The sequence below is a fragment of the Gordonia sp. (in: high G+C Gram-positive bacteria) genome (genome assembly GCF_052106715.1).
Taxonomy (GTDB): domain Bacteria; phylum Actinomycetota; class Actinomycetes; order Mycobacteriales; family Mycobacteriaceae; genus Gordonia.
Map to the genome: position 1 here is coordinate 1 of NZ_JBQEDL010000002.1, position 55,727 is coordinate 55,727.

58 protein-coding genes (1 of these 58 running past the window's edge) are annotated in these 55,727 nt (G+C 66.2%); 15 read left to right on the top strand and 43 right to left on the bottom strand.

The features are described 5' to 3' along the window. The first annotated feature begins 102 nt into the window (after positions 1-102). Positions 103-1,524, top strand: coding sequence for a DUF349 domain-containing protein (locus ACTIMF_RS00920; RefSeq protein ID WP_442348391.1), 1,422 nt, complete (start codon positions 103-105; stop codon positions 1,522-1,524). A gap of 38 nt (positions 1,525-1,562) precedes the next feature. Here the strand turns inward: ACTIMF_RS00920 and ACTIMF_RS00925 are convergent, their stop codons facing one another. Together ACTIMF_RS00925 and miaB are read right to left on the bottom strand one after the other, a co-directional pair. Continuing rightward, on the bottom strand, positions 1,563-2,249 hold the full coding sequence (locus tag ACTIMF_RS00925) for an Rv2732c family membrane protein (protein ID WP_442348392.1): 687 nt from the start codon (positions 2,247-2,249) through the stop codon (positions 1,563-1,565). Then, a complete protein-coding gene (miaB, locus tag ACTIMF_RS00930) occupies positions 2,246-3,760 on the bottom strand; it encodes a tRNA (N6-isopentenyl adenosine(37)-C2)-methylthiotransferase MiaB (protein ID WP_442348393.1) in 1,515 nt (504 codons plus the stop codon). Before miaB ends, ACTIMF_RS00925 begins: the two co-directional genes overlap by 4 nt. A 142-nt stretch (positions 3,761-3,902) precedes the next feature. Here miaB and ACTIMF_RS00935 point away from each other — a divergent pair, with 142 nt between their 5' ends. The 4 genes from ACTIMF_RS00935 to ACTIMF_RS00950 are packed head-to-tail and all read left to right on the top strand — an operon-like array spanning position 3,903 to position 7,159. After that, complete coding sequence (locus ACTIMF_RS00935) at positions 3,903-4,631, top strand: amino acid ABC transporter ATP-binding protein (RefSeq protein WP_442348613.1); 729 nt, start codon at positions 3,903-3,905, stop codon at positions 4,629-4,631. Position 4,632: 1 nt separating this feature from the next. After that, positions 4,633-5,616, top strand: coding sequence for a glutamate ABC transporter substrate-binding protein (locus ACTIMF_RS00940; protein ID WP_442348394.1), 984 nt, complete (start codon positions 4,633-4,635; stop codon positions 5,614-5,616). Then, entirely contained in the window at positions 5,616-6,299 is a 684-nt protein-coding gene (locus ACTIMF_RS00945; protein WP_442348395.1) for an amino acid ABC transporter permease, read from the top strand. Before ACTIMF_RS00940 ends, ACTIMF_RS00945 begins: the two co-directional genes overlap by 1 nt. Next, positions 6,296-7,159 (top strand): amino acid ABC transporter permease, encoded by an 864-nt coding sequence (locus ACTIMF_RS00950; protein WP_442348396.1) that lies wholly within the window; start codon positions 6,296-6,298, stop codon positions 7,157-7,159. Before ACTIMF_RS00945 ends, ACTIMF_RS00950 begins: the two co-directional genes overlap by 4 nt. 9 nt (positions 7,160-7,168) lie before the next feature. On the opposite strand, the gene ACTIMF_RS00955 is transcribed toward ACTIMF_RS00950, so the two are convergent. The 7 genes from ACTIMF_RS00955 to pgsA form a co-directional block, all read right to left on the bottom strand. After that, complete coding sequence (locus tag ACTIMF_RS00955) at positions 7,169-7,687, bottom strand: regulatory protein RecX (protein ID WP_442348397.1); 519 nt, start codon at positions 7,685-7,687, stop codon at positions 7,169-7,171. Between the two features lie 8 nt (positions 7,688-7,695). Continuing rightward, a complete protein-coding gene (recA, locus tag ACTIMF_RS00960; RefSeq protein WP_442348614.1) occupies positions 7,696-8,742 on the bottom strand; it encodes a recombinase RecA in 1,047 nt (348 codons plus the stop codon). Positions 8,743-9,051: 309 nt separating this feature from the next. Beyond that, positions 9,052-9,246 carry a DUF3046 domain-containing protein gene (locus tag ACTIMF_RS00965; RefSeq protein WP_442348398.1) on the bottom strand — a complete coding sequence of 65 codons (195 nt, stop codon included), beginning with the start codon at positions 9,244-9,246 and terminating at the stop codon, positions 9,052-9,054. Beyond that, positions 9,224-10,423 (bottom strand): glycosyltransferase, encoded by a 1,200-nt coding sequence (locus ACTIMF_RS00970; RefSeq protein WP_442348615.1) that lies wholly within the window; start codon positions 10,421-10,423, stop codon positions 9,224-9,226. The genes ACTIMF_RS00965 and ACTIMF_RS00970 overlap by 23 nt, the downstream gene beginning before the upstream one ends. Beyond that, entirely contained in the window at positions 10,420-11,223 is an 804-nt protein-coding gene (locus ACTIMF_RS00975; RefSeq protein ID WP_442348399.1) for a PspA/IM30 family protein, read from the bottom strand. The genes ACTIMF_RS00970 and ACTIMF_RS00975 overlap by 4 nt, the downstream gene beginning before the upstream one ends. A 51-nt stretch (positions 11,224-11,274) precedes the next feature. Beyond that, entirely contained in the window at positions 11,275-11,589 is a 315-nt protein-coding gene (locus tag ACTIMF_RS00980) for a helix-turn-helix domain-containing protein (RefSeq protein WP_442348400.1), read from the bottom strand. Between the two features lie 139 nt (positions 11,590-11,728). After that, complete coding sequence (gene pgsA / locus ACTIMF_RS00985; protein ID WP_442348401.1) at positions 11,729-12,346, bottom strand: CDP-diacylglycerol--glycerol-3-phosphate 3-phosphatidyltransferase; 618 nt, start codon at positions 12,344-12,346, stop codon at positions 11,729-11,731. 81 nt (positions 12,347-12,427) lie between these two features. Here pgsA and ACTIMF_RS00990 point away from each other — a divergent pair, with 81 nt between their 5' ends. After that, on the top strand, positions 12,428-12,955 hold the full coding sequence (locus ACTIMF_RS00990; protein WP_442348402.1) for an amino-acid N-acetyltransferase: 528 nt from the start codon (positions 12,428-12,430) through the stop codon (positions 12,953-12,955). A 31-nt stretch (positions 12,956-12,986) separates the two neighbouring features. Next, complete coding sequence (locus ACTIMF_RS00995) at positions 12,987-13,265, top strand: YciI family protein (RefSeq protein ID WP_442348403.1); 279 nt, start codon at positions 12,987-12,989, stop codon at positions 13,263-13,265. A 21-nt stretch (positions 13,266-13,286) separates the two neighbouring features. Here the strand turns inward: ACTIMF_RS00995 and ACTIMF_RS01000 are convergent, their stop codons facing one another. The 6 genes from ACTIMF_RS01000 to thyX form a co-directional block, all read right to left on the bottom strand. After that, positions 13,287-14,267: a TerC family protein gene (locus ACTIMF_RS01000; protein ID WP_442348404.1), complete on the bottom strand. Its 981-nt coding sequence runs from the start codon at positions 14,265-14,267 to the stop codon at positions 13,287-13,289. Positions 14,268-14,446: 179 nt separating this feature from the next. Continuing rightward, on the bottom strand, positions 14,447-17,296 hold the full coding sequence (locus ACTIMF_RS01005) for a DNA translocase FtsK 4TM domain-containing protein (RefSeq protein ID WP_442348405.1): 2,850 nt from the start codon (positions 17,294-17,296) through the stop codon (positions 14,447-14,449). A gap of 138 nt (positions 17,297-17,434) precedes the next feature. After that, positions 17,435-18,067, bottom strand: coding sequence for a TIGR03085 family metal-binding protein (locus ACTIMF_RS01010; protein ID WP_442348406.1), 633 nt, complete (start codon positions 18,065-18,067; stop codon positions 17,435-17,437). Beyond that, the gene (locus tag ACTIMF_RS01015; protein ID WP_442348407.1) at positions 18,067-20,073 is read right to left on the bottom strand and encodes a ribonuclease J; all 2,007 of its coding nucleotides are present in this window, start codon (positions 20,071-20,073) and stop codon (positions 18,067-18,069) included. The genes ACTIMF_RS01010 and ACTIMF_RS01015 overlap by 1 nt, the downstream gene beginning before the upstream one ends. Continuing rightward, positions 20,073-20,978, bottom strand: a complete 906-nt coding sequence (dapA, locus tag ACTIMF_RS01020) for a 4-hydroxy-tetrahydrodipicolinate synthase (RefSeq protein ID WP_442348408.1) — start codon at positions 20,976-20,978, stop codon at positions 20,073-20,075. The genes ACTIMF_RS01015 and dapA overlap by 1 nt, the downstream gene beginning before the upstream one ends. Positions 20,979-21,016: 38 nt before the next feature. Continuing rightward, positions 21,017-21,769: an FAD-dependent thymidylate synthase gene (thyX, locus tag ACTIMF_RS01025; RefSeq protein ID WP_442348409.1), complete on the bottom strand. Its 753-nt coding sequence runs from the start codon at positions 21,767-21,769 to the stop codon at positions 21,017-21,019. Positions 21,770-21,901: 132 nt separating this feature from the next. Here thyX and ACTIMF_RS01030 point away from each other — a divergent pair, with 132 nt between their 5' ends. Further along, a complete protein-coding gene (locus ACTIMF_RS01030; RefSeq protein WP_442348410.1) occupies positions 21,902-22,741 on the top strand; it encodes a tyrosine-protein phosphatase in 840 nt (279 codons plus the stop codon). A gap of 26 nt (positions 22,742-22,767) precedes the next feature. Here the strand turns inward: ACTIMF_RS01030 and ACTIMF_RS01035 are convergent, their stop codons facing one another. The 7 genes from ACTIMF_RS01035 to ACTIMF_RS01065 all read right to left on the bottom strand — a co-directional run bounded on the left by ACTIMF_RS01035 (position 22,768) and on the right by ACTIMF_RS01065 (position 28,034). Then, positions 22,768-23,538: an HAD-IIB family hydrolase gene (locus ACTIMF_RS01035; RefSeq protein WP_442348411.1), complete on the bottom strand. Its 771-nt coding sequence runs from the start codon at positions 23,536-23,538 to the stop codon at positions 22,768-22,770. Positions 23,539-23,624: 86 nt separating this feature from the next. After that, entirely contained in the window at positions 23,625-24,533 is a 909-nt protein-coding gene (locus ACTIMF_RS01040) for a hydroxymethylglutaryl-CoA lyase (RefSeq protein ID WP_442348412.1), read from the bottom strand. A gap of 30 nt (positions 24,534-24,563) precedes the next feature. Continuing rightward, the gene (locus ACTIMF_RS01045; protein ID WP_442348413.1) at positions 24,564-24,908 is read right to left on the bottom strand and encodes a hypothetical protein; all 345 of its coding nucleotides are present in this window, start codon (positions 24,906-24,908) and stop codon (positions 24,564-24,566) included. Between the two features lie 2 nt (positions 24,909-24,910). Beyond that, positions 24,911-25,435: a GNAT family N-acetyltransferase gene (locus ACTIMF_RS01050; protein WP_442348414.1), complete on the bottom strand. Its 525-nt coding sequence runs from the start codon at positions 25,433-25,435 to the stop codon at positions 24,911-24,913. 41 nt (positions 25,436-25,476) lie between these two features. Then, positions 25,477-26,691 (bottom strand): winged helix-turn-helix domain-containing protein, encoded by a 1,215-nt coding sequence (locus ACTIMF_RS01055; RefSeq protein WP_442348415.1) that lies wholly within the window; start codon positions 26,689-26,691, stop codon positions 25,477-25,479. Positions 26,692-26,719: 28 nt separating this feature from the next. Then, positions 26,720-27,214: a dihydrofolate reductase gene (locus tag ACTIMF_RS01060; protein WP_442348416.1), complete on the bottom strand. Its 495-nt coding sequence runs from the start codon at positions 27,212-27,214 to the stop codon at positions 26,720-26,722. Positions 27,215-27,227: 13 nt separating this feature from the next. Further along, positions 27,228-28,034: a thymidylate synthase gene (locus ACTIMF_RS01065; RefSeq protein WP_442348417.1), complete on the bottom strand. Its 807-nt coding sequence runs from the start codon at positions 28,032-28,034 to the stop codon at positions 27,228-27,230. A 49-nt stretch (positions 28,035-28,083) separates the two neighbouring features. Here ACTIMF_RS01065 and ACTIMF_RS01070 point away from each other — a divergent pair, with 49 nt between their 5' ends. After that, complete coding sequence (locus ACTIMF_RS01070) at positions 28,084-29,136, top strand: amidohydrolase family protein (RefSeq protein WP_442348418.1); 1,053 nt, start codon at positions 28,084-28,086, stop codon at positions 29,134-29,136. 11 nt (positions 29,137-29,147) lie between these two features. Here ACTIMF_RS01070 and ACTIMF_RS01075 read toward each other — a convergent pair whose 3' ends face one another. Further along, positions 29,148-29,600 carry a flavodoxin family protein gene (locus tag ACTIMF_RS01075; RefSeq protein ID WP_442348419.1) on the bottom strand — a complete coding sequence of 151 codons (453 nt, stop codon included), beginning with the start codon at positions 29,598-29,600 and terminating at the stop codon, positions 29,148-29,150. Positions 29,601-29,711: 111 nt separating this feature from the next. On the opposite strand from ACTIMF_RS01075, the gene ACTIMF_RS01080 reads away from it, so the two are divergent. Continuing rightward, on the top strand, positions 29,712-30,500 hold the full coding sequence (locus tag ACTIMF_RS01080; RefSeq protein ID WP_442348420.1) for an acyl-ACP thioesterase domain-containing protein: 789 nt from the start codon (positions 29,712-29,714) through the stop codon (positions 30,498-30,500). Between the two features lie 16 nt (positions 30,501-30,516). Here the strand turns inward: ACTIMF_RS01080 and ACTIMF_RS01085 are convergent, their stop codons facing one another. From ACTIMF_RS01085 to dapB, 3 genes are read right to left on the bottom strand one after another with little or no spacing between them, the layout of a single operon-like run. Then, a complete protein-coding gene (locus ACTIMF_RS01085; RefSeq protein ID WP_442348421.1) occupies positions 30,517-31,080 on the bottom strand; it encodes a TIGR03086 family metal-binding protein in 564 nt (187 codons plus the stop codon). 1 nt (position 31,081) lies between these two features. Next, positions 31,082-31,558 carry a hypothetical protein gene (locus ACTIMF_RS01090; RefSeq protein ID WP_442348422.1) on the bottom strand — a complete coding sequence of 159 codons (477 nt, stop codon included), beginning with the start codon at positions 31,556-31,558 and terminating at the stop codon, positions 31,082-31,084. Between the two features lie 3 nt (positions 31,559-31,561). Further along, entirely contained in the window at positions 31,562-32,314 is a 753-nt protein-coding gene (gene dapB, locus ACTIMF_RS01095) for a 4-hydroxy-tetrahydrodipicolinate reductase (protein ID WP_442348423.1), read from the bottom strand. Between the two features lie 167 nt (positions 32,315-32,481). On the opposite strand from dapB, the gene ACTIMF_RS01100 reads away from it, so the two are divergent. Then, a complete protein-coding gene (locus ACTIMF_RS01100; RefSeq protein ID WP_442348424.1) occupies positions 32,482-34,530 on the top strand; it encodes a neutral/alkaline non-lysosomal ceramidase N-terminal domain-containing protein in 2,049 nt (682 codons plus the stop codon). Positions 34,531-34,537: 7 nt separating this feature from the next. Here the strand turns inward: ACTIMF_RS01100 and ACTIMF_RS01105 are convergent, their stop codons facing one another. The 5 genes from ACTIMF_RS01105 to ACTIMF_RS01125 form a co-directional block, all read right to left on the bottom strand. Further along, positions 34,538-35,176 (bottom strand): response regulator transcription factor, encoded by a 639-nt coding sequence (locus ACTIMF_RS01105; protein WP_442348425.1) that lies wholly within the window; start codon positions 35,174-35,176, stop codon positions 34,538-34,540. A 22-nt stretch (positions 35,177-35,198) separates the two neighbouring features. Beyond that, on the bottom strand, positions 35,199-36,428 hold the full coding sequence (locus ACTIMF_RS01110) for a sensor histidine kinase (protein ID WP_442348426.1): 1,230 nt from the start codon (positions 36,426-36,428) through the stop codon (positions 35,199-35,201). Positions 36,429-36,602: 174 nt separating this feature from the next. Beyond that, positions 36,603-38,909 carry a polyribonucleotide nucleotidyltransferase gene (locus ACTIMF_RS01115; protein ID WP_442348427.1) on the bottom strand — a complete coding sequence of 769 codons (2,307 nt, stop codon included), beginning with the start codon at positions 38,907-38,909 and terminating at the stop codon, positions 36,603-36,605. A 398-nt stretch (positions 38,910-39,307) separates the two neighbouring features. Beyond that, positions 39,308-39,577: a 30S ribosomal protein S15 gene (gene rpsO, locus ACTIMF_RS01120; protein ID WP_442348428.1), complete on the bottom strand. Its 270-nt coding sequence runs from the start codon at positions 39,575-39,577 to the stop codon at positions 39,308-39,310. A gap of 140 nt (positions 39,578-39,717) precedes the next feature. Further along, positions 39,718-40,683, bottom strand: a complete 966-nt coding sequence (locus ACTIMF_RS01125) for a bifunctional riboflavin kinase/FAD synthetase (RefSeq protein WP_442348429.1) — start codon at positions 40,681-40,683, stop codon at positions 39,718-39,720. A gap of 82 nt (positions 40,684-40,765) precedes the next feature. On the opposite strand from ACTIMF_RS01125, the gene ACTIMF_RS01130 reads away from it, so the two are divergent. Together ACTIMF_RS01130 and ACTIMF_RS01135 are read left to right on the top strand one after the other, a co-directional pair. Next, positions 40,766-41,449 (top strand): metal-dependent transcriptional regulator, encoded by a 684-nt coding sequence (locus tag ACTIMF_RS01130; protein ID WP_442348430.1) that lies wholly within the window; start codon positions 40,766-40,768, stop codon positions 41,447-41,449. A 58-nt stretch (positions 41,450-41,507) separates the two neighbouring features. Continuing rightward, on the top strand, positions 41,508-42,947 hold the full coding sequence (locus ACTIMF_RS01135; protein WP_442348431.1) for a carboxylesterase/lipase family protein: 1,440 nt from the start codon (positions 41,508-41,510) through the stop codon (positions 42,945-42,947). A gap of 12 nt (positions 42,948-42,959) precedes the next feature. On the opposite strand, the gene truB is transcribed toward ACTIMF_RS01135, so the two are convergent. The 3 genes from truB to ACTIMF_RS01150 are packed head-to-tail and all read right to left on the bottom strand — an operon-like array spanning position 42,960 to position 45,524. After that, on the bottom strand, positions 42,960-43,859 hold the full coding sequence (truB, locus tag ACTIMF_RS01140; RefSeq protein WP_442348432.1) for a tRNA pseudouridine(55) synthase TruB: 900 nt from the start codon (positions 43,857-43,859) through the stop codon (positions 42,960-42,962). Between the two features lies 1 nt (position 43,860). Then, positions 43,861-44,532: a 4'-phosphopantetheinyl transferase family protein gene (locus ACTIMF_RS01145; protein WP_442348433.1), complete on the bottom strand. Its 672-nt coding sequence runs from the start codon at positions 44,530-44,532 to the stop codon at positions 43,861-43,863. Between the two features lie 26 nt (positions 44,533-44,558). Further along, entirely contained in the window at positions 44,559-45,524 is a 966-nt protein-coding gene (locus ACTIMF_RS01150; protein WP_442348434.1) for a metallophosphoesterase family protein, read from the bottom strand. 56 nt (positions 45,525-45,580) lie between these two features. On the opposite strand from ACTIMF_RS01150, the gene ACTIMF_RS01155 reads away from it, so the two are divergent. Beyond that, complete coding sequence (locus ACTIMF_RS01155) at positions 45,581-45,976, top strand: NUDIX hydrolase (protein ID WP_442348435.1); 396 nt, start codon at positions 45,581-45,583, stop codon at positions 45,974-45,976. A gap of 20 nt (positions 45,977-45,996) precedes the next feature. Here ACTIMF_RS01155 and ACTIMF_RS01160 read toward each other — a convergent pair whose 3' ends face one another. Continuing rightward, complete coding sequence (locus tag ACTIMF_RS01160) at positions 45,997-46,356, bottom strand: DoxX family protein (RefSeq protein WP_442348436.1); 360 nt, start codon at positions 46,354-46,356, stop codon at positions 45,997-45,999. Beyond that, positions 46,357-46,959: a TetR/AcrR family transcriptional regulator gene (locus tag ACTIMF_RS01165; protein ID WP_442348437.1), complete on the bottom strand. Its 603-nt coding sequence runs from the start codon at positions 46,957-46,959 to the stop codon at positions 46,357-46,359. Positions 46,960-47,018: 59 nt separating this feature from the next. On the opposite strand from ACTIMF_RS01165, the gene ACTIMF_RS01170 reads away from it, so the two are divergent. Next, positions 47,019-48,203, top strand: coding sequence for an NAD(P)/FAD-dependent oxidoreductase (locus ACTIMF_RS01170; RefSeq protein ID WP_442348438.1), 1,185 nt, complete (start codon positions 47,019-47,021; stop codon positions 48,201-48,203). Between the two features lie 11 nt (positions 48,204-48,214). Here the strand turns inward: ACTIMF_RS01170 and ACTIMF_RS01175 are convergent, their stop codons facing one another. From ACTIMF_RS01175 to rimP, 7 genes are all read right to left on the bottom strand, one after another. Continuing rightward, a complete protein-coding gene (locus ACTIMF_RS01175) occupies positions 48,215-49,489 on the bottom strand; it encodes an MATE family efflux transporter (RefSeq protein WP_442348439.1) in 1,275 nt (424 codons plus the stop codon). Positions 49,490-49,496: 7 nt separating this feature from the next. Beyond that, positions 49,497-50,453: a DHH family phosphoesterase gene (locus tag ACTIMF_RS01180; protein ID WP_442348440.1), complete on the bottom strand. Its 957-nt coding sequence runs from the start codon at positions 50,451-50,453 to the stop codon at positions 49,497-49,499. Beyond that, positions 50,450-50,911 carry a 30S ribosome-binding factor RbfA gene (gene rbfA / locus ACTIMF_RS01185; protein WP_442348441.1) on the bottom strand — a complete coding sequence of 154 codons (462 nt, stop codon included), beginning with the start codon at positions 50,909-50,911 and terminating at the stop codon, positions 50,450-50,452. The genes ACTIMF_RS01180 and rbfA overlap by 4 nt, the downstream gene beginning before the upstream one ends. A 64-nt stretch (positions 50,912-50,975) precedes the next feature. After that, a complete protein-coding gene (gene infB / locus ACTIMF_RS01190; protein WP_442348442.1) occupies positions 50,976-53,738 on the bottom strand; it encodes a translation initiation factor IF-2 in 2,763 nt (920 codons plus the stop codon). 119 nt (positions 53,739-53,857) lie between these two features. Next, entirely contained in the window at positions 53,858-54,154 is a 297-nt protein-coding gene (locus ACTIMF_RS01195) for a YlxR family protein (protein WP_442348443.1), read from the bottom strand. Between the two features lie 3 nt (positions 54,155-54,157). Further along, entirely contained in the window at positions 54,158-55,249 is a 1,092-nt protein-coding gene (gene nusA / locus ACTIMF_RS01200) for a transcription termination factor NusA (RefSeq protein WP_442348444.1), read from the bottom strand. A gap of 60 nt (positions 55,250-55,309) precedes the next feature. Beyond that, positions 55,310-55,727, bottom strand: partial view of a ribosome maturation factor RimP gene (rimP, locus tag ACTIMF_RS01205; protein ID WP_442348445.1) — the 3' portion only. The gene runs 140 nt beyond the window's last position; only the last 418 of its 558 coding nucleotides appear in the window; the start codon falls outside the window, past its right edge; the stop codon is at positions 55,310-55,312.

Genomic DNA, 55,727 nt, shown 5'->3' on the forward strand with positions numbered 1-55,727 from the left:
ATGCCGCAGCCTCACCCGTATCCAAGTCTGACCTGCTTGAATGAAGAACGAACGTGACCGGCAGCCGTGACGCGCGGCGAGAGACACAGAGGGACACCCGAGATGACCAACCCCCCGCACTCCACGGAGCCCGCTTCCAACCCTGCATCCGAGCCGGACCTTGCCGCGCAGCAGCGACCCAAGCCCGGCCCGAAGCCCGGTCCGCGACCTGGCCCCCGGCCCGGCGCACCCACTCCGTCTCGGCCGACTCCGTCTCCGACCGGCCCCGGTCCGATACCCGCTGTCCCCGTCCACCATGTGGAGTTGGGAGACCCGTCCGAGTACGGGCGCGTCGATGCCGACGGCACCGTCTGGTTGATCACCGCCGCAGGCGAACGCGAGATCGGGTCCTGGCAGGCAGGCACCCCGGACGAGGGGCTGGCGCATTTCGCGCGCAAGTTCGCCGACATGGCCACCGAAGTGGAGATTCTCGAAGAACGTCTTGCGGCGCGTTCCGGCGATCCGCGCAAGACGCAGGCTGCGGCAGCTCAGATGATCGACGCCCTGCCGACCGCACAGGTGATCGGGAATGTCGACGAACTGGCGTCGCGACTGTCCAAGATCGTCGACAGCGCAGACGACGTCGCCGAAGCCGTCCGGTCCGAACGTAGCGAACAGCGGGCCGCCGCCGTCGCCCGCAAGGAGGAGTTGGCGAGCGAAGCCGAGACAATCGGAGCCGAAGGCACCTCGTGGAAGGCCGGTGGCGATCGCCTGCGCGCGATTCTCGACGAATGGAAGACCATCAAGGGAGTCGACCGCAAGACCGACGACGCCCTCTGGAAGCGCTTCTCGAAAGCACGCGACGCGTTCAACCGGCGCCGGGGCGCCTATTTCGCCGAACTCGACCGCGAACGTGCCGGCGCCCGGGCCCGCAAAGAGGAGCTCATCGAGCAGGCCGAAGCTCTGTCAGGGTCGACCGACTGGGGCCCGACCGCGGGCAAGTTCCGGGATCTGCTGCAGGAGTGGAAGGCCGCAGGCCGTGCGCCGCGCGATACCGATGACGCCCTGTGGGCACGCTTCAAAGCCGCCCAGGACGTCTTCTTCCAAGCTCGCAACGCCGTCAACTCCGAGCGTGACGCCGAGTTCGCCGAGAACGCCGAGGCCAAGCTCGCGCTCCTCGCCGACGCCGAGAAGTCCATCGATCCGGCATCCGACCTCGACGCCGCGCGGCGCGAGTTCCGCACCTTCCGCGAGAAATGGGAAGCGATCGGGAAGGTACCCCGCGACCAGATGCACTCCCTCGAGGGCCGCGTACGCGCATTGGAGAAGGCGATCCGCGACGCCGAGGACTCGGAGTGGACGCGCACCGATCCGGAGGCTCAAGCGCGTGCGGCCCAGTTCGTCGAACGAGCCGACAAACTAGAGGAGCAGGCCGCGAAGGCCGCCGAAGCGGGCAAAGACAAGGACGCCGCGAAGCTCCGCGAACAGGCCGATCAGTGGCGCGATTGGGCGGGGACCGCCCAATCTGCGCTCAATGACAGGTAATCGGGCCATCGGACCGGTAACGTCGGAATCGGTAGCGGCTACTTCTCTTCTGGCGTCTCGTTGTCGTCGGGCACCCCGATGTCCTTCGACGTCTCCTGGTCGCCCTCCTGGCCCCGCACGACCTTCTGCAGCGAACGGCCACGTTGCTCGGCGGCCGCGGCCTTCTGCCGGCGCTCGTCTTCGAGTGCGAGGTGATAGCTGGTTCGCGCCCACACGACGCGCGCCCAATGGAACGTCAACACGATCATGGTGACCCAGCCGAGGATCAGGCCGATGCCTGCACTCGACGGCGTCGACATATCCAGCGAGTCCACACCGACGGTGTTCCGCGTCCACATCGCGAGAACGCCTGCGACTGAGGCGACTGCGCTGCCGCACAGGGAGATCCAGGCGATTACCCAGCGCCGAGTCACCAGCGCCAGCATGGAGAAGCCGATTCCGAAGACTACGAGAAGGTAGAGGAAGATCTTCGACGGCAACGCGATGTGTTCGGCGGCCGAGTCGCTCGACATCGTCAGGACGTCGAGACCGTTGGCGGCGCCTGCGTGCGGCAGGATCACCGATACGAGCGCGACGAGCACGCAGACGGCGACGACGACGGCGCGCGCGCCGGGATCGATCTCGCCCGCGACTTTGCGTTCGGCTTTGCGGAGGTCGTCTTCGAACGCACCGAACGCTTCGCGTTCGGCCGCCCGGTCGCCCGGCTTCGAACCCGGTGTGGTCATGAACATTCTCCTGTACCGCACGACGCGGCGGCTTCGACGGCCGGCGCGGCTCCAATCGTTGGCATGCCGAGTCCGACGCCGACGGGCGCCGTCGTCGGAGTGGTGCCGGCTTCGTGGGCGTCGCCCGCTCGAGTCCGGCGCACCGAACGGACCCCCGCGTCCGCGATGAGGTGATGCGGCGCTGCCTCGGTGATCGTGCTGCTGACGATGTCGCCCGCGCGCACGTCCGTGCGGTCGCCGACCGCGAAGTGCACGAGCCGTCCATCCCGCGCACGACCAGTCATCCGGCCGGTCTCGGCGTTCTTCCGGCCTTCGCCTGCCGCCACGAGCAGTTCGACGTCGGTACCGATGAGCCGTGTGTTCTCTTCGAGGCAGATCCGTTCCTGAACCGCGATGAGGCGCTGGTAGCGCTCGGTGACGATCTCCGGTGGGACCTGGTCGTCCATCGTCGCTGCCGGGGTTCCCGGGCGGGCCGAGTACTGGAAGGTGAACGCACTCGAGAAGCGTGCCTTCTCGACGACGTCCAACGTCGCTTGGAAATCCGCTTCGGTCTCCCCGGGGAAACCGACGATGATGTCGGTGGTGATCGCCGCGTGCGGCATCGCTTCGCGGACACGGTCGATGATGCCCAGGAACTTCTTCGTGCGGTAGCTCCGGCGCATCGCCTTGAGGATGCGGTCCGAACCGGACTGGAGCGGCATGTGCAGCTGCGGGCACACGTTCGGGGTCTGTGACATCGCCTCGATGACGTCGTCGGTGAACTCGGCCGGATGGGGCGAGGTGAAACGGACTCGTTCGAGCCCTTCGATCTCACCGCACGCCCGCAACAGTTCCGCGAAGGCTCCGCGGTCGCGTGGCGTATCCGGGTCGGCGAACGACATGCCATACGCATTGACGTTCTGCCCGAGCAGCGTCACCTCGAGGACGCCCTGATCGACGAGGGCCTGAACCTCGGCCAGGACGTCGCCGGGACGTCGATCGACCTCTTTGCCGCGCAACGACGGGACGATACAGAACGTGCAGGTGTTGTTGCAGCCGACCGACACCGAGACCCATCCGGAGTACGCGGAGTCGCGGCGGGCCGGAAGTGTCGACGGAAAGGTCTCCAACGAGTCGAGGATCTCGACCTGCGCTTCCTCGTTGTGGCGCGCGCGATCGAGCAGGGCAGGCAGAGACCCGATGTTGTGGGTGCCGAACACAACGTCCACCCAGGGCGCCTTGCGCAGGACCACGTCCTTGTCCTTCTGCGCCAGACATCCGCCGACCGCGATCTGCATCCCCGGCCGAGCGGACTTGACGGGCGCGAGATGCGACAGGTTGCCGTACAACTTGTTGTCGGCGTTCTCCCGGACCGCGCAGGTGTTGAACACCACCAGATCCGCGTCGTCCCCGTCCGGCGCCGAAACGTACCCGGCGTCCTCCAAGAGTCCGGAGATGCGTTCTGAGTCGTGGACGTTCATCTGACATCCGAACGTCCGAACCGAATACGACTTCGTCACTGCACCACTCACGAGTCACAGGTTACGCCGGACCAACAGCCGACTCTAATCGTGGCGATGGGGAGCCGAACACACCGGGATTGGCGTACCTGCTGTGGTGTCGCCCCTCCCACTACTACCGTAAGAGCCTATGAGCGACGCGAACGTCACACCGATGATCTCGATGACGAAGGTCCAGAAGCACTTCGGGGACCTCCATGTGCTGCGCGACATCGACATCGAGATCCCCAGGGGTCAAGTCGTCGTCGTCCTCGGGCCTTCGGGTTCAGGGAAGTCGACGCTCTGCCGAACCATCAATCGACTGGAGCCGATCGACAGCGGTGAGATCCGCATCAACGGTGAGCTCCTGCCCGACGAGGGCCGCGATCTGGCGCGCCTGCGATCGGATGTGGGCATGGTCTTCCAGTCGTTCAACTTGTTCGCCCACAAGACCATCGTGCAGAACGTCACGATCGGTCCGATCAAGGTTCGCAAGCAGAGCAAGACCGACGCCGAGAGCCACGCACTCGATCTACTCACGCGGGTCGGTGTCGAAGAGCAGAAAGACAAGTACCCAGCACAGTTGTCCGGCGGACAACAGCAGCGCGTCGCGATCGCCCGGTCACTGGCGATGGACCCGAAGGTCCTGCTCTTCGACGAGCCGACGTCGGCGCTCGACCCGGAGATGGTGTCCGAGGTGCTCGACGTCATGGTCTCGCTCGCCAAGGAGGGTATGACGATGGTCGTCGTCACCCACGAGATGGGCTTCGCACGTAAAGCCGCCGACCGTGTCCTGTTCATGGCCGACGGCGCAATCGTCGAAGACACCGATCCGGAGAGCTTCTTCACCGCCCCGAAGTCCGATCGCGCCCGCGACTTCCTGTCGAAGATCTTGGGGCACTGATATGCGGAGGACATCGATACTCGTCGCCGTCGTAGCGATGCTGGCGACCGCCCTCGCCGCCTGCGGCAGTTCCGATCCACGGAACCTCCTCGACTCGATCCGTGACGGCAAGGTCATCCTCGGCACCAAGTTCGACCAGCCGGGCATGGGGCTTCAGCAACCCGACGGATCGATCATCGGATTCGACGCCGACGTCTCGGAGTACGTGGTGAACCACATCGCCGACGAGATGGGCGTGGACCGTCCCGAGATCACCTGGCGGGAGACCCCGTCGGCCCAGCGCGAGACACTCATCAACAACGGTGAGGTCGACATGATCGCTGCGACCTACTCGATCAATGAGGACCGGTCGTCGAAGGTCGACTTCGCGGGACCGTATCTCGTCACCTACCAGGGCTTACTGGTGCGCAACGACGACGAGACACTGAACTCCCTGCAAGACCTCAACAACGGACGCAAGCTCTGCTCGGTCACCGGTTCGACGTCGGCACAGAACGTGAAGGCTCAGCTGCCCGGCGTCCAGTTGCAGGAGTACGACACGTACTCCTCGTGCGTGGAAGCCCTGCGCCGCGGCAAAGTCGACGCGCTCACCACCGACGAGACCATCCTGGCCGGCTACTCCAGCTGGTATCCGGACGAGTTCAAGCTGGTCCCGATGACCTATCTGAAGAGCGCATGCGTCGAAGACGCACTCAAGAAGGCAGGCGCGCCGTTCTCCACCGAGCGGTACGGAATCGGCATGGCCAAGGAGTACCCGGACGCCGTCCAATCGGTGAACCAGGCGATCTCCGCGATGCTCGTCCGCCCGGCAAGCGGCGGTCCGTCACCGTGGGAGGCGGCGTTGCGCGACAACCTCGGCGACAAGGACATCGACAGCTTCTTCGACCGCGCCAACGCTCCCGACTCCCAGTACCAGTTCGCCCCCGACGTCGGTGACCTCGACTTCCTCACCGCTCCGTCGACACCGTGTGAAGGAGTCTCCTGATGAGTGAACTCTGGGACTCGATGGGCCCTGCGCTGTGGCCCGCGTTCTGGGTGACGATCAAGCTCACGATCTATTCGGCCATCGGTGCGCTCATCTGGGGCACCGTGCTCGCCGCGATGAAGGTGTCCCCGGTTCCGGTGATGCGGGGTTTCGCGACCGTCTACGTCAACGTCGTCCGCAACACTCCGCTCACGTTGATCGTGCTGTTCTGCTCGATCGGCCTCTACCAGAACCTGGGCTTGACCTTGGCCGCGGAGAATGCGACCTTCATCGAGCACAACAACTTCCGGCTCGCCGTCCTGGCCTTCATCCTCTACACCGCGACCTTCGTCTGCGAGACGCTCCGCTCCGGCATCAATACCGTTCCGATCGGTCAGGCGGAGGCTGCACGGTCTATCGGCATGTCGTTCCCGCAGATCCTCGGCTTGGTCGTCCTTCCGCAGGCCATGCGCGCGGTGATCGCTCCGATGGGTTCAGTGCTGATCGCCCTCACCAAGAACACGACGATCGCGTCGATCATCGGCGTCGCCGAGGCGTCGTTGCTGATGAAGACCGAACTCGAGAGCCACGGCAGTCAGATCCTCGCGATCTTCGCCATCATCGCCGTCGGATTCATGATCATCACGCTCGCCGAGGGCGCACTCTTCGGCTGGGCGTCTAAGCGATGGGTGGTCCGACGATGACACAGTCGACAGTCCTTTACGATGCGCCCGGACCGAAGGCACGGCTGCGCAACCGCATCACGACGGTCATCTTTCTCGCGATCCTGATCGCCATCGTCGTCTATGTCGTCCTCATCTTGAACGACAACGGACAGCTCACCAGCGAGAAGTGGAGTCCGTTCGTCACCGAGGGCGGGACGTGGACCACCTGGATCCTCCCGGGGCTGTGGGGCACGCTGAAGGCCGCCGCGCTCTCTATCGTGTTCGCCTTGATCATCGGCGCCGTCCTCGGTGTCGGACGGCTCTCGGAGCACAGGTGGGTACGCGGCATCTCCGGCGCACTCGTCGAAGTCTTCCGCGCCATCCCGGTCCTCATCCTCATCTACTTCGCGTACTACTTCTTCGCCAAGTACGCGATCGTCCCGTCGTCGGAGTTGGCTTTCGCCGCCGTCGTCTTCGGGCTGACGTTCTACAACGGCTCGGTGATCGCGGAGATCCTCCGCGCGGGCATCGCCTCGCTGCCGAACGGACAGTCCGAGGCTGCGAAGTCGATCGGCATGCGCAAGTCACAGATGATGCGGATGATCCTGTTGCCGCAGGCCGTGACCGCGATGCTTCCCGCGCTCGTCTCACAGATGGTGATCGCCCTCAAAGACAGCGCTCTGGGGTACGCCATCGGCTACATCGAGGTGGTGCGCTCGGGTATCAAGACGGCGTCGTACTTCGGCAACTATCTGCCTGCGCTGATCGTCACCGCGATCATCATGATCATCGTCAACTACGCGCTGACATCGTTCGCACATCGACTCGAACGTCGAATCCGCACTGGTAAACGCAAGTCCGCGGCGACCCAGGCCGTCGAACTCGCCGACACGGAGTGACCGGTCCGCTCACGCCCGCCTCGCGGTGATCACGTCTTTCACCACGGACGTGATCATCTCCGGCGGGTACCCGCGTCGACCGAGCGCCCCGGCCAGCCGCCGGAAGGCTTTGGCCCGAATCGCGGGGTCCGCGAGCTCGTCGGCGTCGAACGTCAGCTTCTTGTCGGCGAGCGCGTAGGCGATCTCACGTTCGGCGTCGGGATCGATGGTCCCTAGCGCGTCGACGACTATGTCGTCGGCCACGCCCTTGGCCTTCAGCTCACGTCGCAGAGCATGGCGTCCGCGCGCCGAGTGAGCGTGCCGGGAACGTACCCATTCGTGAGCGAACTCGGTGTCGTCGATGAGCTGGTACTCGTCGAGCCGGGTCAAGGTCGACGTCACCTCGTCGTCGGTGAATCCGCGTGCGACGAGACGATCGTGCATCTCGTGACGACTGCGGGCCCGTGCGCCGAGGAGCCGCAATGCGGCGTCCCAGGCGGACGGGCCCGAGCCGATGGACCGAGATTCGCGAGGTTGGTCCTCCCCCATGATCGCTGTCAGAAGTCGACGGGCTCGGGTGCGACGGCCTCGGCGTCGACCTCCGGGCGGCGTCCGATGCCGAGCTTGTCTTTGATCTTGGTCTCGATCTCGTTCGCGATGTCCGGGTTCTCCATGAGGAAGGTCCGCGCCTTCTCCTTGCCCTGACCGAGCTGATCGCCTTCATAGGTGAACCACGATCCGGACTTGCGGATGAAGCCCTCGGCGACACCGAGATCGATCAGCGAGCCTTCACGGCTGATGCCGTGGCCGTACAGGATGTCGAACTCGGCCTGCTTGAACGGCGGAGCGACCTTATTCTTGACGACCTTGACGCGAGTTCGGTTGCCGACCGCGTCGGTGCCGTCCTTCAGGGTCTCGATGCGGCGGACGTCCAAACGGACCGACGAGTAGAACTTCAGCGCTTTACCGCCAGTGGTGGTCTCGGGCGAGCCAAACATCACGCCGATCTTCTCGCGCAACTGGTTGATGAAGACGGCTGTGGTATTCGAGTTGTTCAGCCCTGACGTCATCTTGCGCAGCGCCTGACTCATCAGACGGGCCTGAAGGCCGACGTGGCTGTCGCCCATCTCTCCTTCGATCTCCGCCTTGGGCACGAGCGCAGCGACCGAGTCGACGACGAGGATGTCCAGTGCGCCGGACCGAATCAGCATGTCGGCGATCTCCAGCGCCTGCTCACCGGTGTCCGGCTGCGATACGAGGAGCGCGTCGACGTCGACCCCGAGCTTGGCGGCGTAATCGGGGTCCAGTGCGTGTTCGGCATCGATGAAAGCCGCGATTCCGCCCTGGGCCTGCGCGTTGGCGACCGCGTGCAGCGCGACGGTCGTCTTACCGGAGGACTCCGGACCGTACACTTCGACGATCCGACCGCGCGGCAGACCGCCGATGCCGAGCGCGAGGTCCAGCGCGACCGAACCTGTCGGAATGACTTCCATCGGTGGCCGGGTGTCTTCGCCCAGTCGCATGACCGAGCCCTTGCCGAAGTTTTTGTCGATCTGCGCGAGCGCGAGGTCGAGCGCCTTCTGTCGATCGGTGACGGGTGCCATCGTGGTCTCCTCGTTCTGGTCGGACGTGTCCGTGGTCTGGCCGGGCGGAATGTCGGGGGTCGGGTCCGCTTCGGGTGATGATGAGATCACCGTAGATTCGACCTCTGACAATTTCGTCTCGCCGCTCCGATCGGCCGCCGTCGTGCTTGATGTGCCGGTGATGCTCTTCGGGGTCGTACTGCTCTTGGTGCTCATACTAGGTCGGACGCACCGGGCGGCTGTTCGGTTCCGTTTCAGTCTAACGAACAGATGTTCGATGGCAAGCGACACGCCCGCAGATCACGGTGCGGAACCGCGCGGGCTGGGGTTTCACCACCGTTCGGGAGGGACATCGAACTCTTTGCACAACGCCCGCCACACCTGGCGTGGATCGACCCCCTCGTCGATCGCCTGCGCTCCAGTCCGCCCTCCGAGTTCGGGGAGGACCAGATCGACGAGCAGAGCGTCGGCGCGGAGACGACCGAATTCGATGCCGATCAGTTCAGTGAATTCCGTCAGTCGCACGGAATGAGTCTCCCTTCTCGAGTATTCGGTGGGCGATGCGCACGGGGTCGACGGTCGCGACCCGCGTCGCGGCGACGCGTCGCGCGGCTACGGCGAACGAATCGTCGTCGAGCACGCGAGCCACCGCGTCGGCGACCGCATCGGCGTCGGCGGGCCGGACCAAGACACCGCAACCGCTGCGTTCGACGCGATTCGCCAGTTCCCACTGGTCGCCACCACCGGGCACCGTCACGACCGGAACGCCCGCCCCCAGTGCCTTGGCGAGCATGCCGTGCCCCGCACCGCAGACCACGACGGCTGCATGGCGCAACACCTCGTCTTGACGTGCAGTGCCTGCCACGAACGCGCTGGGCGTCTCTACGCCGCGCGGTGGGGGTGTCAGCGCCGAGTACACCACGCGCACGTCGCGGCTCCGCGACAGGGCCACGAGGCCGCCGATGGCCGCGGCGCCCATCTCGCCTTCGCCGGTCTGAGCAGTCGACGGTGCGACAACGACGAGCGGGCCGACGCCCGCGGGCGGCTCGAACCTGTCGTCGGTCGGTTCGTAGGCCAACGGTCCGATCAGGTGGGTACGGGCAGGCCAGTCGGGCCGGTGCACCTCCAGTCCGGGCAAGGTCGCCACGAAACGCGCAGCGGGCGCGGGCACGGCAGACAATGCGATGCCGCGCCGCGCCACGGCTGTGGCGCGCCGGCCGGCCGCAAGGGACCGTGCGGTCATCGCACGCAGAGCGATGTCGCGGAGGCGGCCGCGCGCACCGACACCGACCGCCATGCCCGCACCGATCGGCGGAAGCCCGCGCGAGGGTTCGTACAGCGGGTGAGGCGAGAGTTCGATCCACGGGACGCCGAGCAACTCGGCCGCCCAGCCGCCCGCTCTGGTGATCACGTCACTGACGACGAGTTCGACGCCTGCCGTCGCCAACTCCGGTTCGAGCGCGAGGGCCATCCGCGCGGCGCGGGCGCTGAGTTTGGCTCCCGCATCGCCGTCGTCCTCCCCCGGCAGGGCTGCGAGCCCAGGAAGCTCACGGACCGTCGCGCCGCAACGCTCACCTTCGCCAAGCCACCGGCTTCCGGTGTAGACGATCACTTCCTCGCCGGCGGCGGCGAACTGCGCCGCCAACCCTAGTGCCGGAAACGCGTGGCCTGCATCGGAGCCGGCCACGATGGCGATCGTCAGTGCTTCTCCGTGTCGATCGACGGTGCGGGCTGACCGGCGGCCGTCTGCCCGGCGGCAGGCTGCTGGCCTGCGCTCAACGAGCCACCCATGCTCGCACGGATCTGCTCGAGACGGGCGTGCCCGGCCATCTGGACGCCTGCGGCCTCGACTTCGGCCATCCGACCAGACACCGACCCCTTGGCGAGTTCGGCCGAACCGAGCGCGGTGGCGTAGCGACGTTCGATCTTGTCGCGCACCTGGTCGAGGTTCGGCGTGTTGCCGGGTGCGGTGAGCTCACTCATGTTGTTGAGGGAGGAGCTGACCTGCTCCTGCATCTTCGCCTGCTCGAGCTGGCTGAGCAGCTTGGACCGCTCCGACAGCTTCTGCTGCAGTTGCATCGCGTTGCGCTCAACCGCCTGCTTGGCGCTTGCTGCTGCCGTCAGCGACTGATCGTGCAGCACCTTGAGATCTTCGACATTCTGCTCGGCGGTGACCAGCTGCGCTGCGAAGGCTTCTGCTGCGTTGGTGTACTCGGTGGTCTTCGCCGCGTCGCCTGCGGCCGAAGCCTGGTCGGCGAGCGAGAGCGCCTGACGGGTGTTGCCCTGGAGTTTCTCGATCTCTTCGAGCTGACGGTTCAGCCGCATCTCGAGCTGGCGCTGGTTGCCGATGACCGCAGCGGCCTGCTGTGAGAGCGCCTGGTGCTGGCGCTGGGACTCCTCGATCGCCTGCTGGATCTGCACCTTGGGATCGGCGTGCTCGTCGATCTTCGCGTTACCCAGCGCCATCAAGTAGCGCCATGCCTTCACAAACGGGTTCGCCATAACCTTGTCCTCAACTTCTCGTGTTCGATGCTCGGGCGGGCGTGGCGCTGGTCACGCCGCAGCGAGGGCGGCCGCACCGTCGGCCTGCGATGCGATGACTTCGACGACGCCGTCAGACGGCGAGACCATCGACACCGGCGTCATCACGCCTGCGACGTCGCGCAGCACGTCGCCGATCTCGACCTCGAGGGCGACACAGATCGACGCGAGCAATTCGCTCGACGCCTCCTTCTGTCCCCGCTCGACTTCCGACAGGTAGCCGAGAGACACGCGCGCATCCGTCGACACCTCGCGCAGTGTTCGGCCCTGATCGGTTCGGACCCGCCGCAGCTGATCGCCGATCGCTTCGCGCAACAACAGTGTCACGTGTGTCCTTCCCGCAGTCGGGTCACTGTAGTCATTCGAGTAAACCCTAATTCCCAGTCGCCCTAGTTCCCAGTCGCCGTAGTTCCCAGTCGCCTTAGATCTCGATTGTCTACGATCTCATAAGCCTGTGACGACGACCCTAGCGGAATTTCGCATCGGTCGCCGCCGCATGGGCCGTGCGTCGCAGGCTCATGGCCTGCCAGATGTAGTCGAGTCCGGTTAGCACGGTCGCGATGACCGCCGCAATCATGAACACCCAGCCCACGACGTGCAATACCCCGTTCAACGGCAGTACGAACATGCCTATTCCGATGCACTGCAGCAGTGTCTTGAGCTTGCCGCCCCGGCTGGCCGGGATCACGCCGTGACGGATGACCCAGAACCGTAGGAGCGTCACGCCGATCTCCCGAACGAGGATCACGACGGTCACCCACCACGCCAAGTCGCCGAGGATCGACAGACCGAGGAGGGCGGCGCCGATGAGCGCTTTGTCGGCAATCGGGTCGGCCATCTTGCCGAAATCGGTGACCAGATTCCAGCCACGAGCGATTCGGCCGTCGATCTGATCGGTGATCGCTGCGACCGCGAAGACCACGAAAGCGATCACCCGCCACAGGTCCGACCGGCCGTCGTCGATGAACAACGCGACCACGAAAACCGGCACCAGGACGATGCGGAACATGGTCAGTGCGTTCGCGAGGTTGACCACCGGCGGAGCCGCATGACCGGCCGCTGCGCGGGGTTCGGGTTCACTCACGGTGGTAAGCCTATCGGCACGCTGTGTCGCGACCTGCGCGGGGACTGCAGCTGTCTGCGACTATTGTTGACTGCCATGTCCATGTCTTCGCCCACACCGCGTTCCGACGAACCGTCGACGATCGTGGTGCGACGAGCCAAGACCTCTGATGTGCCGCGGATCAAGGAGCTCATCGACATCTACGCGGGCAAGATCCTCCTCGCGAAGAACCTGGTCACACTGTACGAGTCGATTCCCGAGTTCTGGGTGGCCGAGATCGACGATCTCGTCGTCGGGTGCGGTGCCCTCCATGTCCTGTGGTCCGATCTCGGCGAGGTCCGCACCGTCGCCGTCGACACGGCCTATTCGGGCCGCGGCATCGGTCATCGGGTTGTCGGTCGCCTGATGGACGTGGCCCGCGACCTCGGACTCGAGCGTGTCTTCGTCCTCACCTTCGAGACAGGCTTCTTCTCGCGGCATGGTTTCGTCGAGATCGACGGAACGCCGGTCACCAAGCCGGTCTACGAGGAGATGACGCGCTCATACGACACGGGCGTCGCCGAGTTCCTCGACCTGAGCTTCGTAAAGCCGAACACGCTCGGCAACACGCGAATGCTCGCCCACCTCTGAATCCGGACTCACTCGCAGACAGGACCAGCCGATGCCCATGTTCTCCGTCGAATACACCTATGCCGAGGGCGCGGCCACAGTTCGCGACGAACACCGACCGGCCCACCGGGAGTTCCTCGGTGCACTGCACGAGTCCGGTGACCTGCTGTTCGTCGGACCGTTCACCGACGGTTCCGGGGCGGCCCTGATGGTGGTCGCGGGCGACGAGACAGCCGCGCGTGCTCTCCTCGCGCCTGACCCCTTCGCGGCGGCCGACGCGATCGAGACCGTTACCGTCCGCGAATGGAAACAGGTCTACGGACCGTTCTGACCGGTCCGTAGACCGACGTGCTCAGTTCTCCTGCCGTCTCTTCGAGGCCACCAGGCTCGCCACCGTGGTCACCACCAAGGTGCCGCCGATGACGCCCAGTGACAGTCCGGTCGAGATCTCCGGGACCGCGACCGGTTCGCCGCCGTTGACGAAGCCGAGGGTATTCTCGTGCAGCGCATGCAGTACGAGTTTCACCCCGATGAACGCCAGGATCAGCGAGAGCCCATACGAGAGGTAGATGAGGCGGTCGAGCATTCCGCCCAGGAGGAAGTACAGCTGTCGCAGACCCATCAGCGCGAAGGCGTTGGCGGTGAACACCAGGTAGGGCTGCTCGGTGAGCCCGTAGATCGCCGGGATCGAGTCGAGCGCGAACAGTACGTCGGTGAAGCCGATGACGATGAGCACCAGCAGCAGCGGAGTGATCATCGCACGCCCGTCGACCCGGGTGATCAGCTTGTCGCCGTCGTACGAGTCCGACGCCCGGAAGACCTTCTTGACGAGGCGCTCCATCCGTCCCTCGCGTTCCTGCTCGTGCACGACGGGTTCGTCACTCTCGCGCAGCAGCTTCACAGCGGTGACGAGGAGGAACAGCCCGAACAGGTAGAACACCCAGCTGTAGGCGTCGATGGCCGCCGCCCCGACGGCGATGAAGCCAGCGCGCATCACCAACGCCATCACAATGCCGAGCAGCAGCACCTTCTGCTGGTAGATCCGCGGTACCGCGAACTTGGCCATGATGACCACGAAGACGAACAGGTTGTCGACCGAGAGCGCCTTCTCGGTGACGTAGCCGGCGAAGTACTCGCCGCCGTAGGTCGAGCCCCACTGCCACCACACGAACCCGCCGAACAGCACGGCGATCGCGATGTAGACAGCCGACCAGAATCCCGATTCGCGGAGAGTCGGTTCGTGCGGGGTCTTGACATGGGCGAAGAAGTCGAAGACGAACAGCCCGAGGATCACCGCCCCGGTGATGATCCAGGCGGTCAACGAGACATTCATGAATTCCTCCAGCGTGCACTAGTACCTGTGCGATGCCAGAGGTCTCTCCCACCGCGGTGTGCTCCACCTGCGGCGACGCCCCGGGAGGTCGGCCTCGGATCCGATCGGCGGATCGTTGGCGTCGTCCGTACTGACGGAGTCGTCATCGAGTCGGGGATACTCCCCTCATTGATCGTCTGTCAGTTTACGGACGGTTCGTCATCGCCGCCACCGGTGATCGACGCGATCACGCCCGCAAGGTCCTCGGGCTTCACCAGGACGTCGCGCGCCTTTGACCCCTCGCTCGGTCCTACGACGCCGCGCGTCTCCATCAGGTCCATGAGGCGGCCGGCCTTGGCGAAACCGACGCGAAGCTTGCGCTGGAGCATGGACGTCGACCCGAACTGGCTGGACACGACGAGTTCAACGGCCTGCAGCAGATCGTCGAGATCGTTGCCGATGTCGGAGTCGATGTCCTTCTTATCGGCGGCCTTCGCCGCGGTGACGCCTTCGGTGTACTCGGGCTCGGACTGTTCCTTGGTGAAGTCGACGACGGCCGAGATCTCGTCGTCCGTGATGAACGCGCCCTGCATGCGGATCGGCTTGTTGGCGCCCATCGGCAGGAACAGGCCGTCACCCATGCCGATGAGCTTCTCGGCTCCGGGCTGGTCCAGGATCACTCGCGAGTCGGTGAGCGAACTCGTCGCAAAGGCGAGTCTCGACGGGACGTTGGTCTTGATGAGTCCGGTCACGACGTCGACCGACGGACGCTGCGTAGCGAGGACCAGGTGGATTCCGGCGGCACGTGCCTTCTGCGTGATGCGCACGATCGCGTCTTCGACGTCGCGGGGAGCCGTCATCATCAGGTCTGCCAACTCGTCCACGATCGCGACGATGTACGGATACGGCTTGTACTCGCGCTCGGAGCCGAGCGGAGTCGTGATCTCTCCGGAACGGACTTTCGAGTTGAAGTCGTTGATGTGCCGGACACGAGATGCCTTCATGTCCTGGTAGCGCTGCTCCATCTCCTCCACCAGCCAGGCAAGCGCCGCCGCAGCCTTCTTCGGCTCGGTGATGATCGGCGTGATCAGGTGCGGCACGCCTTCGTACGGCGTCAACTCGACCATCTTCGGGTCGATGAGGATCATCCGTACATCGTCGGGTTTGGCGCGCGACAGGATGGACACCAGCATCGAGTTGACGAAGCTCGACTTACCCGAACCCGTGGAGCCTGCGACGAGCAGGTGCGGCATCTTGGAGAGATTCGCGCCGACGAAGTCGCCTTCGATGTCCTTGCCGAGACCGATCATCAACGGATGCTGGTCGAGGCCGATCTTCGGGGATTCGAGGACGTCCGCGAGCCGGACCATCTCACGATCGGTGTTCGGCACCTCGATGCCCACTGCCGACTTTCCGGGGATCGGCGCGAGGAGACGCACGTTATCGGTGGCCACGGCGTACGAGATGTTGCGCTGAAGCTGCGTGATCTTCTCTACTTTGACCGCAGGGCCGAGCTCGACCTCGTACCGGGTGACCGTCGGACCGCGGGTGTATCCGGTGACGGCGGCGTCGATCTTGAACTGGTCGAGCACGGACTGGATCCGGTCGATCATGTCGTCGTTCGCGGCGCTGCCCATCTTGGGTGGGTCGCCCGCGATCAACAGCTCCGGCGGAGGCAGTTGGTAGTCGTCGTCGGCCCGCAGCATTGCGGCGGGCTCGGCAGGTGCATCGGCCGACGCTGCGGCGCGACGCGGCGCGCGACGCGGCGCCGGTACCGGTTCCGGCGCGAGTGGACCGATCGGCTCGGTGACCTCCATGTCCGGAACGATCGGCTCGGTCATCATGTCGGCCATGTGGGCGTCACGATCCTGGCCCGCGGTGCGTCGACCCGGCACCGCGGACGGTGAAGTCCGGGTGGCACGGTCGTGCGCAGCCGCACGGGCACCGCGAGACCGATCCGAGGCGGCCGAGCGGTCCGCGCTTCGGCGACGCTGCTGCGGTCGGCGGCGCTCGTCAGGCGGGTAGTTGTCGTACGGGTCGCCGTAATCGCCGTCGACGTCGAACGGCGGCTCGTCGACGGGCTGGGCCGCTCCTTCGTCGTCGTAGGAGTCGTCGTCCACGTCCTCATCGAAGTCGTCCTCGTCGCCGTACAGATCCTCGCCGTACAGATCCTCGTCGTAGAGGTCATCGTCGTACGGGTCGTAGTCGTAGTCGCGACCGAGGCCGAGGTAGTCCGCGGCCCCCGCGACGACCTCGCCGAGGGTGCGGCCGCTGAGTGCGAGCGCACCGAACGCGGCACACAGCAGGTAAACCGGCACGGACAGCCAGACGGTGACCGCGTCGGTGAGCGGGCCGCCCACCGCGTACCCGGCGAACCCACCGCCATGTGCCCGACCGTCGTAGTCGGTGGGTGCACCTTGGATGAGATGTGTCATGCCGAGCACAGCGATCGCGAGAAGCACAGCGCCGCCGATGTTGCGGACCCGACGGTCCGGGTTAGGGGCCAGTCGCATCAGGCCGAGCGCCCACGCGACGAACGCGACCGGTGCGATCACGGCCAGAGAGCCGACGGCCGCGCGCACCAGCGCGTCGATGAACGCACCGACCGGACCGAGCGCGTGGAACCAGACCCCAGCGGCGATGAGCACGCCGACCAGTACCAGCCCAAACGCTGCGCCGTCGCGGCGCGGTGACGGCTCGTCGTCTCGGTGCGCCCCGATACGCGCCAGGCTGCCGAGTCCGCGGGCGAGCATCGTCCATGCCGATGCGACACCGTGACCGGCCGTGGCGACCGCTGACGGGCGATGCATGTCCTGTGAACGATTCGCGCTCCGAGGCGCAGGTCTCCCCGACGATGCTCGTCGGCCGCCGCCCTGTGCCGGGCTCCGCCGCTTGGCCGGGGAGTTGGCAGGCGGGCGCTTGCCCGCCTGCCCGCTAGCTGCGGGCTTCCGGCTCGTGCTCGCCCGGTCGCCGGATCTGCGCGCGCCGGCGTCGCCGCCGCGTGAGGAACCGGCAGCCGCACGACGACGCGTGGTTGCTTCTGAAGCCATGGCCACTACCCTAGTGCCCATCAATCACAACAGTCACACTCGCAACACCCCTTCGGGTGCGGTCGTGTCGAATTCGTGACGTTCTGCGGGTGTCCGGGCAGTTGTGCGCGCCTATACTGGCGGCCGGATCCGAGGGCCTCAGACCGAGCGTTCGGCGCCTGCCAACGCTGCGACCGCGGCGGCCGGACCGGTGATCTTCACGTCGACCGGTGCACGACCGAAGGCCCAGAGAAGGAGTTCACCGGCGGTTCCGGTGACGGTGACCGCATCGCCGCGACCGACCGTCAGCAGTTCCCGACCGTCGACGGAGCCAAGGGTGACGCGAACGGGCGACGACCGCAGCGTTGCTCGGGCCACCACCGTCAGCGGACGTTCGAGTGCCTTCTGCAATTGCGGCGACAGCTTGCGCGGGAGGAACGGTCCGTCGCGGTCCGCTCCCCCACGCAACAGGTCCTCGTGGTGCACGAACATCTCCGCGAGATTGAGCACCGAGTCGAGCAGTCGGAACGGGGAGTACCACGGCGGCCCGTTCCCGACCAATTCGAGCAGGCGGGACCACTGCATGCCCCGGTACTCCCGCTCAACCGACCTCGTGTGTCCGGCCAGCAGCGGCACGAACATGCCGATCATCGCGTCAGGGCGCCGCTCCCGGAGTATCAGGTGCACGGCGAGGTCACGAGCGGTCCAGCCTTCACACATCGTCGAAACGTCCGGGCCCGACGATCGCATGGACTCCACGAGCGCCGCCCGCTCGTCCCTCGCCAGAGACATCAGTCGTCCTCGCCCACAGCGATGACGTTCGGCACGATCATCGGGCGCCGACGGTACTTGCCGGCCACCCAGCGACCGACGGCGCGGCGGATGCCCTGAGCGATCCGGTGAGTCTCGGTGACGCCCTCGTTCGCGAGTTCGGTGAGGACCTTGTCGACGACCACGGCGGCCTCGGACAACGCCGAGGGGTCGTCGGAGAACCCGCGGCCGCTGACCGTCGGCTCGCTGACCGCGCGACCGGTCGCAGTGTCGACAGCGACGGTGATCGCGATGAACCCGCCCTCGCCGAGCACCAGTCGGTCCGACAGCGTCGACTCGCCGACGTCGCCGACGGACAGTCCGTCCACGTACACGTGACCGACAGGCACCCGACCGGTGATCTGGGCCCGGCCGTCGACGAGGTCGACGACCACACCGTCCTCGGCGAGGACGATTCGATCCGACGGAACGCCGGTCGCCTCGGCCAGCGCAGCGTTCGCGCGCAGGTGTCGCCACTCGCCGTGCACGGGCATCGCGTTGGACGGACGCACCGCGTTGTACAGATAGAGCAGTTCGCCCGCCGATGCGTGGCCGGAGACGTGCACCTTGGCACTGGCCTGGGTGACGACCGTCGCCCCACGCTTGGCCAATCCGTTCACGACCGCGAACACCGAGTTCTCGTTACCCGGGATCAACGACGACGCGAGCACGACGAGGTCGTTGGCACGAACGTTGATCTGGCGGTGCTCGCCGCGTGCCATCCGCGACAGGGCCGACAACGGTTCACCCTGCGATCCGGTGGAGATCAGGACGAGGCGATGGTCGGGCAGAGTCGCCGCGGTATCCATGTCGACGACGACGCCCTCAGGCACCGACAGGTAGCCGAGATCCTGTGCGATCTCCATGTTGCGGACCATCGAACGACCGACGAAGGTGACTCGTCGTCCGTGCCGATGTGCGACGTCGACGATCTGTTGGATGCGGTGTACGTGGCTCGCGAACGACGCGACGATGACGCGCTGACGCGCCTTGCCGATGACGGTGTCCAAGACACCACCGATGTCTCGCTCGGGCGTGACGAATCCTGGCACCTCGGCGTTCGTCGAGTCGACGAGGAACAGGTCGACCCCCTCGTCCCCCAGACGCGAGAAGCCCGCCAGGTCGGTGAGTCGATTATCGAGCGGCAACTGGTCGAGCTTGATGTCGCCGGTGTGCAGCACCGTACCCGCGCCGGTGCGGATCGCGACGGCGACCGCATCCGGAATGGAGTGGTTGACGGCGAAGAACTCGCAGTCGAATCCGCCGTACGACAGTCGATCCCCTTCGACCACCTGAACCAGCGTGGGACGCAGTCGGTGCTCACGGCACTTCGCAGCGACCAGGGCAAGGGTGAACCGTGAGCCGACGACGGGGATGTCGGCGCGCAGCTTCAGCAGGAACGGGACCGCACCGATGTGGTCCTCGTGACCGTGTGTGAGGACGACTGCTTCGACGTCCTCCATCCGATCCTCGATGTAACCGAAGTCCGGCAGGATCAGGTCGACGCCGGGCTGCTGGTCCTCGGGGAAGAGAACGCCGCAGTCGACGATGAGCAGCTTGCCCTCGTACTCGAAGACCGTCATGTTGCGACCGATCTCGCCGATGCCGCCGAGCGCGACCACACGCAGTCCGCTCTTCGGAAGCGCGGGCGGGCGGCCCAGCCGATCGATGATGTCTCCCGTCACTCCGATTCCGGTGGCCTCTGCGACTGCGGACTTGCCCGCCTTCTTCTTCGGAGCGTTCTTGTTCCGGTTCGTGTTCCTGCTCCCACTCTTGGATGCGTTCTTATTCGCGTTCTTGTGCCCACCGTTCCCGTCACCAGGCGCACCGGCTTCGTTCGTGGCTGCGCCGGCGTTCTCGGCTGGTTTGGTCTCAACGCGCTCGGGTTCGGTGGGTTTCCCCGCGGCCGGGTTCTTCTCGACGGCTTGGTTCTCTGCGGGCGGGCCTGCCGGACGGCCTGCGCGACGACGACGCTGCGATGCGGACATCAGGCGATCACCTCCGCTGCGCGCAGATCGGCGATGAGCGCTTCGATCTGCGGTCCGTCCGCTGGGACCTGTGGAAGCCTCGGATCTCCGACGTCGATCCCGGCGATGCGAAGTCCCGCCTTGACCATGCTGACCCCACCGAGTCGGCCCATGGCGTCGACGAGCGGAGCCATCGACTCAGAGAGACGACGTGCTTGTGCGAGATCACCCGCCGCGACGGCGTCCCGCAGATCGCGCAAACGCCCGGGGACGAGATGTCCGATGACGCTGACGAAGCCCGACGCACCGACCGAGAGCCACGGCAGGTTGAGTGCGTCTTCGCCGGACAGGAACTCGAGATCGGTGGCAGCCATGATCTTCGACGCCGCGTGCAGGTCGCCCTTGGCGTCCTTGACGGCGCGAACCGTCGGCAGTTCAGCCAGGCGCACGATGGTCTCGGTCGCGATCGGGACGACGGCGCGGCCGGGGATGTCGTACAGCATCACCGGCAGGTCGGTCGCCTCGGCGACTGCCTTGAAATGCGCATACACGCCTGCCTGCGGCGGCTTGCTGTAGTACGGCGTGACGATCAGCAGACCGTGTGCGCCGAGTTCTGCGGAGTCGTGGGCGCGTCGGACGGTCTCGGCGGTGTCATAGCTACCCGCGCCCTGAACGATACGAGCGCGGTCGCCGACGGCGTCGAGCACCACGGTGAGGAGTTCGTTTTTCTCCGGAACCGTCGTGGTGGGCGATTCGCCCGTGGTCCCGGAAACGACGAGACCGTCGCACCCGCCCGTGACGAGGTGGTCGGCGAGCTCGGCGGCCTTGTCGTAGTCGACCTTTCCCTCCGCGGTGAAGGGGGTCACCATTGCCACCGATACAGTTCCGAACGGGTGTTCCACGCGCCCAGCGTCAGCCGAATCCATGCCGCTCAGGCTACCGGTTCCGCGGCGTCGGTCCGGTGTCAGCCCTCAAAAACGAATGGCGATGTCGCGACGTGCGATCCGTCGGCAAGTTCGCCGATCTCGAAGTCTCCGAACGCGGTCGGTGCGATTTCGACCAGCCGTCGGAGGCATTCGACGGCCAGCTGCCGGATCTCGACGTCCGCGTGCTCGGTGGCACGCATCCCGATGAAGTGTCGCCACGCCCGATAATTGCCGGTGACGACGATCCGAGTCTCCGTCGCATTCGGCAGGACGGAGCGGGCGGCTTGACGTGCCTGCTTACGCCGCAGAATCGCATTCGGCACGTCTTCGAACTTGGTCTCCAGTTCCGCGAGCAGCTCGGTATAGGCCTCGCGAGAGGAGTCGGTCGCCTTGACGAACAGTTCCTCCAGGCGGGCGTCGCCGCGGATCGCGGGCGGCGCAACGACATTGGAGTCGTGTTCGGGAACGAACCGCTGGGACAGCTGTGAATACGAGAAGTGACGATGCCGGATCAGTTCGTGAGTGCACGACCGGGAGATCCCGGTGATGTAGAAGGTGACGGTTGCATGCTCGAACAGCGAGGTGTGCCCCACCTCGAGGACGTGGCGCAGATATCCCGCGTTGGTGGCGGTACGCGGATTCGGCTTGTCCCAACTCTCATAACAGGCGCGGCCCGCGAACTCGATGAGCGCCTCACTCCCGTCGGCGTCAGTGCTCCAATCGATGTCGGTCGGCGGGCTGAACTGGGTCGCCGCCACGAGTTGCACTTTCAACGGCACCAGCTCGGACACCCGGACTCCTCTCGCAGAATGTGGTCCCCTGATTCTCCCCTGGCGTGTCCGCCACGATTCGGTCGGGTCCGACTGCCACGTCTAACGCGTCTCGGCGAGCGCCCAGCCCGGTCACGGAGCATCATGGTCGTCATGAATTCCCATACCGCCGGTATCCGTTCCGCCCACAGCCGTCCCACCCGCACTCGTCTGGCGATGATCGCGCTATCCGGTGCGCTTCTCGTGTCTCCGGCCGCGGTGCCAGCCGTGGCGCACGCCGCACCGAGTGCCACTGCGACGGCGTCGACCTCGCCGACCGCGCCCGATCGCGAAATCGGCCTGACCGGGACGCAGAACACTCGCACGCTCGCCGGCTACGTCGGGGCCGACGGCCGCACTGTCAACGATCGAGTGCTGCGCAGCGACAGCCTGGCGAAGCTCAGTGCCGCTGACGTGACGAAGCTGGACGAGCGCGGGGTGAAGACCGTCGTCGACCTACGGACGGACCTCGAGAAGCGAGTCCAGCCCGACAAGCCACTCGCGGGTGTCAAGACCGTCGACGCCGATGTACTGGGCAAGGTCTCACCGGTCGCACTCGTCGATCTCGATCAGGCGTACCGCGCGTTCGTCACCGACGCGAACGCCCGCGCGCAGATCCGTGCGGCGGTCGTCGCGATCGAAGACACCGCCGCCGACGGCGGGACGACACTGTTCCACTGCTCGGCGGGCAAGGATCGCACCGGGTGGACCGCCGCCGTACTGTTGACGATCCTCGGTGTCGGCCGGTCGACGATCGACGCCGACTACCTCGCGTCGAACCACTTCCGCCACGCCGACTCGCAGGACCCGCTGAACGGGGTCAACATCGGTTGGCTCAGCACATCGTTCGCGGCGGCGGAGAAGAAGTACGGCTCGATGGACGGATACATCACTGACGGTCTGAAGCTCACCGACCGCGACATCACGTCGCTGCGGGCGAGCCTGCTGGACTGATACGGATTACCGCACGCTCGGCCCGGTCAGTCGCGAACGACCGCGCCGAGCGAGCGGTAGGTGTCCTCCCAGCCGTGCACGTGCACCGAGTCGATGCCGAGTTCCGCGACCGGGCGGTCGTTGCCGCCCTCGTCGAGGCGGTCACCGAAGAACAGGATGTCCGCGGTGTCGAGGTCGAGGATGTCCATGAGCCGTCGGGCGCCGAACGCCTTGTCGATCCCTTTCGCGGTGATATCGACCGACGTCGATCCCCCGCTGCGAACTTCCAGTTCCGGCAGACGCTCGGCGGCATAGGCGCGCAGCGCCTCCTTCTTCCGTCCGTCGGGATCCCACGCGGCCTTGGCATCGACCGGAGCGGACTGCCCCAACGCCGAGAACGTCACCTGGCTGCCGCGGTCCTCGAGGATCGGTCCCCACGTCTGCGATTCCCACAGCCCGAGCGTGCGGGCACCCTCCTCGACGACGCGTAACGCCTCGTCCTTCTGTCGAGGCGACAGGTCCTCGGCGTACACGGTCTCCCACTCGCTTCCCGACCAGCGGATGTAGCGAGTTCCGTTGGTGGGCATCAGGTGCAGGTTGCCCTTGTGCGGAAAGTCGCCGAGCCGATCGAGGACCTGGGTCTGGAACTGTCCGTACTGACCGCCGGAGATGATGCACGCCATCGAGGTGGCCAGCAACTCGCGGAACAGGCCGACCATCTCATCGCTCATCGAGGTCTTCGACGGGGCCAGAGTGTCGTCGAGGTCGAACATGACGAGTTTGTAGGACTTACCGTCGCGGGTCACTCCATGAGACATGCCGCGAAGCATACTGGTGGAGACCGGCGGTCAACCCACTGCGGTCAACCCACTGCGGTCAACCCACTGCGGTCAACCCACTGCGGTCAGCCGATGACCCAGTCGAACGCCTTCGCCTCCGACCGCGCGCCCTGCGCCGCCTTCGACCGGGACGCCTCACCGAGTTCCTCGAGCAGCGTCTCTCCTGCGCGCACCAGATCGGCGAGCACCCGCGGAGTGAGATAGTAAGGCCGCGTCGCGAACAGCAGGTCTTCGGACGCGGTGTTCCCGCTCGCACCGGGCGCGAACGGACAGCCGCCGAGGCCGGCCAGCGCACCGTCGACGACCCGGGCGCCGCCGTCGATCGCGGCGAGCGCGTTCGCCACGCCCATCCCCCAGGTGTCGTGACCGTGGAAGACGAGTCGGCGGTCGCGTGCGGGCGCGGTCGAGAACAAGTCCCGAACCTGACCGGGATGCGCCTGGCCTAGTGTGTCGGCGAGGACGACGTCGTCGGCACCCGCCGTCCGGGGATCGGCGACGATCCCGCGGACCCGATCAGGATCGACGGCGCCGTCGAACGGGCAGGTGAAGCTGGTCGCGATGCACAACTGGATGCGCCCGCCCGCCTCCTGCACGATGTCGACGGCTGCCGGCATCGCAGCCACCGAGTCCTCCGTGAGACGACCGATATTCGCCTTATTGTGTGCGTCCGACGCGGAGAAGCAGTACTGGACGTTCTTCACTCCCGCCGCGACGGCCTTCTCGACGTGACGGGGAGTCGCAACCCAGACCCAACAGCGGTCCAGTTCAGCGGGTGTGAGAGCAGCGACGATGTCGAGTGTTCCCGCCATCGGCGGGACGAGATCCGGGCGGGCCATCGACCCGATCTCCAGTTCCGGTATGCCCGCGCCGAGAAGTGTGCGAGCGAGGTCGACGCGGGTTGCTACGTCGAGGGTCTTGCCTGTCAGCTGCAAGCCGTCGCGGAGGGTGACGTCTCGAAGGAGGGCTGTGGTCATGGCGCGAGTGTATCGAGCGAGTTCTCCGTGTCACACGTCGTCGAGGGTGACGACGACCGAAGTCCCCTTCTGGCCGACCTTCGCGACCCCGGTCCCGCTACGCTCGACACCGTCGATTCTGATCGTGATCGGAGTCGGACCTGGTTGAAAGTTTCGCCACCACGTCTTCTGGGACGCTGCCGCCACACCGACGAGGATCGTTCCGTCTGCCTGCCGCCGAAACGCCACGGGCAGGGTGAACCGCTTACCGCTCTTGCGGCCGGTGTAACTGATCTCCGTCATCGACTTGCCGAGCAGCGGGCCGATGAGCGGCGCTGACAGCAACGGTGTGACGGCGGTGTTGACTACTCGGGCGACCCGCGCGAATGTGCTCATACTTAGACACTAGAGCGCGTGTGCAGAACACGCACCATGCACGCCCTGGGCCATCGATCCAGTCCCAGCGACCTCTCGTGCGCACGTTTGGACCTCAGACCGGGCGTCTCGTCTGATTCGGCGAGGTACTCGAACCCGAGCCGCTCGTAGTACGGACCGTTCCACCCGACGTCAACGTAGGTCGTCAGTGTGAGGGTCGGCGCGTGTCTTGCTCTGCCCCACTCCGCGGCGCGTTCGATCAGTACGGCGCCCACACGTCGCCCGGCGTACTCGGGGTCGACGGACACCTGCTCGACGTGTGCTGAGCCGTCGACCATCTCAGCGATGAGGTATCCGATCGGCTGGTCGTCGGAATCGACTGCCACCCAACAGCGTCCGTCGTCGACGTACTCCGCCAGGGCCTGAATGGGCAGCGGCTCGTCTGCGGCGACCAGGTCCATGTCCAGATCCGCGAACAACCGTCCTGCCGCTACCTCGATCCGCTGCGTCGCAGGTACGTCGTCGCGTCGCGCGTCGCGAATCCTCACCTCGATCACCCTAGTCGCAGCGCTGACGACTGCGCTCGGTCTCAGCACACCGCCGACAACGCCCCTGACAGTTCGCCGCGCGGGTGGATCAGGACCTCGTCGAGTCCCCGCCACATCGCCGTCGTCCGCAGATCTGCGGCCAGCGACTCGGCGACCACGCCCCGGTCGACGCCGGGTTCGATGTGAGCCGACAGGACGTGCAGGACGCCGCTCGCGCGATCTGCCTTCAGATCGACTCGTGCTGCGATCTGCTCATCCATCAGGTACGGCAGCACGTAGTAGCCGTGGATCCGTTTGTGTTCTGGTACGTAGATCTCGATGCGATAGTGAAACTCGAACAGTCGCTGGGTGCGTGGCCGGAAGAAGACCAGCGGATCGAACGGCGACAGCAGCGTCGATCGGCGCACCGACCGCGGGATCCGCGTGTCCTGGTGCAGGTACGCCCGTTCGGTCCAGCCGTCGACCGACACCTCGCGTACGACGTCGGCATCGAGCAGGTCCGGAAGCACCGCCTTCACATCGGCGGTCTTCAACCGGTAGTAATCGGCCAGGTCGGCGACGGTCCCGACGCCGTGCGCCGCGGCCGCGCGAGCGACGAGTTCGCGGTGGGCGTCGACCCGCGGCACCGTGACGTTCACCTGTTCGCCGACGATTCGTTCGGCGAGGTCGTAGTGGCGGACGAAGTTGGCGTTACGCGTGGCCGAGAGGTCGCCAGAGGCGAAGAGCGCCTCGCACACGTGCTTCACTTCACCACGCGTCCACCACGAGCCCTTCTCCCCCGGCGCGCGTTCGATCCCGAGCACCTCCTCGACGTCCCGCGGAGTCGACGCACCACGCCCGACGATCACGTCGCGAACATCGGCGGCGAGGGATCTGTTGCGTGCCAGCACCTCTCGTGTGTACCGGTACCGGCCGCCGCGGTAATCGTCCATCCGCCATCCGAAGAGCGGCCAGTCGCCGACGGGAATCAGCGCGGCCTCGTGAGCCCAGTACTCAGCGAGTAGGCGCGGCGCTCTGGCGGTGTCACGCCAGGCTGCCGCATCGAGCAAGGCGTCGTCGTACGCGCCGAGTCGGCTGAAGGCAGGTAGGTAGTGCGCTCGGGCCAGGATGTTGACCGAATCCATCTGAAGCAGCCTCGTGCGCGCGAGAACCCGGCGGAAGTGTCGGCGAGTGGGCGCTCCGCCGGGAGCAGGGTCCGCGAAACCCTGTGCGGCCAAGGCGATTCTGCGGGCCTGCCCGATCGACAGGTCTGCCATCAGGGCGTCCCGCCTGCTATCAGGGAGTTCATCGATCTGTCCGCACGTAGTCGACGAACCGGTACCTGGTGCCTGTTCGCGACGTCTCCCATTCGCCTCGTGCCGCGACCGTCCACACGTCGGCGTCGATCTCCGGGGCGAACGCATCCGCACCTTCGACCAGCACATCGATTTCGGTTATCCGCAGTTCGGACGCGAACTCCATTGCCGCCGTGTAGATCTCGCCGCCGCCCATGACCGAGGCGACCCCGCCGGTCAATTCGAGCGCTTCGGTGAGTCCGCTGACGGTCTCGGCGCCCGGAGTATCGAACGCGACGTTGCGCGTCACGACGACGTTCCGTCGGCCCGGGAGCGGTCGAAACTTGGGTGGCAGCGACTCCCACGTCTTTCGGCCCATCACGACGGCACCGGTTCCCGTCAACTCCTTGAAACGCGCCATGTCCTCGGGGACGCGCCACGGAATCGTGTTGGCCTTGCCGATGGCGCCTGCGAGGTCCTGCGCCCACACGAGCGAGACGGTCATGTGTCCTCCGGTCTCAGACGGCGACGGGTGCTTTGATCGCGGGATGCGAGGTGTATCCGACCACCTGCACGTCGTCGTACTCGTACTCGAAGATCGACGCCGCCTTACGCAATTCGAGCGTCGGGTACGGGTACGGGTCGCGCGAGAGCTGCTCGCGGACCTGGTCCAGGTGGTTGTCGTAGATGTGGCAGTCGCCGCCGGTCCACACGAAGTCGCCGACCTCGAGGCCCGCCTGCTGCGCCATCATGTGTGTGAGGAGCGCGTACGACGCGATGTTGAACGGGACGCCGAGGAACAGGTCGGCGCTGCGCTGATACAGCTGGCAGCTGAGTTTGCCGTCGGCCACATAGAACTGGAAGAACGCGTGGCAGGGCGGCAACGCCATCTGCGGAATCTCACCGACGTTCCACGCTGAGACGATGTTCCGCCTCGAGTCGGGGTTGGCGGTCAACGTCTCGAGAGCCACCGAGATCTGGTCGATGTGCTCGCCTGACGGCGTCGGCCAGTTGCGCCACTGCACGCCGTAGACGGGACCGAGCTCGCCGTCGTCCGCGGCCCATTCGTTCCAGATCGTGACTCCGTGGTCCTGAAGCCAGGTCACATTCGAATCGCCGCGCAGGAACCACAGCAGTTCGTAGACGATCGACTTGAGGTGCACCTTCTTGGTGGTGACGAGCGGGAAGCCCATCGACAGGTCGAACCGCATCTGATGACCGAACACGCTCCGCGTCCCGGTGCCGGTGCGGTCCGCCTTCGGCGTGCCGGTCTCCATGACCAGGCGCAGCAGGTCTTCGTACGGGGTGGGGATGGACGTGCTCACCTGGCCGAGTGTACCGAGGTCATCGCCCGCAGCGGCCTAGGGTGAACCGATGAGATATCGACTCGGCGACATCGTCGACGCCCACATGCACCTCTGGGACCCGTTGACCACGCCGCGCGAGGCGTCCGGCCCGGCCCGGCTGTACTCCGTCGCTCCGCGACTACTCGAGAAGGCGTTCGGCTTCATCGTGCCCCGTGCGAACCGCGAGTTCGTCGGGTCGCCGAGATGGGTCGCTCAGCCCTTCCTCCCCGACGATTACGCCGCGTTCGTGCGCAGCGACGACTGCCGCGTGGGCACCGTCGTCCACATCGAGGCCTCCTGGCAGGCGGACGGATTCGGCGCCGCCGACGAGTCCGCATGGATCAACGGACTCGATTTCCCGGACGATCTGACGCTCGGCGGGATCGTCGGACACTTCGATCCCCGGTGGCGCGACGGCAGGGCGATCCTGGACGCGCACGTCGCGTCGACATCGAACCTGGTCGGTATCCGATGCTCCGCGCCGGTGCACCCCGACCCGGGTGTCAAGTCCTGGACGGACGTGCCGAATCTGTACGCGGACAAGGACTTCTTATCCGGGTTCGCCGCGATCGCCGAGCACGGCCTCACCTTCGACGCTTGGGTGTACGCCCACCAGCTACCCGACGTCGCGACCCTCGCCCGCGAGTATCCGGACACGACGGTCGTCGTGAACCATCTGGGTACCGAACCCGGCGTCGTGGGTCCGCGGGGCAGGCACACGGGAAGGTCGAGCGCCGAGCGGTCCGCCATGCGCGATCGCTGGCTCGACGCGATCGCCGCGGTGGCCGCCGAACCGAACGTCGTCGCGAAGCTGTCCGGGTACGGGATGCCGGTCCTCGGTCATTCGGGGCCGACGAGCCGGGCTGAGCTCGCCGAGCAGTGGCACCCGATCCTGAGAGCGACTGCGGCGGTGTTCGGCGTCGACCGCCTGATCTACGGGTCCAACATGCCGATCGACGCCCCGATCCTGACGTTCGACGACACCGTTCAGATGGTTGCCGCGGCTGTCGACGACGCCCACGGCCACGCCGCGCTACCCGCAGTGTTCTCCGACAACGCCCGCCGCGTGTACCGGATCTGATCGGGCTCTCCTCAGCCCATCAGCCCCGCGGCGACCGTCGCACCGAGTTCCCAGCACGCCTCCAGGTCATCTTTCGTCGGCCTGTTCGACGCGATCACGTACTCGGCGGCCTTGGTCCACTCGAGTCCGGCGGTGATCCGGTCGACGGCGGTCACCGCCCCCTCCGCGCCTTCGTTGCCGTGCAGGTACATCCCGAACGGCCGCGCCCTGGTCGAGTCGAGGATCTGGTAGTAGCTGCCGTCGAACGCGTGCTTCAACGCACCGGAGATGTAGCCGAGGTTCACCGGAGAGCCCAACAGGTAGCCGTCCGCGTCGAGGAAGTCGGTCGCCGTCACCGACAGCGCTGCGCGACGCACCACCTGGACGCCCTCGATCTCCGGGTCGGTCGCACCGCTCAGCACCGCCTCGAACATGGCCTGGCAGTGCGGCGACGGCGTGTGGTGGACGATCAGCAGACGAGCCATGGGATCCATGGTGGCAGATCCGGGGTCTCCGAGACGGGTGACCGCGGGCACTCGCGTGCGGTCGGACGCCACGTGGCACGATCGACTCGACATGCAATCGAGGGGACACCGATGACGCACACCAGCACGCTCGCCGCCCGGCCACCGCATGCGCGCACCTATGAGCGCACCTACCGACTCCGCATGGAGGACGTGGCACCCGACATGAGCGTCCGGCACGATGCGCTGGCGCGCCTGCTCCAGAACATCGCGATGGATATGATCGATGAGTCGGACTGGGGTCAGACGAACCCCTTCTGGATCGTGCGCCGCAACGTCATCGACGTGCTCGAACCGATCACCTGGCCCGGCGATGTGCACATCGAGCGGTGGTGCGAGGCCACGTCGTCCCGGTGGGTCGGCATGCGGCAACGACTGACCGGGATCCCGACTGCGACCGGATTCGCTGACGCCGATCGTCCGACCGGTCTCGTCGAGACGTCGAGTTTCTGCATCAACGTGACGCGCGACGGCACACCGTCCCGGATCGACGACGAGTCGATCGAGGATTGGAACACCGACGTCACCGAGACCCGCCTCAAATGGAAGTCGATGAATCCGGCGTCTCCCGACCAAGTCCCGGACGCCGACATCGATTACTCGACGTTCGCGTTGCGCACCACCGACTTCGATGCGCTCGGGCACATGAACAACGTCGCCTACTGGCACGCGGTCCACGCCGTGCTCGAGGGTCGACCGGGCCTGTCCGCTGCGCCCCATCGCGCTGTCGTCGAGTATCTGCGGCCGATCACCCCGCGCACCGCCGCGACCATCGCGACCACCGACTACGAGGACGGCATCGCCCTGTGGTTCATCGTCGACGACGTGGTCACGACGTCGGTCACCGTCACTCCGCTCTAGCGGGACGCACTCCGGTTCAGCGAGCGTCTCGGCCGGCGAAGGCGAGGAGCCGGTCCACCGGCGCGTGCGACGCCGGCTCGGTGGCCGGAGCGAACGCTCCCGCACCACGGATGTCCTCGATGATCGACGCGGCGTCGGTCAACAGGTACTCGGCGAGAGCGGCGGACGGCGTCCACTCGACGCCGATGCCCGTGCACAGGTCGAGCGTGTGCAACGTCAGCTCCATCGTCCGCATCGGAACGAGGTCGCGCCCGGGCCGACGACGTACCCGATGGTCGACGTCGGCGCTCAGATCTGCCGTCGCGGCCGACGCGCGCAGCAGTTCCTCCGACCGCCAGAACTCGGAGACCGCACCGTCGGCGACGTAGTCGACGTCCCGCGTGAAGGCCGTGTCGTCAGCGGCCGCCCCGTCGAGCAGCATCGAGTAGCGGTGCCCGCCGCCGATCACATGGTTGATGAGGTCCCGGTTCGTCCATCCCGGGCATCCGCTCGCCGCCGTGAGATGGTCGTCGTCGACTCGGTCGAGCACCGACGCCCAGAGGGCTTCGCCCTCGCTCAGCATCGTTTCGTGCGCGGACATCTCAGCCCTTCGCCTCGCGGTACTGACCCGATGCCCGTTTCATCATCTCCCGGGCCCGGGAACGGTCACCTGCGTAGTCGTACGCGCGGGCGATCCGATAGGTGCGGACCCAGTCGCTCGGATCGGCCTCCCACTCCTGTTTCACTTGGGCGAACAGGTCGTCGGCGACGTCGCGCTCGATGCGCCCCGACGGTCGACGCGGAAGATCGTCGACATCGAGTTCACGCCCCAGATCAGCGACGTCCGCGGCCATCCGCTGATGCTCGATCCCCGAGCGAAGCGTCGAGACGATCATCCATACGCCCAGCAGCGGGAGGATGAATATACCGATGCCGAGCCCGATCGAGACGCCGGTCCCGTGCTCGATCAGTCGGTACGCCATCCGGCCGAGGATGACGAAGTAGACGCACATCGCGATCACCAGGAACGCGATCACCGCGACGATCGGCCGAGCGTCGTGCTTACGAGATGAGGCCACGCGTCACAGATCCATCAAATGTTCGAGACCGACCGTCAGCCCCGGCCGCGAGCCGATCTCGCGGACCCCGAGCAGGACACCCGGTACGAACGAGTTGCGGTCCATCGAGTCGTGGCGGATCGTCAGCGTCTCGCCCTGCGTGCCGAACAGGACTTCCTGGTGCGCGACGAGCCCGGCTAGCCGAACCGAGTGCACGCGCACACCGTCGACGTCTGCCCCGCGAGCACCCTCGAGTCCGGTCGACGTTGCGTCGGGCGACGCGCCGAGCCCGGCCTCGCCGCGGGCCGCAGCGATCAACTGTGCCGTTCGCCCCGCCGTACCGGACGGTGCGTCGGCTTTGTGAGGATGGTGCAGTTCGACGACCTCGACCGAGTCGAAGAACCGTGCCGCCTGCTGCGCGAAGTGCATCGACAGGACCGCGCCGATCGCGAAGTTGGGTGCAATGAGCACGCCGCTGCGCGGGTCGTCGCCCAGCCAGCCGCGGACGGTGTCCAAGCGCTCCTGCGTGAAACCGGTGGTGCCGACGACAGCGTTGATCCCGTTGTCGATCAGGAACTTCAGGTTGTCCATAACGACGTCGGGATGCGTGAAGTCGACGACCACACTGGTCGCGGAGTCGACGAAACGCTGGAGGGAATCACCTTTGTCGACGCCGACCGTGAACTCGACGCCGTCGCCGGACTCCACTCCTTCGACGATCGCCTTACCGACCTTGCCGTTGCTGCCCAACACGCCCGTTGCGATGGCGTCACTCATGACTTGTAAGCCTTTCGTCGCTGATCGCCTCCCAGTCTAGAAGGCAGGCCGCGGCGGCGCGGGACACGATCATCGTTACCGACCTCCGACAAGTATTGATCGATCGATCAGGTGAGGTTAGAGTCACAACGTCCATCTATGAGAACCTGTGTCATTCAAGGAGCCCGATGCCTGACGTCCCACGCCGCACCTTCCTACAGGCGACCGCTGTCGGCGCGGCCGCGACCGCTGCCTCGATCGGGCTCGGAGCCACCGCCGCCGGCTCCGCCGGGCAGGCGCACGCCGCATCCGGATATCTGGTCGGCGCAGGCAAGGGCGACATGACCGGCGCGATCGCCGGCCAGGGCATGATGGGCTATTCCGATCTCGACCAGGTGGCGACCGGCCTGCTGCAACGTACGTGGGCGCGCGCCTATATCGTCGCCGACGCCGCGACCGGTCAGCGAGTCCTGTTCATCACAGCCGACATCGCGTGTGTGTTCACCTCGCACCACAACACGTTGCTCGCCGAACTCCGCAAACGGCACGGCGACCTCTACAACGTGCACAACGTCAACATCAATGCCACCCATAACCACAACTCGTGCGGCGGCACCTCATGGGATTACGCGTACATCCTGGCGGCGAAAGGCCACCGGCACAACTCCTTCCAGGCCGAGATCGATGGACTCCTCGACGCCGTCGAACAGGCACACTCCTCACTCGGACCTGGGACCGTCGAGCTGGGCCACTCCGAACTGCACAACGCTAGCGCCAACCGCTCGCACGACGCGTTCAAGCTCAATCCGGAACCGGACCGTAAGCACTTCCCGTCGCACATCGACCCCCAGGTCACCGCGATCCGACTCCGGCAGGGCGGCACCACGATAGGCGAGATCACCTGGTTCGCCACGCACGGCACGTCACTGACCGACGCGAACTATCTGATCGGCCCGGACAACAAGGGGTACGCGGCGTACCTCGGCGAGCAACGCGACTCGAATATCGTGAGTGCGCACGCACAGACCAATGCAGGCGACATGACGCCGAACCTGTGGGTCCGGAAAATGCATCCGGGCGGGCCGACGGGCGATCATCGCAGCAACCGGATCATCATCGGACGACGCCAGGACCGCGCCGGGCAGTCGGCGCTCGCGGCCGCGCGGCCGATGACCGCAGGCGGCGTCGATTCGGCCACACGCTATGTCGACATGGCGAACGTCCACATCAACGGCCATTACACGCCGCACGGCAAGTCGGCCCGCACCTCCCCCGCCATGATGGGTGCAGCCGCCGCCGCGACGAGCCAGGAGGAGAACACCCGGAGCCAACTCGGGTTTCTGAACGAGGGGGTGCGGAACGAACTCGCGATGGCACTCGGTGCGGGAAGCACGCCGACCCCCGATCCGTGGATCGTCGACAATCAGTCGCCGAAGGCCATCCTGTTCCCGCTCGGCATCCTGCCGCCGCGCTCGTGGATCGAGCAGCGACTTCCCGTTCAATTGATGCGGATCGGCGACCTCGTTCTGGCGGCGCTGCCCACGGAGTCCACGATCGTCGCCGGTCTGCGCGTGCGGCGGATCGTCGCTGACGCGATGGGCGTTCCGCTGGAGAACGTTCTGCTGCAGGGATATTCAAACGGCTACTGCCAGTACGTCGTGACGCCCGAAGAGTACGTGTCGCAGCAGTACGAGGGCGGCGAGACGTTGTTCGGCCGGTGGACGCTCTGCGCGTACATGCAGGAGATGGACCACCTCGCTCGCGCGATGAGACGCGGTGCGAAGCACTCAGCGGGCACGCCGCCTGCCGATCGCGCCGATCTGCAGCCTGACCTGTTGGGTGCGCAGCCCGCCGATACTCCGATGCCCGGCCGCCGGTTCGGACAGGTCGTCTCGAAGGTTCCGACGTCGGCGACGACGGGATCGACAGTCTCGGCGAGCTTCTGCGGCTCATATCCGAGCAACCGGGTCCGTCGTGGATCGCGCCGCTACTTCGCGGTCGAGAGATTCACCGGTACCGGGTGGGAGACCGTCTACTCCGACGACCACGAATCAACCGAGATGACGTGGGTCCGGCCGGGCGGCAGTCCGTCGGCGTCGAAGGTCACCGTCACCTGGCGCGTTCCGCGGAACGCGAGCCCGGGCGATTACCGCATCCGCTACTTCGGCGACGTGAAATCGACGTCGGGCAGGCTACGCGAGATCAACGGTTCGACGGGCCGTATCAAGATCGCCTGACCGGCGGTCAGGCCTGCGCGAGATACATCAGGATCGCCCGCACCCGACGGTTCTCCGTCTCGGGCGGCAGGTCCAGTTTGGTGAAGATGTTGGACACGTGCTTCGCGACAGCCGCGTCGGAGATGACCAGTTCGGCAGCGACCTCCGAATTGCTGTCGCCGCGCGCCATGAGCGCGAGGACTTCGCGTTCGCGCGGCGTGAGTCGTTCGATGACCACGGACCCGAACATCTTCGAGATCACCTCGGGGTCGACCACGACGCCACCGGACACGACGGTCTCTACCGCTCGCAGGAAGTCGTCGACGCGGCCGACCCGCTCTTTGAGGAGATAGCCGACGGCTCCGCCCCGCTCGGATGACAGCAGCCGACGCGCGTACGCGGCCGCCACGTACTGGGACAGCACGAGGACTGGCAATGCGGGCCGGTCTCGTCGGAGGTCGAGGGCTGCGCGTAGCCCGTCGTCGCCGTCGCCCGGCGGCATCCGGACATCGGTGACCACGAGGTCGACTCCGGTCAGGTCGATCCTGCGCAGCGCAGCGGCGTCACGCACGGTCGCGATGACTTCATGACCGGCACGTTCGAGGATCCTCACCAGGCCTTCGGCCAGCAGAACCGAGTCCTCGGCCAGAACGATGCGCACTCCCACCTGTTCGAGTCTTCCCGATCGACTACTGCCTGATGTGACCGGTCCACCGAAGCACGGTGGGGCCACCCCGCGGGCTGGTGACGGTCAGCGTCGCGCCGAGCGCATGAGCACGTTCGACGAGCCCGGCAAGCCCGCTTCCGCGGGCCGGGTCGGCGCCGCCGACCCCGTCGTCGGTCACGACCATAGTGACCACGTCGAGCACATCGGACAGTTCGATCGTCACAGTCGACGCCCGTCCGTGCTTCACGGCGTTGGTCACAGATTCGCTTGCCGTGTAGTACATCGCCCGCTCGAACGGCACGGGAAGCCGACGGCCCGGAGCCCATCCAGCGCTGGGGATCACCCGCACATCGATCGGGTCGCCGAGTTCGGCGCACGCCGCCTCGAGGCCGAAGTCATCGAGGACCTTGGGGTGCACGCCGCGTACAGTCTCGCGCAGGCCCGACAGGGCGCGTTCGACTCGGGCGTGGGCCGCCTCCACTTCGGTGCGCACCGTAGGATCACCGCTGGTCTGCGCGAGCTCGCCGAGCTGCATCGCGGCGCCGACGAGGTCCTGTTGCGGACCGTCGTGCAGATCGCGCTCGATCCGCTGGCGTTCGGCTTCGAAGGATCCGACGAGGACACCGCGCGAGGACTCCAGTGCCTCGACCTGCGCGGCGAGCTCCTCTTCACGAGGGCCGAGCAGCCACATCGCGATCGACGCGGCGATCGCCGCCGCGACACCGCTCAAATAGAGACCGATGACGATGAGCGGGAGCGATATCGGAACCATCCACCAGGACTCGCCGACCGAGTCGACCGTCCAATTCCACAGATTGATCACCTCGCCCTGCTGTGCGATCGCCGGTGCGAAGGCGAAGACGCCGACGGCGACTGCGACGATCGACAGGCCGATCCCGACCAGTGGTCCGTAGATCGCGAGGAACAGCGAGTAGACGACTTCGCGCCATGTGGACGGCTCGCCGAGACGGACCCCCATCCGGGTCGGAAGGTTTCCGTCGACCGGGGTGTGCGGGTCGACGATCGCAGGGACGCCGAGGAGCCTGATCCGCTGCCGGTCGATCTTCCCAAGCAAGTTCGACCACGCTGGTGCGAACGGCAGGAGCACGATGACCACGTACGCCAGGAACATCAGGCACCCGAGGACCAGAGTCGTGAGGGTGTACGCAATCCCCCGCCAGGGCTCGGACGACGCCAAATAGCGCAGCGGCGACCGTCCGAGTCCACGCCACGGAGATCTGGTCGCTGTCATCTCATCTATTGTCATGTGTTCAACGCTATTGAGCCGACTCGACGATCTCAGTGGTGCGGCGTCGAGTGTTCACGGTAGTGCTGACACTACCCATCGGTTCCCCGTGAAAGACGCCTCCGGCCCGCGATGCCGAAAGGGCATCGCGGGCCGGAGGCGAGATCGGGTCAAATCAGATCAGGCGTCGGCCTGCTCCTCGATCTTCACCGCGTCACCCTCGTCGCTGACGAGGATGAGGCTGATCTTGCCGCGCTCATCGATGTCGGCGATCTCGACCTGAAGCTTGTCGCCGACCTTGACGACGTCTTCGACCTTGCCGATGCGCTTTCCGTTACCCAGCTTGCTGATGTGGATCAGCCCGTCCCGGCCCGGGAGCAACGAGACGAACGCGCCGAACGCCGGCGTCTTGACGACGGTTCCGAGGAAGCGCTCCCCGACCTTCGGCAGCTGTGGGTTCGCGATCGCGTTGACCTTGTCGATCGCCGCCTGAGCGGACAGACCGTCGGCGGCGCCGATGAACACGGTGCCGTCGTCCTCGATCGAGATGTTGGCACCGGTGTCCTCGGTGATGCCGTTGATCGTCTTCCCCTTGGGGCCGATCAGTTCGCCGATCTTGTCCAGCGGGATCTTGATCGTCGTGATCCGCGGGGCGAAGGGGCTCATCTCGTCCGGCTCGTCGATGGCCTCGGCCAGAACGTCCAGGATGGTCAGACGGGCCTGCTTCGCCTGGCTCAGCGCACCGGCCAGGACCTGCGATGGGATGCCGTCCAGCTTGGTGTCGAGTTGGAGCGCGGTCACGAAGTCCTTGGTGCCTGCGACCTTGAAGTCCATATCGCCGAACGCGTCCTCGGCACCGAGGATGTCGGTGAGGGCGACGTAGCGGGTCTCGGTCTTGCCGTCGATGGTGACCTCGTCGGAGACGAGTCCCATCGCGATGCCTGCGACCGGAGCCTTCAAGGGAACGCCCGCGTTGAGCAGCGACATGGTCGATGCACACACCGAACCCATGGACGTCGAACCGTTGGATCCGAGGGCCTCGGACACCTGGCGGATCGCGTACGGAAACTCTTCGACGCTCGGCAGAACCGGCACGAGCGCACGCTCGGCGAGCGCACCGTGGCCGATCTCGCGACGCTTGGGCGAGCCGACGCGGCCGGTCTCACCGGTCGAGTACGGCGGGAAGTTGTAGTGGTGCATGTACCGCTTGCTCGTCTCGGGTCCGAGCGAGTCGATCGTCTGCGCCATCTTGACCATGTCCAGCGTGGTGACGCCCATGATCTGGGTCTCGCCGCGCTCGAACAGTGCACTGCCGTGTGCGCGCGGGATCACGCCGATCTCCGCGGAGAGCGCGCGGATGTCGGTGATGCCGCGACCGTCGATGCGGAAGTGGTCGGTGAGGATGCGCTGGCGGACGAGCTTCTTGGTCAGCGAGCGGTAGGCTGCGCCGATCTGGCCTTCGCGGCCTTCGAACTTCTCGCCCAACGCTTCCAGGACGTCGCCCTTGAGTGCGTCGGTCGCGTCGTCGCGCTCCTGCTTGCCCGCGATCGCGAGAGCATCGCTCAGGCGTGCGGTGGCGAACTCGGCGACAGCGTCGTACACGTCGTCGGCGTAGGCCGGGAACAGCGGGAACTCGCGGGTCTCCTTGGCGGCGGCAGCAGCGAGCTGCTTCTGCGCCTCACAGAGCTGAGCGATGAACGGCTTGGCTGCTTCGAGTCCCTCGGCGACAATCGCCTCGCTCGGAGCCTGTGCGCCACCGGCGATGCGGTCGAGCACGTTCTCGGTTGCCTCCGCCTCGACCATCATGATGGCGACGTCGGCGTCGGAGCCCTCACCCGAGACGATGCGGCCCGCGACGACCATGTCGAACACGGCGCCTTCGAGCTGTTCGACGGTCGGGAACGCGACCCACTGGCCCGCCTTGTTCTCCTCGCGGCCTTCGCCTTCACCGGCGAGGGTCGGGATGAGTGCGACGCGGACGCCGCCGACGGGGCCGGAAAATGGCAGCCCGGAGATCTGGGTCGACGCCGATGCCGCGTTGATCGCGACCACGTCGTATATATCCTTGGGATCGAGCGACAGAACGGTCTCGACGACCTGGATCTCGTTGCGGAGTCCGCTGACGAACGACGGACGCAACGGACGGTCGATGAGGCGGCAAGTCAGGATGGCGTCGGTAGACGGCCGACCTTCGCGACGGAAGAACGATCCCGGGATGCGACCGGCGGCGTACATGCGCTCTTCGACGTCGACGGTGAGCGGGAAGAAGTCGAAGTGCTCTTTCGGCGACTTCGACGCGGTGGTGGTCGAGAGGATCATCGTCCCCTCGTCGAGGTATGCGACGACCGAGCCTGCGGCCTGCAGAGCCAGGCGTCCGGTCTCGAAGCGGATGGTCCGCGTGCCGAATGCACCGTTGTCGATGACGGCAGAGACTTCGGTGATCGATTCGTCGAAGTCGTCGAAGTCGTCGGTAATGACATCAGTCATGTAGTGAGAATCCCTTGTGTTGTTCTGGTCGCCCAACGATCCGGTAGCTGCAGTCAGCCACGACGGTGGACGATCCGGATATGCAGTTGCAGACCCGTCGCGATTCGCGGCGGATCGGGGTGGATGAGGAGCGTGAACGGCTGTCGCAGTCATGATCAGCGCTTCGTGCGCTGTAGGTAGACGGCCTTCGATCGAAGCGGCCGGAGTTTTGCACTTCCGACAGCCACTACCGAGGACCGATCTGACGAGTCACGACTGCGTTGCCGTTGGCGGCAGATCATTGCACCGGGTTGATCCTAACATTTCCCCTGGCTAATACACTTCGAGGCCGCGACCCGTGTGACGGGTCGCGGCCTCGAAGAGAACCAAGTCCGCATGTCGAGCGGAGTGGGCCAACGTCAGCGACGCATGCCCAGACGCTCGATCAGCGAGCGGTAGCGGTTGATGTCCACGCTCGCCAAGTACTTGAGCAGGCGACGACGGCGGCCGACCAGCAACAGCAGACCACGACGGCTGTGGTGGTCATGCTTGTGGTGCTTGAGGTGCTCGGTCAGGTCTTTGATTCGCTTGGTCAGCAGTGCGACCTGAGCTTCCGGCGAACCGGTGTCGGTCTCGTGCACGCCGTACTCGTTGAGGACGGCCTTCTTCTCCTCGGCAGTGAGTGCCATGAGAGTCTCCTTGATTTCAGTTCCGTGCCCGGACCCCGCCACCCGGCAGGGGGTGCGCCACCACGGACCGCAGCTGACACCAGCGGTGAACTGTACCAGGGGCAGAGGGACTTACGACAATCGTCGAACGGGCACTCGGGTCAATCGCCTTCGACGGAAAGGATCGTGCGTGTGCGATCGACGTCGTTGCCGATCGCGGTGATCAATGCGTCGATCCCGTCGTACGACTCCATCCCCCGCAGCCTGCTGACGAAGTCGACTGCCACGTGCTGCCCGTAAAGGTCCGCATCGAGGTCGAGAATGTACGCCTCGACGGTCCGGTTCCGGCCGGAAAACGTCGGATTGGTGCCGACCGACACCGAGGCCGCATACCGTTCGCCAATGCGGAAGCCGTCCCCCTCTTTGTCACCGAGAACGGTGAACCAGGCTGCGTACACGCCGTCACCGGGTATCGCCGCGTGCTCGGGTGGGGCGACGTTCGCTGTCGGATACCCGAGGTCGCGGCCTCGGCGCTCGCCGTGCACCACGGCGCCTTCGACTCGATGCGGCCGTCCGAGCGCTTCGGCGGCCAGCTCCACGTCTCCCGAAGCGATGCACGAACGGATGTAGGTCGACGAATAGGTGACCGCGTGCTCACCGAACAACGACACCGCCGTCACCTCGAAGCCGAACCGCTGCCCGAGTTCACGGAGCTTCGGCACGTCACCGAGCGCCTTGTGCCCGAATGTGAAGTTGTCGCCGACGACCACTTCGGCTGCGTGCAGTTCTTCGACGAGGACCTCGTGGACGAACTCTTCGGCCGATTGGGCAGCGACCGTCGGCGTGAACGGAATGACACAGAAGACGTCGACGCCCATCTCTTCTGTGAGGTCGGCACGACGGCGCAGCGTCGACAGTTGTGGCGGGTGCGTGCCCGGTCGCACTACTTCGGACGGGTGTGGGTCGAAGGTCATCAACACCGACGGCACACCGCGTTCGGCCGCGGCCCGCGTCGCCGCGTTCACCAATTGGGCGTGCCCACGGTGAATGCCGTCGAACACGCCGATGGTCACCACGCAGCGGCCCCACCCGGCAGGTACATCGTCCAAACCTCGCCAACGCAACACGGCTCCACAGTACGACTCCACGCGTGACGCGGCACGCCCACGGTAGAAGCCACGACACGCGAGGGTGGGTAAGGTCGTACATATGCCCGACTCTCGACCGGTCGACGAACTCTCGTCTGTGACCCAGGACTATCTGAAGGTGATCTGGACGACTCAGGAATGGTCTGATGTGAAGGTCACGACCAAACTGCTGGCCGAGAAGCTCGGGGTATCGCCCTCGACCGCATCCGAGGGCATTCGCAAGCTCTCAGATCAGGGCCTCGTCGATCACGCGCCGTACGGTGCGGTGACGCTCACCGACGACGGGTGCGAAGCCGCGATCAGCATGGTTCGACGACACCGACTCCTGGAGACCTTTCTGGTGCGCGAACTCGGCTACGGCTGGGACCAGGTCCACGAGGACGCCGAGGTCCTCGAGCACGCGGTGTCCGAACGCATGCTGGCGCACATCGACGCCAAGCTCGGCCATCCCAAGCGCGACCCGCACGGCGACCCGATCCCCGGCGTCGACGGCATCGTCCCCGACGCCGCAGCGCTTCAACTCGCGGATCTCGCGATCGACGAATCCGGTGTCATCAATCGCATCTCCGACTCCGATCCGGAGATGCTCCGCTACTTCGAAGAGATCGGCGTCGCCCTCGACAGCCGTGTTCGCATCGTCGAGAAGCGCCCATTCGCGGGCACCGTGACGATCTCCGTCGACGACAGCGAGCCGATCCACTTGGGCGATATCGCGGCGCGCGCGATCTTCCTCCACCAGGACTGACGGCACGCCCGACGATTCAGCGCACACCTTTGCGCGTTCTGCGGCTACGGTCGACACCGTGACCGAAGTCTCCACGCGCAGCCCCATCGTCCACACCTCGCACGGTCCGGTCCGCGGTCGGCGGGTGGTGACGACCACCGGGTCGGCCGCCTCTGCCTTCCTCGGAATCCCGTACGCGGCACCTCCGGTCGGCGCTCTGATGCTCGCCAGGCCGCAACCGCCCGAGCCATGGACTGCGGTCCGCGACGCGACGGCCTGCGGCCCGACCGCGCCGCAAGTCGGGTACCCAGAGCCGACCGCGTCGATTCTGGAGAACGTCGTCGCACTCGGCGACGACTACCTGAACGTCAACGTGTGGACCCCCGACCCGGCGGCCGAGGATCTGCCCGTCCTCGTCTGGATTCACGGCGGCGCATTCACCCGCGGTTCCAACCGGCTCACGATCTACTCCGGTGACACGTTCGCTCGCGACGGCCTGGTCTTCGTCGGCGTCAACTACCGACTCGGCGCCCCTGGCTTCGCATCGCTCGACGGTGCACCGGACAATCGCGGCATCCTCGACCAGATCGCGGCTCTCGAGTGGGTACGCGACAACATCGCGGCATTCGGGGGCGACCCGTCGCAGGTGACTGTGATGGGTGAGTCCGCGGGTGCGATGAGCGTGGCCTCCCTGCTGTCCTCGCCACGCGCAGCAGGTCTGTTCCGACGCGCAGTTATGGAGAGCGGCAACGGAATCAGCGTCGCGGCGGGCGACGATGCCCAAAAGGTGACTGCTCGAACGTCTGAGATCCTCGGTGTGGAGCCGACCGCGAGCGCCTGGGCCGAGATCTCGCCCGACGCACTGTTGGCAGCCCAGACCGAGGTCGCGTTGGCGCTCTCACTCGACCCCGACCCAGCGGTCTGGGGCGAGACCGTGGTCCGCGCCGGGCTCGGTGTGATGAGCTTCCTGCCGGTGATCGACGGCGATGTTCTGCCCGCTGCCCCGATCGACTCGATCGCAGCCGGCGCCGGGGCGGGCGTGGCCCTGCTCGCGGGCTGGAACGCCGACGAGTTTCACTTCTTCCTTGCACCGACCGGGATCGTCGACGCCGTCGACGGGCCGACGGCGAAGTCGGTCCTGGCACGGTCCGGTGCGTCGACCGACCGACTCGACGAGTCGGTTGCGGGCGGCGCGAGGGCAGGCGACGCCCTGTGCGCCGAGCTCACCCGCAACGGCTTCGTCGACCCGACGCGCGCGATGGCCGCCGCTCGGCCCGACGAACCGACGTTCCTTTACGAGTTCGGGCGACACAGTCCGGTCATGGGGATCCGCGCAGGTCATGCCGTCGAGATTCCGTACGTGTTCGATCACGTCGACGACGCGCACTGGCTTGTCGGCCCCGCTCCGGACCGCGACCTGGCCGTCAGGATGCACGCCGCATGGACGTCGTTCGCGATGACCGGCGATCCGGGGTGGAGCGCGTACCGCACGGGAGACGCGCCTCACCTGTTCGCCTAGAGGTCCCCGGCGTCAACGGAGGTTCGCCGGACGCACCACCATCACCGAACTCGCCCTGCGGCCCTTCTCCTGTACCAGGGCGATGGCCTGGCCGGACTGGTCAACGACGGTGTAAATGCCTTTGCGGCCGATCGGTTCGAGCCATCGTCCCTGACTGATCGACTCTGCATCCTCATCGGAGATCTCCCGGAGCGGGAAGCAGAGCTTGGCGGCGTCGTCGATCCCCATGCTGAGCCCGGGATCGGCGATGACAGCGTCCAACGTGCGGGCGTATTCGAGGGTGAACGGCCCGACTGCGGTGCGCCGCAAGGCCGTCAGGTGTCCGCCGACTCCGAGTCCAGCACCGAGGTCGCGCGCGAGGGAACGAATGTAGGTTCCCGACGAGCAGTCGACCTCCACCTCGAGGTCGACGAACCCGTCGAGGCGTCGGCTGTCGAGGACGGCGAACCGAGAGACGGTGACGGGGCGCGCCGCGAGTTCGAACTCCTCCCCCGTTCGCGCCAAAGCGTGCGCGCGTTTGCCGTCCACTTTGATCGCGCTCACGCGTGCGGGTACTTGGGCGATGTCACCGGTCAGTTCGGCGACGCCTGCCGCGATCTGCTCATCGGTGACGGCCGCCGTGTCGAATACTCCGATCGGCTCGCCCTCGGCGTCGTCGGTGTCGGTCGACTGCCCGAGACGGATGGTCGCCGTGTACGACTTGGTCGTCAATGACAGCAGACCCAACAGCTTGGTCGCACGCTCGATGCCGAGGACCAGCACTCCGGTCGCCATCGGGTCGAGGGTCCCCGCGTGGCCGACCCGTCGCGTCCCGAATACCTTGCGCGACTTGGACACCATGTCGTGGCTGGTGACCCCGGCGGCCTTATCGAGGACGAGGAGTCCGGCGTTCTCAATCGATAGATCGGCCATGTCAGGTCAACGCGATCGTGGTCAAGATCAAATCGTCGGCGACGCTCCAGCGGCCGGGCAGGGTCAGCAGCGGGGCACCGCCGTCGACCGTCGAGCCGTCGATCAGAATCCGTGACGAGAAGGTGCCGGTGACTGCGCCCTCCCCGGAGTCGGCGCCCCGTTGGAACGTGATGTGGGCGTCTTCGAAGCCGAGCCAGCGTTGGGTCAGCGGGAACCATGCCTTGTAGGTGGCCTCCTTCGCGCAGAACAGAAGTCGGTCCCAGTGGATCGAGTCGTCGCGTGTGCCGAGCACCTCGCGCTCGGCCGGGACAGAGGTGTGATCGAGCACGCCGTCAGGCAGAGGCAGATGTGGTTCGGCGTCGATGCCGAGAGACCTCACCTGCATCGAGTAGGCGGCGACCGCTGCCCGATATCCATCGCAGTGCGTCATACTCCCGACCACCTGGCTCGGCCACAACGGCATTCCGCGATCGCCACGCATGATCGGAACCGGTTCGAAACCCAACTGCCCCAAGGCTTGACGCGCACAGTGCCGTGCCGTGATGAACTCACGGCGCCGTTTCTCCACCGCCTTGGCGATCAGGACGTCTTCGGCGGGCATCGCCGTCAGACCGGGCGGGTCCTCGAACGCCTCGGAGGCGCCGACCCCGGCCGGCACGAGTCGCGAAATCATGGCGTCAATGGTGCCATGTTCTGGACTTACGTCGATCCGCGGGAGGCCTGATTGCCGCGACGCTCCTCCAGCTTCTTTCGGAACTCGACGGCGCGCGCCTCGTAGTCGGGCGGCACCTCGAAGCGCAGGCCCTGGTGCGGCACATCCTCGGGTCGTGTGCCAGGGTCCGGAGCGATCTGCCGCAGCAGCGGTTCCGGGAGGCCGCGCCGCTTCCATTCGCGCGGATATCCGACCGACACCTCTTCGAATCGGACGTCGTCGTACCACGTGGTCCGAGGAATGTGCAGGTGCCCGTAGACGCTGCACATCGCGTTGAAGCGGAGGTGCCAGTCTGCGGTGAGCTCACTGCCGCACCACAATGCGAACTCTGGGTACATGAGCACGTCGCACGGCTCTCGCCGCAGCGGCCAGTGGTTGATCAGAACCGTCTTCTCAGCGGGGTCGAGCGCCTCGAGGCGTCGCAGGGTCTGCGCGATCCGGTCCCGGCCCCACGCGTCGCGCGTACCGAACGGCTCCGGCGACAGCAGGAACTCGTCGGTCGCGACGACGTTCCGGTCGCGCGCCACAGCGAGCGCCTGCAGCGCGGTCGTCGTCCCCTCGGGGCGGAATGTGTAGTCGTACAGCAAGAACATCGGGACGACGCGGACCGAGCTACTCCCGTCCTGCGGATCGAACAGCGGGTAAATGTCTTCGGGCGTCACGACACCGAGCTCCCGGCACGCCTGTACGAGGTAGTCGTAGCGCGCCACCCCGAAGATCTGCAGCGGATCCTTGGCCGTGGTGTAGAGCTCGTGGTTTCCCGGCACCCAGAGAACCTTCTCGAAGCGGGTCGCGAGGCGACGCAGCGTATCGACGATGTCATCGGTGCGTTCGGCGACGTCGCCTGCCACGATCAGCCAGTCTCCCTCGTCGGTCGGCCGGATCCGATCGATCATGTCCTCGTTGCCGCGATGCGACACGTGCAGGTCGCTGATCGCCCAGAGTGTCGCCATGCAGACCATGCTGCCACGGCCGCGTCCTCGCGCCCGTGTGGGATTACGGTGTAGCGATGACACGAGTTCTTGCGGCGAGCGCCGTGATCGTCGACGACATGGGTCGGGTCCTGCTCGTCCAACGCGGTCACGAACCCGAACGGGGACATTGGTCGGTGCCCGGCGGGCACGTCGAGGACGGTGAGACGTTCGCTGAGGCTGCGCGGCGCGAGGTTCTCGAGGAGACGGGTCTGCAGGTCGAGATCGGCGAGGAACTCTGGTCCGTCGAGGTTCCATATGACGAGTACGGCGTCTTCGAGATCCACGACTTCGCCGCCACCGTCGTCGGCGGGACGCTTCAGGCCGGCGACGACGCGGACGACGTGCGATGGGCCTGCGACGCAGACCTGGACTCGCTGCCGCTGACGAAAGGCCTCGCGATGTACCTACGTCGCTCCGGCACCATGTCGTGACGAGGCGGCGCACGACACGCTCAGAAGGCGAACGACCAACCGAGCACGACGAGTGACAACGCCAGCATCCCCAGACAATTGATCCAGAACTCGGACCCGAGGAACCGTGCTCGCAAGTGAGCGATGGCCGCCGCGACGAAATAGGCGACGACGCCCGCCGTCGCCGCGACGCCGACCCCGTCGTGCCAGATCCCGACGATCAGTCCGGCGGTGGCGAGCAGCTTCACGTAGACCAGCGCCCAGCCCCATTCGAGAGGGAAGCCGACGCCCGCGTAACAGTCGCGGATGAACTGCGGCGGGCGGATCGACATGAGTGCGTCACTACCGATGACGACGGCGAGGACTATCACCGGCCAGACCGGACCGGGAGTGGAGAACATCTACGAGTCCTTTCGCGGGGATCGAAGTATCACTGTTGCAACCGATTCGAGTTCGTCGCGGATCGACGCGGCGTCGCTGCCCGTGATAGCCGAGGTCATCACCAGACCGAGGTAGGCGAGGTAGACGGCGCGGGCGGCGCGAAGTGCATCCTCGCCCAACCCCGCGTCGGCGAACACTGCGGCGAACTCGTCGTGGAGCGCGATAGCCAATTCACCGAAAACCTCGGTGGTCGCTTCACCACGAGCCAAGACGGCTCCGTACTCGCGGGCAAGGGGCATATCGGCGTCGAACAAGTCCAGGAACGGTGCGACCGCGTCACCGATGCGGGTGACGGGATCCGCGCCGGCCGCCACTGGATCCAACCCGTCGCGTGCACGATGCACGGCGCCGATCCAGCCATCGAACGCCGCGAGCAGCAACGCGTCCTTATCGCCGACGCCCATCACCGTGCCGACGCTGACTCCGGCCTCGGCTGCGATCTGTCGCACTGTCGTCGCCGCGAAACCCCGATCGGCGAACAACCGTTGAGCACATTCGACGACCCGTTCCCGAGTCTGGTCGCGTCGACCGGCACGACCAGACTGAACACGTTCACTGAACATGTTCAATATGCTTCCACAGAGGGTGTTCACTGTCCAGAGGTCGGCGTACGGTGGGTTCCATGAGCGACGCACAGGTGATCATCGGTGGCGGACTGGCGGGCGCGAAGACTGCGGAGGCGCTCCGCGAACAGGGATATGACGGACCGATCGTCCTGATCGCCGCGGAGCAGCACCTCCCCTACGAACGTCCACCCCTCTCGAAGGGGTACCTCGCGGGCAGCGACGAGCGCGCGGATGCATTCACATTCGACGCCGACTGGTACGTCTCGCACGACGTCGACCTGCGTGTAGGCGTGCGCGCCGTTCGGATCGATCGCGACGCACATCAGGTTCACCTCGACGACGGGTCGTCGGTCGCGTACCGCAAGCTCCTGTTAGCGACGGGCTCGTCGTCACGACATCTGGACGGCGCCGAGGGCGCACTCTACCTCCGGACCATCGACGAGTCGGAGAAGATCGCAGACGCCATCGGCGAGGGGCGACATCTCGTGATCGTCGGCGGCGGATGGATCGGCCTCGAGGTCGCCGCTACCGCCCGTCAGGCCGGAGCCGAAGTCACAGTGATCGAGCCGCAGAGCCGACCTCTGGAGAAGATCCTCGGAGCCCGGATCGGCGATGTCTTCGCCGACCTGCACCGTCAGAACGGCGTAGACCTGCGACTCGGTGTCGGTGTCGACGCCGTCGCTCCCCGATCGGTCACGACCGACGACGGCGACCAGATCCCCGCCGATGCCGTCCTCGTCGGCATCGGGGCGGTGCCCAACGTCGAACTCGCGCAGGACGCCGGCCTGCAGGTGTCGAACGGCGTCGACGTGGACGCAGGCCTGCGCACCAGCGATCCCGACGTCTACGCCGTCGGCGACATAGCGAACCACGACCATCCCAAGCTCGGCCGTCTTCGCGTGGAGCACTGGGCCAACGCCCAGAACCAGCCGGCCGTCGCTGTCGCGAACATGCTCGGCGGCTCGCAGGTCTACGACCGTCTCCCCTATTTCTTCAGCGACCAGTACGACCTCGGCATGGAGTACCGGGGACTCGCGTCCGGCAAGAACGACGTCGTCGTCCGCGGGGACACCGTGGCCCGCGAGTTCCTCGCATTCTGGCTCGACGGCGGCGTCGTCGTCGCAGGGATGAACGTGAACATCTGGGATCAGGGTGACGCCGTCGCCGACCTCATCACCTCTGGGCGGACCGTCGACGTGAACAAGCTCGCTGATTCGAGCGTCCCGCTCGACCAGGTGTGAGTACCAGCGCCTCACCGAACCCAGGCGCCGGATTGCACACGCCAGACCACCGCGGCCAGCCGCGTGCACATGAAGGCCAATAGCCCCGTCCAGATCCCGGCCAGCCCCCAGTCGAAGACGAGCGACAGCCAGATCATCGGAAAGAATGCGCACAACGCACCCGCGAGGGTAGCGGTCCGCAGGAATGCGGCGTCGCCGCTACCCAGCAGGACGCCGTCCAATGCGAACACGATCCCGGCGATCGGCAGCATGGCGACGAAGAACCACCACGGCGTGGTGATCGCGTCAAGGACCGCAGTGTCGGAGGTGAAGATGCCCGGCAACACACCGGCGCCGATCGCCAATGCCGCGGCCAGCACCGCGGACACGGCGAGCGATGTGCCGGTCACGCTCCGCGCAGTGCGCCGTGCGACGTCGAATGTCTTCGCGCCCAACGCTGCTCCAACGAGCTGCTGTGCGGCGATCGCGAGCGAGTCGAGCAGCAGGGACATGAACTCCCACAGTTGCAACACCACTTGGTGGGCCGCCACCTGTGCGACACCGAAGCGAGCGGCCACTGCGGCCGCCGAGATGAAACAGATCTGGAATGACAGGCTCCGCACGATCAAGTCGCGGCCCATCCGCAGTTGCGCGGCGATCACCGACCGGTCCGGAGCCAACCCGGACGGCGCGGCGCGGATCAGTCGCGCGGCGAACAGCACACCGGTGATCGACTGGCCGACGAGATTGGCGAAAGCGCTGCCGTCGAGCCCCAGATGTGGCAAGCCTGCGACTCCGTGCACCAGTCCGACACAGAGCACGGCGCCGACGGCCAGACCACCGACGACGTAGTAGACGGGCCGACGCTTGTCCTGCACACCGCGCATCCACCCGTTCCCGGCCATCGCGGCGAGGATCAGCGGAACACCGAACACCGCGATGCGGAGCCACCCGGCGGCGTCGGCCGCGACGGTCTCGTCGGGAACCAGCGCTCTCGTCACCCGCGGGGCCAACAACCATGCAAAGACGACGATCACGGCGCCGACGCCGAGAGCGATCCACGTCGCCTGCACGCCCTCAGTGACCGCACGATCGCGATCACCTGCGCCGAACGCCCTCGCCGACCGCGCCGTCGTCCCGTACGACAGGAACGTCAACTGAGTGCTTATCACGGAGAGGACTAGCGTCGCGACCGCCAACGCGGCGAGTTCGGACGCACCGAGCCTGCCGACCACAGCGAGGTCGAGCATCAGATACAGAGGCGGTGCGATGAGCACCACCAGCGCCGACGCGGCGAGCCGCAGCATCAGTGGCCTACAATTGGGCGCGCAACCGGGCGATGACCTCGTCGGCCGTCCCCGAATCGGAGTATCCGGCCGCACGGGTGTGTCCGCCGCCGCCGAGCGCACCCGCTATCGGCACCAAGTCGACGCTCGTCTTGCTGCGCAGCGAGACCAGCCACTCGCCCGGGAAAGCCTCCTTAAAGACGGCTGCCACCTCGGCCTCGCGAGCGGTCCGCACGACGTCGATGACGCTCTCCGACTCATCCCATGCGAGCCCGGCCATCTGCTCCGCCGTCACTGTCGCGTACACCAGTCCGCGGCCGTCGCACGCCTGCGCGTCCAGCACCGACGTACCGAGGACCGCAGACACCATCTGCAGCCACGAATACGGATGAGAGTCCAGGAGCACTCGGCTCCACCTCGGAGCATCGACTCCTAACTCCAGGAGCCGGGCCGCGACCTTGAAGGACGCTGGACGCGCCCACTTGAACGATCCGGTGTCGGTGACCAGACCCGCGTACAGGCAGGTAGCAATGTCGGCGGTCACCTCGACGCCGAGCTCGTCCAGAATCCTCAGCACCAGCACTGCCGTGCAATCGGATTCGGAGTCGACGTAGGCGACGTCGCCGAAACCGGTATTCGACACGTGGTGGTCGATGCAGACGCGCGTGTCCGCTGCCGCGAAGAACTCCTCGTACGCTCCGAGGCGGTTCAGTGTCGCAGCGTCGACCGCCACCGCCGCCTCCCCCGATGCTGGGGAGGTCAGCGGTGCGAGCAGTTCTGTGCCAGGCAGACCGTGGAGCGATCCAGGCAGCGTGTCCGGTTCGGCGAACCCGCAGCGCACGTCGACTCCGAGGGATACCAAACCCAGTCCGAGACCGAGCGCACTGCCGATCGTGTCCGGGTCGGGGCGGACATGACTGATGATCATGACCGAATCCCGACCGCGCAAAGCGCCTGCTACCTCGGCTGCGGACGCCCGCATCACCCGAGACGGTCCTCACCCGAGGACTCGTCGTCCTCGTGCTTGTACGGATCAGTGTCGCCTGCCGGTTCCGCGTCTTGCGCGGCCCGTGCAACCAACTCGTCCTGCGCACGTGCACGAGCCAACAACTCATCCATCGCGCGAGTCGCGTCCGGCACCGTGTCGAGTTCGAACCGGAGGGTCGGCGTGAACCGCACTCCGGTACCGGCCCCGACCTTGGTACGCAGCACGCCGGTGGCGGCGGTCAGGCCGGCCGCCGCCTCCGCGACGTCTGGTTCGTCGTCCACCGAGGCACCCATCACCGTGTAGAACACCGTCGCATCGTGCAGATCTCCGGTCACCCGGCAGTCAGTGATCGTCACGTGCGCGAGGCGGGGATCCTTGATCTCCGTCCCGATGGCGGTCGCCACGATGGTGGTGATCCGCTTGGCGAGCCGTGCGGCCCGTGCATGATCGACCATCAGCCTCGTGCCTTCGGGAGACGCTCGGCGACGCCGAGACCGTCGAACACCTGCGCGGGCGTCATCACTCCCTCGCCTTCTCAACCATCTCGTACGTCTCGATGACGTCGTCGACCTTGATATCGCTGTAGGTGAGCGTCAGACCGCACTCGAAACCTTCACGGACCTCGGTGACGTCGTCCTTCTCACGACGCAGCGACGACACGGTCAGGTTCTCGGCGACCACCGTGTTGTCGCGCAGCAGACGCGCCTTGGCGTTGCGTCGAACCACACCGGACTGCACCATGCAACCTGCGATGTTGCCGACCTTCGACGACTTGAAGATCGCGCGGATCTCCGTGCGTCCCAGTTCGACCTCTTCGTAGATCGGCTTGAGCATGCCCTTGAGCGCCGCTTCGATCTCTTCGATGGCCCGGTAGATGACCGAGTAGTAACGGATCTCGACGCCTTCGCGGTTCGCCAGCTCGGTCGCCTTGCCTTCGGCACGGACGTTGAAGCCGATGACGATCGCGTCGGACGCTGCGGCCAAGTTGACGTTGGTCTCGGTGACGCCACCGACACCGCGATCGATGACGCGCAACGACACCTCGTCGTCGATCTCGATACCCAGGAGCGCTTCCTCGAGGGCCTCGACGGTACCCGAGTTGTCGCCCTTGAGGATCAGGTTGAGCTGGCTGGTCTCCTTGAGTGCCGAGTCCAGATCTTCCAGACTGATCCGCTTGCGGCTGCGTGCCGCCAGTGCGTTGCGCTTACGGGCATTGCGACGGTCCGCGATCTGGCGTGCAGTGCGATCCTCCTCGACCACCAGCAGGTTGTCGCCTGCGCCCGGAACGGACGTGAAGCCGACCACCTGGACCGGACGCGACGGAAGCGCCTCGGCGACGTCCTCGCCGTGCTCGTCGACCATGCGTCGGACGCGGCCGTACGCATCGCCTGCGACGATCGAGTCGCCGACCCGGAGAGTGCCGCGCTGGATGAGCACCGTCGCCACCGGACCACGACCGCGGTCGAGGTGAGCTTCGATGGCAACACCCTGAGCGTCCATGTCGGGGTTGGCACGCAGGTCCAGCGACGCATCAGCTGTCAGCAGCACGGCTTCGAGCAGCGCCTCGATGTTCTCGCCCTGCTTAGCCGAGATGTCGACGAACATCGTCTCGCCGCCGTACTCCTCGGGGATCAGACCGTATTCGGTGAGCTGACCGCGGATCTTCTGCGGATCAGCGCCCTCCTTGTCGATCTTGTTGACTGCGACCACGACCGGCACCTCTGCTGCCTGTGCGTGGTTCACCGCCTCCACCGTCTGCGGCATGACACCGTCGTCGGCTGCGACCACGAGGATCGCGATGTCGGTGGCCTTCGCACCACGTGCACGCATGGCGGTGAACGCCTCGTGACCCGGGGTGTCGATGAACGTGATCAGACGATCTTCACCGTTGAGGTGTGTGTTCACCTGGTAGGCGCCGATGTGCTGGGTGATGCCACCGGCCTCCGAGCCGCCGACATTCTCCTTGCGGATGGTGTCGAGCAGTCGAGTCTTGCCATGGTCGACGTGGCCCATGACCGTGACCACCGGCGGACGCTGCTGGAGATCCTCCTCGTCGCCCTCGTCCTCGCCGTAGGTGAGGTCGAACTTCTCGAGAAGTTCGCGGTCCTCGTCTTCGGGGCTGACAACGTGGACGGAGTAGTTCATCTCCGAGCCGAGCAGCTCGAGCGTCTCGTCGTTGACGGACTCGGTAGCCGTCACCATCTCGCCGAGGTTGAACAACGCCTGCACCAATGCTGCCGGGTTGGCGTCGATCTTCTCCGCGAAGTCCGACAGCGAAGCACCGCGGGCGAGGCGAATCGTCTCGCCGTTGCCGCGGGGCAGACGGACACCGCCGACTGCCGGAGCCTGCATCGAGTCGTACTCTTGACGCTTCTGACGCTTCGACTTACGTCCACGACGCGGGGCACCGCCCGGGCGACCGAACGCACCGGCTGCGCCGCCTCGGCCACGGCCACCGCCGCCGGGACGACCGCGGAAGCCACCGCCTGCGGGAGCACCACCCGGACCGCCGCCTGGTCCGCCACGGAAGCCACCGCCACCACCGGGACGGCCACCGCCGCCACGACCACCCGGTCGGGCGTCAGGACGCGCCGCACGCTGCGGCATCGCACCCGGCGAGGGACGCGAAGGCATGTTGCCCGGATTGGGACGGGGACCGCCCTGACCCGCGGACGGACGACCTGCGCCACTGCCTGCTTGGCCGGGGCGTCCCGCACCGGGACGACCGCCGCCTGGACGGGGGCCGGCTTGGCCGGGTCCGGGCCGAGGGCCCTGTGGGCGCGGAGCCGGAGTCGACGAGAACGGGTTGTTTCCCACACGCGGGGGGCGCGGGCCGGGTCGCGGACCCGGACGGGGACCGGGAGCCTTCTGTCCACCGTCCGCTGGAGCTGACGGAGCCGATGCCGCGGGAGCCTGCGGCGCTTCCGGCTTCGGAGCGGGCGCGGGCTTGGGGCCGGGACGCGGTGCCGGGGTGGACGGCTTCGGGGCTGGAGCCGCCGGAGCCGGCGCTGCGGGCTTCTCCGCCGCCGGGGACGGTTTCGGTGCGCCGGGCTTCGGACCGCCGGGCTTAGCCGGTGTCGGCTTGGGGGACGACGCCTTGGGAGCGTCACCTCCGGCGTCGCCGCCGGAGAACGATTCGCGGAGTCGACGGGCCACGGGGGCCTCAACGGTCGACGACGCAGATTTAACGAACTCACCCTGCTCTTTCAGACGCTCCAGCACCTTCTTACTGGGTACGCCGATTTCCTTGGCTAGTTCGTGAACGCGGGCCTTGCCTGCCACTGCTCTCCTCACTTGGAGGTCGAGCGGGCTACCCGCTGCGACCTCGGTTTATTCGGTCAACGTGCTCATCGTGGAGACTTCACGGTGTGCTCATGTCTTCTGCTACCTGTCCTGATTCCCTACGGAATCGTCTCGGTGATCTCGTCGATCAGATCGGCGAGGTCCTTCGGAATCACGGTGAGACCGCGAACCCGTAGCGCCGGTCCGAATGCCTTACGCCGCACCGCCGCCGACACGCAGTCGGAGTCTCGATGCAGCCAGGCGCCACGTCCCGGCAGCGTCCCCGTCGTGTCAACGACCACGGTCTGCGTACTCTCGGGCACCGATCGCACGACTCGAACCAGGGATGATGCGAGATCGCGGCGTCGGCATCCGATGCACGTACGGACCGGGGCGGTCGACGTTCGGAGAGCCACAGGTCAGTCTATCTCATCGGCGGGGCTGCTCGTCACATCACCACTGTCACCGACTATGCCCTCTGTGACGACGCCCTCAGTCGGGCTCGCGTCGATCCGGGGGCCGCCGTCGCCGCTGTCAGAACGGATGTCGATCCGCCACCCCGTCAGCCGAGCGGCCAGTCGAGCGTTCTGACCTTCTTTGCCAATGGCCAGCGACAGTTGGTAGTCCGGCACGATGACGCGGGCAGCACTCAGTTCCGCATCGATCACGGTGACCGACAAGACCTTCGCGGGCGAGAGCGCATTGCCGACGAACACGGCCGGATCGGACGCGTAGTCGATGATGTCGATCTTCTCACCCGACAACTCGCTCATCACATTGCGCACGCGCTGCCCCATCGGCCCGATGCACGCACCCTTCGCATTGAGCCCGTTGACGCCGGTATGCACGGCGATCTTCGACCGGTGGCCCGCTTCACGTGCCACGGCGACGATCTCGACGGAGCCGTCCGCGATCTCGGGTACTTCGAGTGAGAACAGCTTGCGGACCAGGTTCGGGTGCGTGCGCGACAACGTGATCTGAGGTCCGCGCATGCCGCGCGCCACTCCGACGACATAGCACTTGATGCGGTCGCCGTGGTTGTAGCTCTCACCCGGCACTTGTTCCACCGAGGGGAGGATGCCTTCGGTGGAGTTGGCATCGGTGCCGATCTGGACGACGACGATGCCCTTCGCGTTGAGGCGCGCGTTGGCCTGCACGACGCCGCCGACGACCTCCCCTTCGTGTGCGACGAGGTCGCCGTAGGTCTTCTCGTTCTCCGCATCGCGCAGACGCTGCAGGATCACCTGGCGGGCCGTGGTCGCTGCGATCCGCCCGAAGCCCTCAGGTGTGTCGTCCCATTCGTGGACGACCTCGCCCGACTCGTCGAGTTCCTGCGCCATGACACGGACTGCGCCGGTCTTGCGATTCACGTCGATGCGAGCGTGCTGAGCGAAGCCGTCTGTGTGACGGTACGCAGTGAGCAACGCTGTCTCGATCGCAGTGATGACGGTCTCGATGGACACGCCTTTGTCTGCTTCAATCAGCCGCAACGCGTTGATGTCGATGTGCATGGTGGGTGCTCCTATTCGCTTATCGGTTCCAGTTGTGTGCGTCAGTTGTGTATTCAGTTGTCAGGAGTCGGCGTCTGCCGGGGCGCGACGTCGCGCGATCTCCTCGTCGTCCAGACCGCACGCACGGAGCTCGGCTTCCCCTGGCCGCCGAAAGTCGACCTCCACCATTGCTTTCTGGACCTCTTCCAGCGGCAGTTCGATCTGCTGGATCCTGCCCTTATCAGCTTTGATCAAAGTGACGGTGTCGCCGTCGAGACGACCGATGCGTGCGAGGACGTTCGTGGACTTCCCGTCGACTGTGTACGTGACTTTCACGCTGCGTCCTTGGTTTCGACGCCAGTGACGGGGCAGGGTGAGCGGTCGACCGATGCCCGGTGTGGTGACTTCGAGGTCGTAGGGCCGCTCGCCCATCAGATCCGTCGCCTCGAGGGCGGCATCGAGTTCGCGGCTGAGGTCGGCGAGTGCGTCGAGGTGCGCT

Bases quoted from the DNA above. Each gene is read 5' to 3' on its own strand.
- ACTIMF_RS00920 (WP_442348391.1), top strand. From the start codon at position 103: ATGACCAACCCCCCGCACTCCACGGAGCCCGCTTCCAACCCTGCATCC.
- ACTIMF_RS00925 (WP_442348392.1), bottom strand. From the start codon at position 2,249: ATGACCACACCGGGTTCGAAGCCGGGCGACCGGGCGGCCGAACGCGAA.
- ACTIMF_RS00935 (WP_442348613.1), top strand. From the start codon at position 3,903: ATGATCTCGATGACGAAGGTCCAGAAGCACTTCGGGGACCTCCATGTG.
- ACTIMF_RS00940 (WP_442348394.1), top strand. From the start codon at position 4,633: ATGCGGAGGACATCGATACTCGTCGCCGTCGTAGCGATGCTGGCGACC.
- ACTIMF_RS00945 (WP_442348395.1), top strand. From the start codon at position 5,616: ATGAGTGAACTCTGGGACTCGATGGGCCCTGCGCTGTGGCCCGCGTTC.
- ACTIMF_RS00950 (WP_442348396.1), top strand. From the start codon at position 6,296: ATGACACAGTCGACAGTCCTTTACGATGCGCCCGGACCGAAGGCACGG.
- ACTIMF_RS00955 (WP_442348397.1), bottom strand. From the start codon at position 7,687: ATGGGGGAGGACCAACCTCGCGAATCTCGGTCCATCGGCTCGGGCCCG.
- recA (WP_442348614.1), bottom strand. From the start codon at position 8,742: ATGGCACCCGTCACCGATCGACAGAAGGCGCTCGACCTCGCGCTCGCG.
- ACTIMF_RS00975 (WP_442348399.1), bottom strand. From the start codon at position 11,223: ATGGCGAACCCGTTTGTGAAGGCATGGCGCTACTTGATGGCGCTGGGT.
- ACTIMF_RS00990 (WP_442348402.1), top strand. From the start codon at position 12,428: ATGTCTTCGCCCACACCGCGTTCCGACGAACCGTCGACGATCGTGGTG.
- ACTIMF_RS00995 (WP_442348403.1), top strand. From the start codon at position 12,987: ATGCCCATGTTCTCCGTCGAATACACCTATGCCGAGGGCGCGGCCACA.
- ACTIMF_RS01000 (WP_442348404.1), bottom strand. From the start codon at position 14,267: ATGAATGTCTCGTTGACCGCCTGGATCATCACCGGGGCGGTGATCCTC.
- ACTIMF_RS01005 (WP_442348405.1), bottom strand. From the start codon at position 17,296: ATGGCTTCAGAAGCAACCACGCGTCGTCGTGCGGCTGCCGGTTCCTCA.
- ACTIMF_RS01010 (WP_442348406.1), bottom strand. From the start codon at position 18,067: ATGTCTCTGGCGAGGGACGAGCGGGCGGCGCTCGTGGAGTCCATGCGA.
- ACTIMF_RS01015 (WP_442348407.1), bottom strand. From the start codon at position 20,073: ATGTCCGCATCGCAGCGTCGTCGTCGCGCAGGCCGTCCGGCAGGCCCG.
- dapA (WP_442348408.1), bottom strand. From the start codon at position 20,978: ATGGATTCGGCTGACGCTGGGCGCGTGGAACACCCGTTCGGAACTGTA.
- ACTIMF_RS01030 (WP_442348410.1), top strand. From the start codon at position 21,902: ATGAATTCCCATACCGCCGGTATCCGTTCCGCCCACAGCCGTCCCACC.
- ACTIMF_RS01035 (WP_442348411.1), bottom strand. From the start codon at position 23,538: ATGTCTCATGGAGTGACCCGCGACGGTAAGTCCTACAAACTCGTCATG.
- ACTIMF_RS01040 (WP_442348412.1), bottom strand. From the start codon at position 24,533: ATGACCACAGCCCTCCTTCGAGACGTCACCCTCCGCGACGGCTTGCAG.
- ACTIMF_RS01045 (WP_442348413.1), bottom strand. From the start codon at position 24,908: ATGAGCACATTCGCGCGGGTCGCCCGAGTAGTCAACACCGCCGTCACA.
- ACTIMF_RS01055 (WP_442348415.1), bottom strand. From the start codon at position 26,691: ATGGCAGACCTGTCGATCGGGCAGGCCCGCAGAATCGCCTTGGCCGCA.
- ACTIMF_RS01060 (WP_442348416.1), bottom strand. From the start codon at position 27,214: ATGACCGTCTCGCTCGTGTGGGCGCAGGACCTCGCAGGCGCCATCGGC.
- ACTIMF_RS01070 (WP_442348418.1), top strand. From the start codon at position 28,084: ATGAGATATCGACTCGGCGACATCGTCGACGCCCACATGCACCTCTGG.
- ACTIMF_RS01075 (WP_442348419.1), bottom strand. From the start codon at position 29,600: ATGGCTCGTCTGCTGATCGTCCACCACACGCCGTCGCCGCACTGCCAG.
- ACTIMF_RS01080 (WP_442348420.1), top strand. From the start codon at position 29,712: ATGACGCACACCAGCACGCTCGCCGCCCGGCCACCGCATGCGCGCACC.
- ACTIMF_RS01085 (WP_442348421.1), bottom strand. From the start codon at position 31,080: ATGTCCGCGCACGAAACGATGCTGAGCGAGGGCGAAGCCCTCTGGGCG.
- dapB (WP_442348423.1), bottom strand. From the start codon at position 32,314: ATGAGTGACGCCATCGCAACGGGCGTGTTGGGCAGCAACGGCAAGGTC.
- ACTIMF_RS01100 (WP_442348424.1), top strand. From the start codon at position 32,482: ATGCCTGACGTCCCACGCCGCACCTTCCTACAGGCGACCGCTGTCGGC.
- ACTIMF_RS01110 (WP_442348426.1), bottom strand. From the start codon at position 36,428: ATGACAGCGACCAGATCTCCGTGGCGTGGACTCGGACGGTCGCCGCTG.
- ACTIMF_RS01115 (WP_442348427.1), bottom strand. From the start codon at position 38,909: ATGACTGATGTCATTACCGACGACTTCGACGACTTCGACGAATCGATC.
- rpsO (WP_442348428.1), bottom strand. From the start codon at position 39,577: ATGGCACTCACTGCCGAGGAGAAGAAGGCCGTCCTCAACGAGTACGGC.
- ACTIMF_RS01130 (WP_442348430.1), top strand. From the start codon at position 40,766: ATGCCCGACTCTCGACCGGTCGACGAACTCTCGTCTGTGACCCAGGAC.
- truB (WP_442348432.1), bottom strand. From the start codon at position 43,859: ATGGCCGATCTATCGATTGAGAACGCCGGACTCCTCGTCCTCGATAAG.
- ACTIMF_RS01145 (WP_442348433.1), bottom strand. From the start codon at position 44,532: ATGATTTCGCGACTCGTGCCGGCCGGGGTCGGCGCCTCCGAGGCGTTC.
- ACTIMF_RS01150 (WP_442348434.1), bottom strand. From the start codon at position 45,524: ATGGCGACACTCTGGGCGATCAGCGACCTGCACGTGTCGCATCGCGGC.
- ACTIMF_RS01155 (WP_442348435.1), top strand. From the start codon at position 45,581: ATGACACGAGTTCTTGCGGCGAGCGCCGTGATCGTCGACGACATGGGT.
- ACTIMF_RS01160 (WP_442348436.1), bottom strand. From the start codon at position 46,356: ATGTTCTCCACTCCCGGTCCGGTCTGGCCGGTGATAGTCCTCGCCGTC.
- ACTIMF_RS01165 (WP_442348437.1), bottom strand. From the start codon at position 46,959: ATGTTCAGTGAACGTGTTCAGTCTGGTCGTGCCGGTCGACGCGACCAG.
- ACTIMF_RS01170 (WP_442348438.1), top strand. From the start codon at position 47,019: ATGAGCGACGCACAGGTGATCATCGGTGGCGGACTGGCGGGCGCGAAG.
- ACTIMF_RS01175 (WP_442348439.1), bottom strand. From the start codon at position 49,489: ATGCTGCGGCTCGCCGCGTCGGCGCTGGTGGTGCTCATCGCACCGCCT.
- rbfA (WP_442348441.1), bottom strand. From the start codon at position 50,911: ATGGTCGATCATGCACGGGCCGCACGGCTCGCCAAGCGGATCACCACC.
- nusA (WP_442348444.1), bottom strand. From the start codon at position 55,249: ATGCACATCGACATCAACGCGTTGCGGCTGATTGAAGCAGACAAAGGC.